58 protein-coding genes and 1 pseudogene (2 of these 59 running past the window's edge) are annotated in these 56,315 nt (G+C 58.0%); 36 read left to right on the forward strand and 23 right to left on the reverse strand.

The genetic code is table 11. The features are described 5' to 3' along the window. Positions 1 to 999, reverse strand: the 5' portion of a protein-coding gene (locus tag G7G_RS0114180) for an adenylate/guanylate cyclase domain-containing protein (protein ID WP_010442093.1). It extends 759 nt beyond the left edge of the window; 999 of the gene's 1,758 nt are visible here — the first part of the coding sequence; the start codon lies at positions 997 to 999; its stop codon lies beyond the left edge, outside the window. Positions 1,000 to 1,313: 314 nt separating this feature from the next. Between G7G_RS0114180 and G7G_RS0114190 the strand changes: the two genes are divergently transcribed. The 3 genes from G7G_RS0114190 to G7G_RS23050 all read left to right on the forward strand — a co-directional run bounded on the left by G7G_RS0114190 (position 1,314) and on the right by G7G_RS23050 (position 3,934). After that, positions 1,314 to 1,658: a hypothetical protein gene (locus G7G_RS0114190; RefSeq protein WP_010442094.1), complete on the forward strand. Its 345-nt coding sequence runs from the start codon at positions 1,314 to 1,316 to the stop codon at positions 1,656 to 1,658. Then, positions 1,567 to 2,937 (forward strand): DNA-packaging protein, encoded by a 1,371-nt coding sequence (locus tag G7G_RS0114195; RefSeq protein ID WP_083829013.1) that lies wholly within the window; start codon positions 1,567 to 1,569, stop codon positions 2,935 to 2,937. Before G7G_RS0114190 ends, G7G_RS0114195 begins: the two co-directional genes overlap by 92 nt. Positions 2,938 to 3,079: 142 nt before the next feature. Next, positions 3,080 to 3,934, forward strand: coding sequence for a Hint domain-containing protein (locus G7G_RS23050; RefSeq protein WP_010442096.1), 855 nt, complete (start codon positions 3,080 to 3,082; stop codon positions 3,932 to 3,934). A 418-nt stretch (positions 3,935 to 4,352) separates the two neighbouring features. Here the strand turns inward: G7G_RS23050 and G7G_RS0114205 are convergent, their stop codons facing one another. Beyond that, complete coding sequence (locus G7G_RS0114205; RefSeq protein WP_010442097.1) at positions 4,353 to 4,613, reverse strand: hypothetical protein; 261 nt, start codon at positions 4,611 to 4,613, stop codon at positions 4,353 to 4,355. A gap of 392 nt (positions 4,614 to 5,005) precedes the next feature. Further along, positions 5,006 to 5,626 carry a cysteine hydrolase family protein gene (locus G7G_RS0114210; RefSeq protein ID WP_010442098.1) on the reverse strand — a complete coding sequence of 207 codons (621 nt, stop codon included), beginning with the start codon at positions 5,624 to 5,626 and terminating at the stop codon, positions 5,006 to 5,008. A 279-nt stretch (positions 5,627 to 5,905) separates the two neighbouring features. On the opposite strand from G7G_RS0114210, the gene G7G_RS0114215 reads away from it, so the two are divergent. From G7G_RS0114215 to G7G_RS0114290, 16 genes and pseudogenes are all read left to right on the forward strand, one after another. Beyond that, the gene (locus tag G7G_RS0114215; protein WP_010442099.1) at positions 5,906 to 7,066 is read left to right on the forward strand and encodes a phage portal protein; all 1,161 of its coding nucleotides are present in this window, start codon (positions 5,906 to 5,908) and stop codon (positions 7,064 to 7,066) included. Next, a complete protein-coding gene (locus G7G_RS0114220) occupies positions 7,059 to 7,277 on the forward strand; it encodes a GTA head formation protein, RCAP_rcc01685 family (protein ID WP_010442100.1) in 219 nt (72 codons plus the stop codon). The genes G7G_RS0114215 and G7G_RS0114220 overlap by 8 nt, the downstream gene beginning before the upstream one ends. Before the next feature lie 26 nt (positions 7,278 to 7,303). Further along, a pseudogene (locus G7G_RS23055) lies at positions 7,304 to 7,848 on the forward strand (HK97 family phage prohead protease). A 36-nt stretch (positions 7,849 to 7,884) separates the two neighbouring features. Then, positions 7,885 to 9,063: a phage major capsid protein gene (locus tag G7G_RS0114230; protein WP_029622018.1), complete on the forward strand. Its 1,179-nt coding sequence runs from the start codon at positions 7,885 to 7,887 to the stop codon at positions 9,061 to 9,063. A gap of 172 nt (positions 9,064 to 9,235) precedes the next feature. Next, positions 9,236 to 9,835, forward strand: coding sequence for a head-tail connector protein (locus G7G_RS0114235; protein ID WP_010442104.1), 600 nt, complete (start codon positions 9,236 to 9,238; stop codon positions 9,833 to 9,835). Further along, positions 9,832 to 10,170, forward strand: coding sequence for a head-tail adaptor protein (locus tag G7G_RS0114240; RefSeq protein WP_010442105.1), 339 nt, complete (start codon positions 9,832 to 9,834; stop codon positions 10,168 to 10,170). The genes G7G_RS0114235 and G7G_RS0114240 overlap by 4 nt, the downstream gene beginning before the upstream one ends. Then, positions 10,167 to 10,580, forward strand: a complete 414-nt coding sequence (locus tag G7G_RS0114245) for a DUF3168 domain-containing protein (RefSeq protein WP_010442106.1) — start codon at positions 10,167 to 10,169, stop codon at positions 10,578 to 10,580. The genes G7G_RS0114240 and G7G_RS0114245 overlap by 4 nt, the downstream gene beginning before the upstream one ends. A gap of 20 nt (positions 10,581 to 10,600) precedes the next feature. Continuing rightward, entirely contained in the window at positions 10,601 to 11,014 is a 414-nt protein-coding gene (locus G7G_RS0114250) for a phage major tail protein, TP901-1 family (RefSeq protein ID WP_010442107.1), read from the forward strand. Then, on the forward strand, positions 11,014 to 11,328 hold the full coding sequence (locus G7G_RS0114255) for a gene transfer agent family protein (RefSeq protein ID WP_010442108.1): 315 nt from the start codon (positions 11,014 to 11,016) through the stop codon (positions 11,326 to 11,328). The genes G7G_RS0114250 and G7G_RS0114255 overlap by 1 nt, the downstream gene beginning before the upstream one ends. Further along, positions 11,325 to 11,534, forward strand: a complete 210-nt coding sequence (locus G7G_RS0114260; RefSeq protein WP_010442109.1) for a rcc01693 family protein — start codon at positions 11,325 to 11,327, stop codon at positions 11,532 to 11,534. The genes G7G_RS0114255 and G7G_RS0114260 overlap by 4 nt, the downstream gene beginning before the upstream one ends. Next, positions 11,521 to 12,183, forward strand: coding sequence for a phage tail tape measure protein (locus G7G_RS0114265; RefSeq protein WP_010442110.1), 663 nt, complete (start codon positions 11,521 to 11,523; stop codon positions 12,181 to 12,183). Before G7G_RS0114260 ends, G7G_RS0114265 begins: the two co-directional genes overlap by 14 nt. Before the next feature lie 12 nt (positions 12,184 to 12,195). Then, positions 12,196 to 12,828: a DUF2460 domain-containing protein gene (locus G7G_RS0114270; RefSeq protein WP_010442111.1), complete on the forward strand. Its 633-nt coding sequence runs from the start codon at positions 12,196 to 12,198 to the stop codon at positions 12,826 to 12,828. After that, positions 12,828 to 13,712 (forward strand): DUF2163 domain-containing protein, encoded by an 885-nt coding sequence (locus tag G7G_RS0114275; RefSeq protein WP_010442112.1) that lies wholly within the window; start codon positions 12,828 to 12,830, stop codon positions 13,710 to 13,712. Before G7G_RS0114270 ends, G7G_RS0114275 begins: the two co-directional genes overlap by 1 nt. Further along, complete coding sequence (locus tag G7G_RS0114280; protein WP_010442113.1) at positions 13,712 to 14,152, forward strand: NlpC/P60 family protein; 441 nt, start codon at positions 13,712 to 13,714, stop codon at positions 14,150 to 14,152. Before G7G_RS0114275 ends, G7G_RS0114280 begins: the two co-directional genes overlap by 1 nt. Continuing rightward, entirely contained in the window at positions 14,152 to 18,132 is a 3,981-nt protein-coding gene (locus tag G7G_RS0114285; RefSeq protein ID WP_010442114.1) for a baseplate multidomain protein megatron, read from the forward strand. Before G7G_RS0114280 ends, G7G_RS0114285 begins: the two co-directional genes overlap by 1 nt. Positions 18,133 to 18,138: 6 nt before the next feature. After that, on the forward strand, positions 18,139 to 18,435 hold the full coding sequence (locus G7G_RS0114290) for a DUF7742 family protein (protein ID WP_010442115.1): 297 nt from the start codon (positions 18,139 to 18,141) through the stop codon (positions 18,433 to 18,435). On the opposite strand, the gene G7G_RS24895 is transcribed toward G7G_RS0114290, so the two are convergent. After that, positions 18,416 to 18,481 carry a hypothetical protein gene (locus tag G7G_RS24895; protein ID WP_310793658.1) on the reverse strand — a complete coding sequence of 22 codons (66 nt, stop codon included), beginning with the start codon at positions 18,479 to 18,481 and terminating at the stop codon, positions 18,416 to 18,418. The genes G7G_RS0114290 and G7G_RS24895 overlap by 20 nt on opposite strands. On the opposite strand from G7G_RS24895, the gene G7G_RS24900 reads away from it, so the two are divergent. The 3 genes from G7G_RS24900 (at position 18,473) to G7G_RS24400 (ending at position 19,950) form a co-directional block, all read left to right on the forward strand. After that, complete coding sequence (locus G7G_RS24900; RefSeq protein ID WP_310793659.1) at positions 18,473 to 18,748, forward strand: hypothetical protein; 276 nt, start codon at positions 18,473 to 18,475, stop codon at positions 18,746 to 18,748. The two genes, G7G_RS24895 and G7G_RS24900, sit on opposite strands and share 9 nt — an antisense overlap. A 92-nt stretch (positions 18,749 to 18,840) precedes the next feature. Then, positions 18,841 to 19,650: a serine O-acetyltransferase gene (gene cysE / locus G7G_RS0114300; protein WP_010442117.1), complete on the forward strand. Its 810-nt coding sequence runs from the start codon at positions 18,841 to 18,843 to the stop codon at positions 19,648 to 19,650. A gap of 159 nt (positions 19,651 to 19,809) precedes the next feature. Further along, a complete protein-coding gene (locus G7G_RS24400; RefSeq protein ID WP_010442118.1) occupies positions 19,810 to 19,950 on the forward strand; it encodes a hypothetical protein in 141 nt (46 codons plus the stop codon). Positions 19,951 to 20,008: 58 nt separating this feature from the next. On the opposite strand, the gene G7G_RS0114315 is transcribed toward G7G_RS24400, so the two are convergent. The 7 genes from G7G_RS0114315 to G7G_RS0114345 form a co-directional block, all read right to left on the reverse strand. Further along, the gene (locus G7G_RS0114315) at positions 20,009 to 20,884 is read right to left on the reverse strand and encodes a potassium channel family protein (RefSeq protein WP_010442119.1); all 876 of its coding nucleotides are present in this window, start codon (positions 20,882 to 20,884) and stop codon (positions 20,009 to 20,011) included. A gap of 4 nt (positions 20,885 to 20,888) precedes the next feature. Continuing rightward, positions 20,889 to 22,190 (reverse strand): pyruvate dehydrogenase complex dihydrolipoamide acetyltransferase, encoded by a 1,302-nt coding sequence (locus G7G_RS0114320; protein WP_010442120.1) that lies wholly within the window; start codon positions 22,188 to 22,190, stop codon positions 20,889 to 20,891. Position 22,191: 1 nt separating this feature from the next. Beyond that, complete coding sequence (locus tag G7G_RS0114325) at positions 22,192 to 22,452, reverse strand: hypothetical protein (protein ID WP_010442121.1); 261 nt, start codon at positions 22,450 to 22,452, stop codon at positions 22,192 to 22,194. Further along, a complete protein-coding gene (locus tag G7G_RS0114330; protein WP_010442122.1) occupies positions 22,452 to 23,822 on the reverse strand; it encodes a pyruvate dehydrogenase complex E1 component subunit beta in 1,371 nt (456 codons plus the stop codon). Before G7G_RS0114330 ends, G7G_RS0114325 begins: the two co-directional genes overlap by 1 nt. 15 nt (positions 23,823 to 23,837) lie before the next feature. Next, positions 23,838 to 24,827, reverse strand: coding sequence for a pyruvate dehydrogenase (acetyl-transferring) E1 component subunit alpha (gene pdhA / locus G7G_RS0114335; protein ID WP_010442123.1), 990 nt, complete (start codon positions 24,825 to 24,827; stop codon positions 23,838 to 23,840). A gap of 184 nt (positions 24,828 to 25,011) precedes the next feature. After that, positions 25,012 to 25,311 (reverse strand): FtsB family cell division protein, encoded by a 300-nt coding sequence (locus tag G7G_RS0114340; protein ID WP_029622020.1) that lies wholly within the window; start codon positions 25,309 to 25,311, stop codon positions 25,012 to 25,014. A gap of 128 nt (positions 25,312 to 25,439) precedes the next feature. Then, positions 25,440 to 26,630 carry a phosphoglycerate kinase gene (locus G7G_RS0114345; RefSeq protein ID WP_010442125.1) on the reverse strand — a complete coding sequence of 397 codons (1,191 nt, stop codon included), beginning with the start codon at positions 26,628 to 26,630 and terminating at the stop codon, positions 25,440 to 25,442. Between the two features lie 136 nt (positions 26,631 to 26,766). Between G7G_RS0114345 and G7G_RS0114350 the strand changes: the two genes are divergently transcribed. Continuing rightward, a complete protein-coding gene (locus G7G_RS0114350; protein ID WP_010442126.1) occupies positions 26,767 to 27,273 on the forward strand; it encodes a peptidylprolyl isomerase in 507 nt (168 codons plus the stop codon). Then, positions 27,266 to 27,814, forward strand: a complete 549-nt coding sequence (locus tag G7G_RS0114355; RefSeq protein WP_010442127.1) for a peptidylprolyl isomerase — start codon at positions 27,266 to 27,268, stop codon at positions 27,812 to 27,814. Before G7G_RS0114350 ends, G7G_RS0114355 begins: the two co-directional genes overlap by 8 nt. Before the next feature lie 51 nt (positions 27,815 to 27,865). Here the strand turns inward: G7G_RS0114355 and aqpZ are convergent, their stop codons facing one another. From aqpZ to G7G_RS0114385, 6 genes are all read right to left on the reverse strand, one after another. Next, positions 27,866 to 28,555 carry an aquaporin Z gene (gene aqpZ, locus G7G_RS0114360; protein ID WP_010442128.1) on the reverse strand — a complete coding sequence of 230 codons (690 nt, stop codon included), beginning with the start codon at positions 28,553 to 28,555 and terminating at the stop codon, positions 27,866 to 27,868. Positions 28,556 to 28,661: 106 nt separating this feature from the next. Next, positions 28,662 to 29,441 carry a HalD/BesD family halogenase gene (locus tag G7G_RS0114365; protein WP_010442129.1) on the reverse strand — a complete coding sequence of 260 codons (780 nt, stop codon included), beginning with the start codon at positions 29,439 to 29,441 and terminating at the stop codon, positions 28,662 to 28,664. A gap of 121 nt (positions 29,442 to 29,562) precedes the next feature. Beyond that, on the reverse strand, positions 29,563 to 30,063 hold the full coding sequence (locus tag G7G_RS0114370; RefSeq protein WP_010442130.1) for a bactofilin family protein: 501 nt from the start codon (positions 30,061 to 30,063) through the stop codon (positions 29,563 to 29,565). Beyond that, positions 30,053 to 31,378, reverse strand: a complete 1,326-nt coding sequence (locus tag G7G_RS0114375; protein ID WP_010442131.1) for a M23 family metallopeptidase — start codon at positions 31,376 to 31,378, stop codon at positions 30,053 to 30,055. The genes G7G_RS0114370 and G7G_RS0114375 overlap by 11 nt, the downstream gene beginning before the upstream one ends. Positions 31,379 to 31,556: 178 nt before the next feature. After that, complete coding sequence (locus G7G_RS0114380; protein WP_037321475.1) at positions 31,557 to 32,375, reverse strand: ferritin-like domain-containing protein; 819 nt, start codon at positions 32,373 to 32,375, stop codon at positions 31,557 to 31,559. A gap of 85 nt (positions 32,376 to 32,460) precedes the next feature. Beyond that, complete coding sequence (locus tag G7G_RS0114385) at positions 32,461 to 32,922, reverse strand: peroxiredoxin (protein ID WP_010442133.1); 462 nt, start codon at positions 32,920 to 32,922, stop codon at positions 32,461 to 32,463. 68 nt (positions 32,923 to 32,990) lie between these two features. On the opposite strand from G7G_RS0114385, the gene G7G_RS0114390 reads away from it, so the two are divergent. The 4 genes from G7G_RS0114390 to G7G_RS0114405 all read left to right on the forward strand — a co-directional run bounded on the left by G7G_RS0114390 (position 32,991) and on the right by G7G_RS0114405 (position 39,531). Beyond that, positions 32,991 to 36,377 (forward strand): YhdP family protein, encoded by a 3,387-nt coding sequence (locus G7G_RS0114390; RefSeq protein WP_238528804.1) that lies wholly within the window; start codon positions 32,991 to 32,993, stop codon positions 36,375 to 36,377. A gap of 44 nt (positions 36,378 to 36,421) precedes the next feature. Further along, the gene (gene queA, locus G7G_RS0114395; RefSeq protein ID WP_010442135.1) at positions 36,422 to 37,468 is read left to right on the forward strand and encodes a tRNA preQ1(34) S-adenosylmethionine ribosyltransferase-isomerase QueA; all 1,047 of its coding nucleotides are present in this window, start codon (positions 36,422 to 36,424) and stop codon (positions 37,466 to 37,468) included. A gap of 105 nt (positions 37,469 to 37,573) precedes the next feature. Continuing rightward, positions 37,574 to 38,860, forward strand: coding sequence for an MFS transporter (locus G7G_RS0114400; RefSeq protein WP_010442136.1), 1,287 nt, complete (start codon positions 37,574 to 37,576; stop codon positions 38,858 to 38,860). 92 nt (positions 38,861 to 38,952) lie between these two features. Next, a complete protein-coding gene (locus G7G_RS0114405) occupies positions 38,953 to 39,531 on the forward strand; it encodes a DUF924 family protein (protein ID WP_010442137.1) in 579 nt (192 codons plus the stop codon). Here the strand turns inward: G7G_RS0114405 and G7G_RS0114410 are convergent. Next, positions 39,528 to 39,959, reverse strand: a complete 432-nt coding sequence (locus G7G_RS0114410) for a hypothetical protein (RefSeq protein ID WP_010442138.1) — start codon at positions 39,957 to 39,959, stop codon at positions 39,528 to 39,530. The two genes, G7G_RS0114405 and G7G_RS0114410, sit on opposite strands and share 4 nt — an antisense overlap. 213 nt (positions 39,960 to 40,172) lie before the next feature. Between G7G_RS0114410 and lpdA the strand changes: the two genes are divergently transcribed. Continuing rightward, a complete protein-coding gene (gene lpdA / locus G7G_RS0114415) occupies positions 40,173 to 41,567 on the forward strand; it encodes a dihydrolipoyl dehydrogenase (protein WP_010442139.1) in 1,395 nt (464 codons plus the stop codon). A gap of 136 nt (positions 41,568 to 41,703) precedes the next feature. On the opposite strand, the gene G7G_RS0114420 is transcribed toward lpdA, so the two are convergent. Beyond that, positions 41,704 to 43,092 carry a dipeptidase gene (locus G7G_RS0114420; protein WP_010442140.1) on the reverse strand — a complete coding sequence of 463 codons (1,389 nt, stop codon included), beginning with the start codon at positions 43,090 to 43,092 and terminating at the stop codon, positions 41,704 to 41,706. Positions 43,093 to 43,394: 302 nt separating this feature from the next. Here G7G_RS0114420 and hemA point away from each other — a divergent pair, with 302 nt between their 5' ends. The 3 genes from hemA to ispG all read left to right on the forward strand — a co-directional run bounded on the left by hemA (position 43,395) and on the right by ispG (position 47,155). Further along, on the forward strand, positions 43,395 to 44,618 hold the full coding sequence (gene hemA, locus G7G_RS0114425; protein WP_010442141.1) for a 5-aminolevulinate synthase: 1,224 nt from the start codon (positions 43,395 to 43,397) through the stop codon (positions 44,616 to 44,618). A gap of 130 nt (positions 44,619 to 44,748) precedes the next feature. Beyond that, entirely contained in the window at positions 44,749 to 45,963 is a 1,215-nt protein-coding gene (locus tag G7G_RS0114430; protein WP_010442142.1) for a helix-turn-helix domain-containing protein, read from the forward strand. Between the two features lie 70 nt (positions 45,964 to 46,033). Further along, the gene (gene ispG, locus G7G_RS0114435; protein WP_010442143.1) at positions 46,034 to 47,155 is read left to right on the forward strand and encodes a flavodoxin-dependent (E)-4-hydroxy-3-methylbut-2-enyl-diphosphate synthase; all 1,122 of its coding nucleotides are present in this window, start codon (positions 46,034 to 46,036) and stop codon (positions 47,153 to 47,155) included. Positions 47,156 to 47,168: 13 nt separating this feature from the next. Here the strand turns inward: ispG and G7G_RS24695 are convergent, their stop codons facing one another. From G7G_RS24695 to G7G_RS0114455, 4 genes are all read right to left on the reverse strand, one after another. Next, entirely contained in the window at positions 47,169 to 47,513 is a 345-nt protein-coding gene (locus G7G_RS24695) for a Rieske (2Fe-2S) protein (protein WP_238528805.1), read from the reverse strand. A gap of 354 nt (positions 47,514 to 47,867) precedes the next feature. Next, positions 47,868 to 48,476: a CHAP domain-containing protein gene (locus tag G7G_RS0114445; protein ID WP_010442145.1), complete on the reverse strand. Its 609-nt coding sequence runs from the start codon at positions 48,474 to 48,476 to the stop codon at positions 47,868 to 47,870. A 232-nt stretch (positions 48,477 to 48,708) separates the two neighbouring features. After that, positions 48,709 to 49,467 (reverse strand): DsbA family protein, encoded by a 759-nt coding sequence (locus G7G_RS0114450; protein WP_010442146.1) that lies wholly within the window; start codon positions 49,465 to 49,467, stop codon positions 48,709 to 48,711. Continuing rightward, complete coding sequence (locus tag G7G_RS0114455) at positions 49,464 to 50,849, reverse strand: M48 family metalloprotease (RefSeq protein ID WP_010442147.1); 1,386 nt, start codon at positions 50,847 to 50,849, stop codon at positions 49,464 to 49,466. Before G7G_RS0114455 ends, G7G_RS0114450 begins: the two co-directional genes overlap by 4 nt. Here G7G_RS0114455 and G7G_RS0114460 point away from each other — a divergent pair. The 4 genes from G7G_RS0114460 to prfB form a co-directional block, all read left to right on the forward strand. After that, entirely contained in the window at positions 50,848 to 52,011 is a 1,164-nt protein-coding gene (locus G7G_RS0114460) for a pyridoxal phosphate-dependent aminotransferase (RefSeq protein ID WP_010442148.1), read from the forward strand. The genes G7G_RS0114455 and G7G_RS0114460 overlap by 2 nt on opposite strands. 66 nt (positions 52,012 to 52,077) lie before the next feature. Further along, complete coding sequence (locus tag G7G_RS0114465; protein ID WP_010442149.1) at positions 52,078 to 53,298, forward strand: N-acetylmuramoyl-L-alanine amidase; 1,221 nt, start codon at positions 52,078 to 52,080, stop codon at positions 53,296 to 53,298. A 95-nt stretch (positions 53,299 to 53,393) separates the two neighbouring features. Next, entirely contained in the window at positions 53,394 to 55,880 is a 2,487-nt protein-coding gene (locus G7G_RS0114470; protein WP_010442150.1) for a penicillin-binding protein 1A, read from the forward strand. Positions 55,881 to 55,967: 87 nt separating this feature from the next. Beyond that, positions 55,968 to 56,315: the beginning of a peptide chain release factor 2 gene (prfB, locus tag G7G_RS0114475; RefSeq protein ID WP_010442151.1), read on the forward strand. Its footprint extends 780 nt past the window's final position; the window shows 348 of its 1,128 coding nt (coding positions 1-348); its start codon is at positions 55,968 to 55,970; its stop codon lies beyond the right edge, outside the window.

The raw sequence follows: 56,315 nt of genomic DNA on the forward strand, positions 1-56,315 counted from the left end.
AGCGCCCAAGTGGAGTGGTCTCTGCTGGCGCAGGCGGTCAATCTCACCCTCGACCAGTTCCACATCGAGCGCGGTGACAACGCGCAAAGTGATATCGTCTTGGATTCCGAAAAGATCCTTGAAATCACGGTCATACTTTTCGGACCAAAGTGAATGTCCAGTGTCACCCTCGATCAGCTCAACTGTAACCCGAATGCGCTTGCCAGCGCGCCGAACCGTTCCTTTGACCAAATATCGGGCGCCTAGAACGCGCGCCGCATCCTGCGGCGAAAGAGCGGGATCGATAATAAGGCTCGACGCGCTGGCGATAACAGGGAGGCGGCCCATATGTTGCAGAGCAGAGATGATGTCTTCGGCGAGACCTTCGGCAAAGAATGACTGGTCGGGATCAGGAGCGTGATCCAGAAACGCAAGGACAGCAACCGTTGGCGGGGAAAAAGACTGATTGGGCTCGGTATGCTGCAATTCACGATCCGCTGCCCAACGCCATACCGTCAGTGAGCGCGAGATATTCTTAACGGTGTGTTGCCCATCCTGATCCAGATGAGCAACAAGACCTTTCTGTAGGGCATGCGCAAATTCGGTAGAAGCCGCGATGCCACTTGGGTGTGCTAGCCCTTCGAGGCGGGCAGCGATATTGACACCATCGCCGAGGATGTCTTCACCTTCGATAATGACGTTGCCGATATGGGCGCCTATGCGCAGGAATAGTCGCCGATCTACCGGCGCCGCGCGTGCTTGTTCAACGCAGGCATTTTGAATCTCGAGCGCCGAAATCATTGCTGCATCTGCTGTACCAAATTCAGCTAGGAACCCGTCGCCCATTGTCTTGACCAATCTTCCTCCCGATGCCTCTAATGCAGGGAGGATGATCCGATTTCGTAGACTCCGCACCGCTCGCACGGTTCCCAGTTCATCCGCCTCAATTAGTTGCGAATACCCAACGACATCCATGACCAAAATGGCAGCGAAACGCTTTTGATCTAATGCGACTGTCATCGTTTCGATGCCCCATAGATGATACGCGATGCGTATAGGTTACGAATTGATGCCGATATTACCAAGTGTCATAGAGTGATCGGCCTGAGATGAAGCTGGAATGGCGGATCAGTTCTTGGCTAGAGGTTAAGAAAAAGTAATAATTATAGTATGTTGGGTGTTGCGGCTGTTGCATGAAGCCTTGACTTTACGCGCGGTTTCTCGTATAGGTTGTGTCATGCTAGAAGAAGTGGGCAACGGCCCCGGGGTGACCCGGTGGCCGTTTTTCGTTTCTCTCGTGCGGAAAAACTCACGCATGAGGTCAAGACGCAAACATGACTTTGATTACCCCGGAAGAGCGGATTTCTCAGACGGCTGATTTGTTGCAGTCGCTTGAGCGGTCCATTCGCGATCTGCGCCAAGCAGCGGAAGAATTGCGAAAACAGATCGGTGCCGGGGAGGATGCAGACTTTGCCGGAACAGGCAAGCAACTGGGTCAGCTAGAGGGGCTGATCCGCAGTTGCCAGAAAGTGGAGACAAGCTTTGTCGAACAACATCACAGACAAGCCGGAATTGCCCAAGGGGGCTATGCGCTCGACCTTGATCGGGCACGATCTGAGATCGGGTGCAGGCTGGCTCGTCTCCGCGCCTGCTGCGGTGCAGGACAGATTTCTGAGTGAGATCGGGGAGGGGGGGCTGTGTGCCCTCCCTTTCCTGTTCGAGTTCTGGGCGTTACCGCATCAGTTGCCGCCTGCGGGTGACTGGCGGTCATGGGTGATCATGGGCGGGCGCGGCGCGGGCAAGACGCGGGCCGGGGCCGAGTGGGTGCGGTCGATGGTCGAGGGGTCTTTGCCGCTGGATCGGGGGGAGGCGTGTCGTGTTGCTTTGGTCGGTGAGACATTCGATCAGGTGCGCGATGTGATGATCTTTGGCGATAGCGGGATATTGCAATGCTCGCCTCCGGATCGGCGGCCTGACTGGAAGGCGTCGGAACGCAAGCTGGTCTGGCCAAACGGGGCCGAGGCGCAGGCGTATTCGGCGCATGATCCTGAGCGGCTGAGGGGCCCTCAGTTCGATGCGGCCTGGGTGGACGAGCTGGCCAAATGGAAAAAGGCGGGGGAGACTTGGGATATGCTGCAATTTGCTTTGCGGTTAGGCGAGCGGCCGCGGGTCTGTGTGACTACAACGCCACGCAATGTGAAGGTTTTAAAGGCTTTGCTAGAATCGCCGTCCACCGTGCAGACCCATGCGCCGACCGAGGCGAACCGGGCCAATCTGGCGGACTCGTTTCTGGCCGAGGTGCGCGCGCGCTATGCGGGAACGCGGCTGGGGCGGCAGGAGTTGGACGGTGTGTTGTTGTCGGATGCCGAGGGGGCGTTGTGGACGGGTTCGATGCTGGAGGCAGAGCGCTGTGCGCGGGTGCCCGCGTTGGATCGCATCGTGGTGGCGCTGGACCCGGCGGTGACGGCGGGGGCGGATGCGGATGCTTGCGGGATCGTGGTCGTGGGCGCTCAGCTACAGGGGCCGCCCGAGGAGTGGCGTGCCTATGTGCTGGCCGACCGGACAGTGCAGGGCGTCGGCCCGGCGGGCTGGGCGCAGGCGGCGATTGACGCGATGGATGAATTTGGGGCCGAACGGCTGGTGGCCGAGGTCAATCAGGGTGGGCAACTGGTGGAAGAGGTCGTGCGGCAGGTGGACCCTCTAGTGCCATTTCGTGCGGTGCGGGCGTCTCGCGGCAAGGTCGCACGGGCCGAGCCTGTGGCGGCGCTGTACGAGCAGGGGCGGGTGCGCCATGTGGCCGGGCTGGACGCGCTGGAGGAGCAGATGTGCCAGATGACCGCGCGGGGGTTCGAGGGGCAGGGCTCGCCTGACCGGGTCGACGCGCTGGTCTGGGCGTTGCACGAGCTGGTTGTGGGGCCCGCGGGGGTGTATCGACGGCCTAGGGTGAGGGCATTGTAATCGCATCAGTATTCTTGCTTCCGGCAATCCGCGCCCAATGACTTAAAGTTGAAAGTGAATCAGGAGTTACATCTTTAGAAATACAGATTATTGAATATAATGGCGCCGCCCGTTCTGCGATCGACGTCGAAAGGAGAATTTGGTGCCGTTCGATATATTGGCGCACACTGTGAATGAAACCGGTCAGGGAGACCTGATCGTACAGGACACCACGGTACCTGCCATTATTGATGGGTCGACCATTTCTTTCGACGGTGGTCAAACATTCCAACCATACACCTATCTTGGCCAGGGGAACTATCGTGGCACAGGTGAATCTGGCGAGTTTATTCAGGTTGGGGGGCAGGTTTATGCTTACGATACGGCAAACCCGACAGGCCCGATGCGAACAGGTAACTGGAAAATAACGGAGAACGACCTTGATCCCAGTAATCCGCCTTGTTTCGTAAGTGGCACCCTAATCCAAACACCTAAGGGCGATGTGCCGGTTGAGTCTTTGGTACCGGGGAACAGTGTTGTAACCGCTTCCGGCAACAAAATGCCAATTCTTTGGAAAGGAAGTCGAGTAGTCACGCGATATATGTTCCATCGAAATCCATCGCTTAGGCCAGTAATCATAGAGAATGGTGCTTTGGAAAACGAGAGGGCTTTGCAGGTATCTCAGCAACATCGGTTGTTGTTAAAAGGTCATCAGGCAGAACTGTTTTTTGGTGAACAAGAAGTCTTGGTTCCGGCCAAGGCGTTGATCGGATTGCCCGGAATCACTGTGGATTCTTCCGGCAACGAAGTCACTTACCACCACATTTTGCTGCAAGAACATCAAATGGTTCTTGCAAATGGGATTGTCGCAGAGAGCTTATTTATTGGCGATCAGCTTGGTCACAAGGACTTAGCGGAAATTAAGGCTCTTTTTCCGGAACTGATCGCGGATCTCAAGAAGGTTAAAGCGGCGAAGCCGATGTTATCCAACAACGAAGCAAAGGTTCTAGTTTGGTAAGGCCAGAGTGTCTCATCAGCAAAAGTTCTTGAATCTTTGTGTTGATAAACTTGCGCAATGTGTTTGGTTTCTTCTCGATCGATTGCGATTTGCTCGCGAAGCGCCCAGTAGAGATCAACTTTGGGCATTTTTGGTGCTCTCTAGCCCCCTCTCCCAAGGCTTTAACGCTTTCCGCGATAAATCCTTTCAAAAAATCGGGTAGAGAGGTGATCAGTTGACCCATGATCTGGCTGGACGCGCTAGAAGCTAAGATATGTTAGATTAGCGCGCGCGGGTTTAAGTGGCAGGACTCACCCTACTGCCTCGGCGCGCTGATCTGGGCGCTGCGTGAGCCGGTGGTGTGGTCTGCAGGGGCGTATCGGCGGCCGAGGGTGCGGAGTTTGTGAGCGCTTTGAGGGTTGATAGATTACTGGCGCAATCAGGTTCTCGACATTGGGTACTCTTGACTCCAATTATCCTCGTATTCGCCGAGCAGCCGGGACAGGGTCAGCAGCGAAGAAAACAGCCTTGCGTGGACATCCGGCGACATCATTGTTTTGTAGTCATCAAGCAGCTGCACAAGAACGACTACATTGGAGGCAAACACCTCGTAGACGTGTTTGTCGGCAGCGGTAGGTTCATTGGTCCAGTTATTGTGCGTATCGTAGTATCTAGACGGCACAGGTTCGTTTTCATTCATCGGGTGGCCTCTTCAATTTGAAGCACACGTGGGGGCATGTGAAACGCAGACAATTGTTGTGGCAAGAAATCACAAGAACTTGGCGGCGATTGCAAAGGATTTAGGTTAGATGTCCAACGAGCCGCTAAATATTACAATTGGCTAGGCCGGATTTAGGGGCAGGGCTCGCCCGATCGGGTCGATGCACTGTCTGGGCGCTGCATGAGTTGGTTGTAGGGCCTGCGGGGGCGTATCGGCGGCCTCAAGTGCGGAGTTGGTGAGGCGCGTACTTGGCCTATCCAAGTGAAACGGTCAATCGCCTTGAGCTCAAACCTGCTGGTTCGCCACCATGTTGCGAGCGGCCTGTTCTGGTTTAAGACCGCGCATCATAGGGGGAAACGTGCTATTTCATATTAATGCGACGAGATTGCCGCTATCGCTGCCTCGCGACTCTGAACTGCACCGGTTTGCAGATATTCCATTGCTTTGAGTGCAGCCTCATGAGCTTGGATAGACGAACCACCTACGCAATCCTCGACAACGCGGCAGAAATAGTCTGATTGGTGGGCATCAACGAAAGTGTAGTGCACACAGACATCTGTTAGCCCGCCGCAAAGTATCAGAGTATCTACTTTCAAGCCTCGTAGGAGAATTTCAAAGTCGGTTCCAAAGAACGCAGAATAACGTCGTTTGGGAACCAGGTAGTCGCCCGAGCGATATCCCATTTCTTCTTTGGCAACTTCAGTCTTTGGATCACCCTCGAGACAATGTATGTCTTCATCGCCATCCAGTTCCCTGCCGAAGTCGATCTGATCGGGGCGATGGACTTCCTGAATGAAGATTACGGGCACATTGTTCTCATGCGCTGCGTCAACCAAATCGCGCGCTGCAATCATGCGTTCCTTGTAGCCTGGCATATTATCAATCGAGCGCAATTCGCTATCATCAATGAATGTGCTCTTTTGAATGTCGATCACGATCAGTGCGGGTCGACCCTCAATCAAGTTCTTTGCGTGTTTGTGTTTGGTTGTCATCTTCGACTTCAGTTTTGTCAGGTCGTCCTGACGAAACGCCGTTTTATTGGCCGGGTCGTCCCGGTGGGCAGATCAATTTTGATTAAATGTGCTATCGCGCATCGTCAAGGACGTTCGCTCCCAAAGAGGCAATTCAAGGCATGGCTATATTTAGAACGTTGTAAAGGGAGGGGAATGGCGTTGCCCACCCCCCGTACGCCCCATTCCCAAGCCCTAAACTTCTTTCCGCCATAACTCCTTTCAACAAGCCGAGCAGAGCGGTGGCAGAAAGGAGCACAGATGGTATTCGATTTCTTGCGTCGTGGATCGGCTGAGGCAGCGCCCGAGGCGAAGGCGAGCGCGGCGGGGCCTGTGGTGGCGTGGCAGACGGGCGGGCGCGTGGCGTGGAGCCCTCGGGACGCGGTATCGCTGACGCGGACGGGGTTTTCGGGGAACCCGGTGGGATTCCGCTCGGTCAAGCTGATTGCTGAGGCGGCGGCGGCGTTGCCTTTGGTGCTGCAGGATCAGGCGCAGCGCTATGACGTGCATCCGACCCTGTCCCTCCTGCGCCGTCCAAATGCGGCGCAGGGGCGGGCGGAGTTGATGGAAGCCTTGTTCGGGCAGTTGCTGCTGTCGGGTAATGCTTATGTTGAGGCTGTTCAGGCCGATGAGGGGCTGCCGGTTGAGCTGCATGTGTTGCGTTCGGACCGGATGAGCGTGGTGCCGGGGGCGGATGGGTGGCCCAAGGCGTATGACTACGCGGTGGGCGGTAAAAAGCACCGGTTTGAGGCGGAAAACATCTGTCATATCAAGTCGTTCCACCCGCAGGATGATCACTATGGGTTCTCGCCGATGCAGGCGGCGGCGATGGCGATTGATGTGCATAACAGCGCGTCTCGGTGGTCGAAATCGCTGCTCGACAATGCGGCGCGGCCTTCGGGGGCGCTGGTGTGGAAGGGTGATGGCCATGGGGTGATGGCTGAGGATCAGTTTCGGCGTTTGTCCGATGAGATCGAGCAGAACTATCGCGGGGCGCGCAATGCCGGGCGACCGATGGTTCTGGAAGGGGGACTGGATTGGAAGCCGATGGGCTTTTCGCCGTCCGATATGGAGTTTCAAAAGACCAAGGAAGCCGCCGCCCGCGAGATCGCGCTGGCCTTTGGGGTCCCGCCGATGTTGCTGGGGATACAAGGCGACGCGACCTATTCGAACTATCAGGAGGCCAACCGGGCGTTTTATCGCCTGACCGTATTGCCTCTGGTGACGCGGGTGGCGGCGGCTGTGTCGGAGTGGCTGGCGGGCTTTATCGGGGAGGAGTTGGTGCTGAAGCCCGATCTGGATCAGGTGCCTGCGCTGTCGGCAGAGCGCGATGCGCAATGGGCGCGGGTCAATGGGGCTGATTTTCTGACGGATGCGGAAAAACGCGCGTTGCTGGGGCTGCCGGAGCGTGGCGATGGGTGACGGGTATCCACCGTTCGATTGCGCGCCGGGCCTGCGCTTGGCCGCGCATGAGCGGGTGGCGGAGATCCAGCATGCGCACCTCTGTCGGCGGCTGGATCAGATCGAGGAAATGATGGAGCGGCTGGAGAAGCGGTTGTGGCTGACAGTCTATGGCGTAGCGGCGGTGATTTTGGCGCAGGCGTTTCAGTCATTCCTTGTGGTAACGCCATAATGTCAGTGGGTTACATGGAGAAGTTCATGGAATTGGAACATAAATTCGCACAGTTCGGAGACAGCTTGTCAGTGACCGACGATGCGGTGATCGAAGGGTATGCCAGCCTGTTTGGGCAGGTCGATCAGGGCAGCGATGTGGTGCAGCGCGGGGCGTATAGGGGCTCGCTGGAGGGGCTGGCGAAGGCAGGTCAGCGGGTCAAGATGCTGTGGCAACACGATCCGGCGCAGCCCATCGGTGTCTGGGACGAGGTGCGCGAGGACGACCGGGGCCTTTGGGTCAAGGGACGTCTGTTGGAGAGCACGCAGAAAGGCCGTGAGGCGGCCGAATTGATCCGGGCGGGGGCGATGGACGGCCTGTCGATTGGCTATCGCACCAAGCGGGCCGTAAAAATGACAAGGGCCAGCGGGTCCTGACCGAACTGGAGCTATGGGAGGTGTCTTTGGTGACCTTCCCGATGATGCCCAGTGCGCGGGTGGCGGCGAAGGGTTTTGAGCCTGACGTTGAAAACACCTGGCGCAGTATTGCCGAGGTGTTCAACGACGCCCGGCAGGAGCTGGCGCGGACCTAGCGCGCCTCAATACCCACCCAAAAACAGGACATGCTGATGAGCAAGACCGAGATCCCGGCCTTGACCGGAGAGGGTGCGCCCCTGGTTCAGGAGGTGAAGCAGGCGATGGCTGGCTTCGTGAATGAATTCAAGGGCCTGAAGGATGAAGTTAATACCAAACTGCAACAGACAGAAGAGCGACTGACCATGCTGGATCGTAAATCAACCATCGCGGCGCGCCCGCATCTTGCGGCCTCGATCGAGGACGGTGCCCCGCATCAAAAGGCATTCGACGCCTATGTGCGTTCGGGTGAGGATGATGGGCTGCATGGGCTGGAGATTGAGGCCAAGTCGCTTTCGACGGCAGTCAACAGCGATGGTGGCTATCTGGTCGATCCGCAGACGGCTGAGATGATCAATTCGGTGCTGAATTCGACCGCTTCGATCCGCTCGATCGCGTCGGTGGTGAATGTCGAGGCGAACTCGTTCGACGTGCTGATCGACCACACCGATGTGGGCGCGGGTTGGGCGGATGAGAACTCGGCCACGGCTGAGACCTCGACCCCATCCATTGATCGGATTTCGATCCCGCTGCACGAACTGAGCGCGCTGCCCAAGGCCTCGCAACGTCTGTTGGACGACAGCGCGTTTGATGTCGAAGGCTGGTTGGCCGGTCGTATAGCCGACAAGTTTGCACGCGCTGAGGCGGCTGCGTTCATCAATGGCGATGGTGTGGACAAGCCCAAGGGTATCCTGACCCACCGCACGATGGAGAACGGCAGCTGGGGCTGGGACAGCTTGGGTTATGTCGCGTCGGGCATTGGTGGCGGCGTTGATGCGGATGCGATTGTGGACGTGGTCTACGCGCTGGGTGCGCAGTACCGGGTGAATGGCACCTTCGTGATGAACTCGAAAACCGCGGGTCTAATCCGCAAGCTGAAGGACAGCGATGGCCGCTTCCTGTGGTCGGATGGCCTGGCCGCTGGTGAGCCTGCGCGTCTGATGGGCTATCCGGTGCTGATCGCCGAGGACATGCCGGATGCAGCGACCGACAGCTACTCGATCGCTTTTGGCGACTTCCAATCGGGCTACACCATTGCCGAGCGTCCTGATCTGCGCGTGCTGCGCGATCCGTTCAGCGCCAAGCCGCATGTTCTGTTCTACGCGACCAAGCGTGTCGGCGGCGATGTGAGCGACTTTGCTGCGATCAAACTGGTGAAATTCGGCACCGCCTAAAGCGGGCTGAATCCGGGGGGCTGCAAGGCCCCTCGGGCGGCGGGCGCGGGCCGGGGTGCGATCCCCCGCGTTGTCTAGCTGCTCCCCTCCGTCCGAGCAACGTGGGGCGGCGCGTGCCCGTCATTTTCCAAGGATACGGCCCCGGAGGGGTCCGAGATTGCGGAGTGAATGGATGATGTTGATCGAAGAAACCGCCATCGCGGATGCGGCGCTGCCAGTGGATCAGTTCAAGGCGCATTTGCGGCTGGGCACGGGGTTTGCCGAGGATGATGTGCAGGATCAGGTGCTGAACGGGTTCCTGCGCGCGGCCATTGCGGCGATTGAGGCGCGCACGGGCAAGGTGCTGATTGAACGGAATTTCTCGTGGAGCCTGAACGGCTGGCGTGATCCGGCGGGCGAAGCATTGCCGGTGGCTCCGGTCACGTCGGTTGATGCGGTCACGCGGACGGATGCGGCAGGAACCGAGACCGCGGTGGAGGCGGTGGCCTATCGGTTGGAGCGCGACAGTCAGCGCCCTCGGCTGCGTCCTGCGGGTGCGACCTTGCCCGCGATTACGACGGGTGGGGCGGTGAAGATCGCCTTTACCGCCGGGATGGCGACGAATTGGGGTGGCCTGCCCGCCGATTTGAGGCAGGCGGTGCTGCTGTTGGCGGCGCACTATTACGAATATCGCGATGAAACCGCGCTTGGCGCTGGGTGTATGCCCTTTGGCGTGACCAGTCTGATCCAGCGGTATCGCATGGTGCGGTTTGGTGCGGGGGTGATGCAATGAACACGCCGCATTTGAACCGCAAGCTGGTGCTGGAGGCCCCGGTCCGCAGCGCGGATGGCGCGGGAGGGTATTCCGAAACATGGGCCGCGCTTGGGTCGCTTTGGGCCGAGGTTACGGCGCGCAGCGGGACCGAGCGCGCAGTTGGTGGCGCTTCGGTATCGCGCGTTGGATACCGCATCGTGGTGCGGGGCGCGCCCGAGGGGTCCTCGATGCGGCCTGCGCCGGATCAGCGGTTTCGCGAGGGGGCGCGGCGGTTCGTGATCCGTGCGGTGGCTGAGCGCGACGGACGCGGCTACTACCTGACCTGTTTCGCAGATGAAGAGGTGGCCGCATGAGCTATGGCGTTTCGGCTGCTTTACAGGCGGCGGTGTTTCAACAGCTTTCAGGGGATGCGCAGGTCAGAACGCTTTCGGGCGGGGCGATCTATGACGCGGTGCCCTCGGGCGTGTTGCCACAGACCTACGTGACCTTGGGGCCGGAGGAGGTGCGCGAGGCGTCGGATCGATCTGGTTCGGGTGCGGTGCACCGGTTCACGGTCTCGGTGGTGTCCGAAGCGGCGGGCTTTGGCGCGGCTAAGACAGTGGCCGGTGCGGTCTGCGATGCGCTGGAAGGGGCGGCTCTGGATTTGGATCGTGGCCATTTGGTGGGGCTTTGGTTCGAGCGTGCAAGCGCCAGACGTACGGGAACCGGCGGCGCGATCCGCCAGATCGATCTGAGATTCCGCGCCCGCGTGGAAGACGACTAAGCAATCAACGGAGAGAGCATATGGCTGCCCAGAACGGAAAAGACCTGTTGGTCAAAGTGGATATGAACGGCACTGGTCTGTTCGAAACCATCGCGGGCCTGCGCGCCACGCGTATCAGTTTCAACGCGGAAAGTGTGGATGTGACCAGCCTGGAAAGTCAGGGCGGGTGGCGTGAGCTGCTGTCAGGGGCGGGGGTCAAATCGGCCTCGATCTCGGGCTCGGGCGTGTTCAAGGATGAAGGCACGGATGAGCGCGCACGTCAGCTGTTTTTTGACGGTGAGACACCCGGTTTTCAGGTGATCATCCCCGATTTCGGCATTGTCGAAGGCCCGTTTCAGGTTAGCAGCATCGAATATGCGGGCTCGCATAACGGTGAGGCGACCTATGAGATGAGCATGGCAAGCGCCGGTGCGATGAGCTTTACGGCGCTCTGATGGCCAATCCGTGGACGGGCGAGGTGGCGTTGACCATCGATGGGAAGCAGCGGGTGCTCAAGCTGACATTGGGTGCCTTGGCGGAATTGGAACAGGAACTGCAGGCCGGGTCTCTGGTCGAGCTGGTGCAGCGGTTTGAAGGCGGGGCTTATTCCAGCGGTGATGTGCTGGCGCTGCTTGTCGCAGGGTTGCGGGGCGGCGGAGCGCAGGTCACGCGCGATGATCTGCTGCATGCCGAGATTGCGGGCGGGCCGATGGCGGGCGCTAAGGCGGCAGCCGAGTTGCTGGCGCGGGCCTTCATGGTGCCCGAGTGAGCGGGTTCGACTGGCCCGTGCTGATGCGGGCCGGGTTTCTCGGCCTGCGTCTGACGCCTGAACAGTTCTGGCGTCTGACCCCGGTCGAGCTGCGGCTGATGCTGGGGCAAGGCGCGGGGATGCCTTCGATGAACCGGGCGGGCCTGGATGCCTTGCTGACGGCCTATCCGGACAAGACACAAGGAGAGCGTGATGACGGATCGTGATGGTTTTGACGACCTGCAGGAGCGGGGAGAGGCGCTGGGCGATGCGTTGGGCGACGCTGCGGCAATGGCCTCGGCGTTTGATGGTCAGATGCGGCGGATCAGGGCCGCGTTTGAAGAGACGGGCAAGGATATCGCCACGCTTGAGCGTGGCATGTCCGGCGGTTTGCGCAAGGCCTTTGATGGCGTGGTGCTGGATGGGATGAACCTGTCGGGCGCGCTGGATGTGTTGAAGAACTCGATGATCCGCACGGCGTATTCGGCGGCAATCAAGCCGGTGACGGACCACTTCGGCGGCATGCTGGCCAATGGGGTTGGCGGTCTGGTTCAGGGGATTCTTCCGTTTGCCGATGGCGGCAGTTTTTCCCAAGGCCGGGTGATGCCTTTTGCCAATGGTGGTGTGGTCAGCAGCCCGACGATGTTTCCGATGCGCGGCGGCACCGGGTTGATGGGCGAGGCGGGCCCCGAGGCGATCATGCCACTGGCGCGCGGAGCGGACGGCAAGCTGGGTGTGCGGACACAGGGTGGGGGCCGGGCGGTGAACGTGGTGATGAACATCTCCACGCCCGATGTGCAGGGGTTCCGCCGCTCTCAGGGTCAGATCGCGGCGCAGATGAGCCGGGCCTTGGGGCGTGGCAATCGCAACAGATAAGGGGAGCAGGTGATGAATTTCCACGAGGTGAGATTTCCCGCCAGCCTGAGCTTTGGCTCGGTCGGGGGACCGGAACGGCGCACAGATATTGTGACGCTGACCAACGGGTTTGAGGAACGCAACACCCCCTGGGCGCATTCGCGCAGGCGCTATGATGCCGGGCTGGGGATGCGGTCGCTGGATGATATCGAGACTCTGATCTCGTTTTTCGAGGCGCGGCAGGGGCAGATGTTTGGGTTCCGCTGGAAGGACTGGTCGGATTTCAAATCGGGTGCGGCGACGGCCGAGGTCGACAAGGGCGATCAGGTGATTGCGCGCGGCGACGGTGAGACGACCGAGTTTCAGCTGGTCAAGACCTACAGCTCGGGCGGGTTCAGCTATGTGCGGCCGATCCTGAAGCCGGTGCTGGGGACCGTGACACTGGGGCTGGATCAGGATGCGCAGCGCGAAGGCGTGGATTTTGAGGTCGATCTGGCGGTCGGACGTGTGACCTTTGCAGCACCGCCGCCCGAACAGGTCGAGATTACGGCAGGGTTCGAGTTCGACGTGCCTGTGCGGTTTGACACGGACAAGATTCAGACCAGCGTCGCCAGCTTTCAGGCAGGCGACGTGCCGAATGTGCCCGTGGTCGAGGTGCGGGTCTGATGAGCGGCGATAAACAGGCGCTACAGACGCATCTGCAAAGCGGTCTGACCACCACTTGTCGCTGTTGGGCCATCACGCGCAGCGACGGACAGACCTTTGGTTTCACCGATCATGACATGGAGCTGCGCTTTGACGGGCTGGTCTTCAAGGCGAGCACTGGTTTGACGGCTGCGGCGATCGAACAGGCAACCGGCCTGTCGATCGACAACACCGAGGCGATGGGCGCGCTATCTGATGCCTCGGTCCGAGAAGAGGATATCGAGGCAGGGCGTTTTGACGGGGCCGAGGTACGGGCTTGGCTGGTCAACTGGGTCGATCCAGAGCAGAGGATGCTGCAGTTTCGCGGCTCAATTGGCGAATTGCGGCGCGCGGGTGGGGCGTTTCATGCGGAACTGCGCGGGTTGACGGATCTGCTGAACCGGTCATTGGGGCGGATCTATCAGAAGCCCTGCACGGCTGTGCTGGGGGACAAGGCGTGCCGCTTTGCCCTGGAGACACCCGGCTATCGAGCCGGGGCTGAAATTGTCGCGTTGGACGGCGCGGCTTTGCGGTTGCGGGGTGCGGAGAGTTCTGACGCCGGGTGGTTCGAGCGCGGCAGGCTGGATGTGCTGGACGGGGCTGCTCAGGGCCTGTGGGCCTCGATCAAGCTGGATGAACCGGCGCGAGATGGGCGCGATGTTACGCTGTGGTCGTCGATTGGCGGTGGGCTGGCGGTGGGCGACAGGGTCCAACTGACCGCCGGGTGTGACAAACGCATGACCACTTGCCGGTTAAAGTTCAACAACATGCTGAATTTTCAGGGCTTCCCCGACCTGCCGCACGAGGACTGGGTCATGGCCGTGCCCAAGCGCAGCAGTCAACACAAAGGGGGGAGTCGGCGGTGATGCGGAATAAGCAAGAAATCGTTGAAGAAGCGCGGGCGTGGCTGGGTACGCCCTACGTGCATCAAGCGTCTGTCCGTGGGGCCGGGGCGGATTGCCTGGGCCTGCTACGGGGCGTTTGGCGCGCTGTGATGGGGCATGAGCCCGAGGCGGTGCCGGTCTATAGCATGGATTGGTCTGAGCCGCAGGGCGAGGAACGCATGTGGGCTGTGGCCCGCCGCCATCTCATCGAGAAATCGCCCGAGGATATAACCACGGGGGATGTTTTGCTGTTTCGGATGCGGGATTCGGCGGTGGCCAAGCATCTGGGCATTGTCAGCGCGCCTGATCCGATGCGATTCATCCACGCCTATACCGGGCACGGTGTCGTTGAAAACACACTGAGCGAACCGTGGCGTCGCCGCGTCGTCGCCTGTTTCGAATTCCCGCTGGAGGACCTCTGATGGCTACAATTCTTCTGTCTGCCGCTGGGGCGGCAATTGGCGGCTCGATCGGCGGCTCTGTCGCAGGTCTGTCAACGGCAGTAATTGGTCGTGCTGTTGGGGCGACACTGGGGCGGGTGATTGACAACCGGCTGATGGCCAGTCAGTCCGTCATGGGGGGCGGCAGTGAGGTCGTTGAAACCGGACGTCTGGATCGCTTCCGTCTGACTGAGACCGGCGAGGGTGCGACCGTCGCGACAGTCTATGGCCGGATGCGTATCGGCGGACAGGTCATCTGGGCATCGGATTTTCTGGAAACCCGCTCTACATCGACCTCGACACAAACCTCGGGCGGTGGTGGCGGGGGCAAAGGGAAGCCCAAGCCCGTTGAGGTGACGACGACAACCACCACCCATAGCTACAGCTATTCGGTATCTCTGGCGATTGCCGTGGGCGCGGGCCAGGTCGCGGATATCACACGCGTCTGGGCCGATGGTGAAGAGGTCGAGCGCCAAACGCTGAATATGCGGATTTATCGTGGAGATCACGATCAATTGCCCGATCCACTGATTGAGGCGGTTGAAGGCGCAGGCACGGTGCCTGCCTATCGCGGTACGGCTTATGTGGTGATCGAAGATCTAGCGCTGGGCCCTTTTGGCAACCGTGTACCGCAATTCTCATTTGAGGTGGTACGGCAAGAACAAGACGAGATGCCGGATGCCGCAGACGCGCTGTCTCGGATCATCAAAGGCGTGGCGCTGATGCCGGGAACAGGCGAGTACGCGCTGGCTTCATCTCAAGTCAATTACACCAAGGGCCGGGGCCGCAGTTGGGCGGCGAATGTCAACTCGCCATCGGGCAAAACCGATCTTGTGACATCGACGCGGGCGCTGGGCCAGGAATTGCCGGGTTGCGAGGCGGCCTCGTTGATCGTGTCGTGGTTCGGCGATGATTTGCGCTGCGGTGAATGTCAGATTCGACCCAAGGTAGAACGCAAAAATATCGAGGGCGCAAACATGCCCTGGAGTGTATCGGGTCTGTCCCGAACTGCGGCAGGGCAAGTGAAATGGCAAGATGGGCGCCCGATCTATGGCGGCACCCCGGCTGATGCGGCAGTGGTGCAGGCGATCCGCCACCTGAAGAATTCGGGCAAACGGGTCATGTTCTATCCGTTCATTCTGATGGAGCAATCAGAGGGCAACGGCCTGCCTGATCCGTGGTCTGATGCTTTTGATCAGCCGCATTTGCCGTGGCGGGGGCGGATCACTTTGGATGTTGCTCCGGGACGCACAGGCTCGCCGGATCAAACTGCGGATGCGGATGCCCAAGTGGCGGCGTTCTTTGGTACGGCGCGCGCGTCACATTTCTCGACCAGCGGCAGCAAAGTGACCTATCGCGGCCCACAGGAATGGGGACTGCGGCGGTTCATTCTGCACTATGCAGCTCTGTGCAAGGCGGCAGGCGGTGTGGAGTCCTTCTGTATTGGGTCTGAGATGCGCGGGCTGACACAAATCCGCGGCGCGTCGGGCTTTGCAGCAGTTGCCGAGTTGCGGGAATTGGCTGCGGAGGTGCGTACGATATTGGGGCCGGAGACCAAGATCGGCTATGCCGCCGACTGGACCGAGTATTTCGGGTATCAACCGCAGGATGGCACTGGTGACCGGTTCTTCCACCTTGACCCGCTTTGGGCTGATGAGAACATCGATTTTGTCGGCATCGACAATTATATGCCGCTGTCTGATTGGCGGGATGGAGCCTCGCATCTGGACGCTGAGGCGTCGAACGGGTCGATCTATGACTTGGACTATCTGCGCGGCAATATCGAAGGCGGCGAGGGGTATGATTGGTACTATTCCTCGCCCGAGGAAGCCGAAGCGCAGATCCGAAGCCCGATCACCGATGACGACCATGGCGAGCCATGGGTTTGGCGGTACAAGGATCTTCGTAACTGGTGGGCGAACCGACATCACGAGCGGATCAGCGGCGTCCGGCAGGAGACTCCTACGGATTGGGTGCCTGCAGCCAAGCCGATCTGGTTTACAGAACTGGGATGCGCGGCCATCGACAAAGGCACGAACCAGCCGAACAAGTTCCTGGATCCGAAATCGTCTGAATCTGATTTGCCAAATTATTCCAACGGTTTGCGAGACGATTTTATCATGGCTCAGTACCTCCGGGCTGTCCTTGGCTATTGGGGTGACCCTGAGATCAACCCGGTATCGGACATCTATGATGGCCCCATGGTAGACATGTCGAACGCCTTTGTCTGGGCGTGGGATGCACGACCCTTCCCAACCTTTCCAAACCTGCGATCGCAGTGGTCGGATGGCGACAACTACGCGCGCGGGCATTGGCTGAACGGGCGGTCCGGGTCGCGAACATTGGCCTCGGTCGTGACAGAAATCTGTCACAAGGCGGGGGTGGCGGCCATCGATGTTTCAGAGCTGTATGGCGTGGTGCGCGGCTATGCGGTCGAAGAGGTGATGAACGCGCGGCAGGCATTGCAGCCGCTGATGCTGCGATATGGGTTCGATGCGATCGAGCGGGACGGAGTGCTGAAGTTCAGAACCCGCGATGGGCGTCGGGCCGTAGATCTGGACCCCGAGCAGATCGCGATCAGCTCGGATATCGATGGACCGTTCGAACATCGCCGCGAGGCAGAGGCTGAGATGACTGGACGTGTCCGTTTGCGGTTTGTCCAGTCGGATGCGGACCATGATGTGGTTGCGGAAGAGGCCGTCTTGCCCGATGACAGAACCCATTCGGTCGCGGTCAACGAAATGCCTCTGTCGATGACTCGCGCCGAAGGGCGTCAGACGGTCGAGCGTTGGCTGAGCGAATCCCGCATTTCGCGCGAGACGGCGCGCTTTGCTCTGCCGCCCTCGCTGCTGCATGTCGGGGCTGGCGATGTGGTGCGTTTGCCGGATGCTAGGGACGGAACGCTATATCGGATTGACCGGCTGGAACAGGCCGAGATGCAATTGGCCGATGCAGTACGGATTGAACCCGGCGTCTATACGCCGTCCGACGTGCTGGACGATGTAGCTGCGGCCAAACCGTTCATCGCGCCGGTGCCCGTCTTACCGGTGTTCATGGACCTACCGCTGATCACCGGATCCGAAGCGCCCCATGCGCCTTATCTTGCAATCTCGGCCGAGCCGTGGCCCGGCAGCGTGGCCGTCTATTCAGCCCCACAGGATGAGGACTATACGCTGCATCAGGTGATCGCAGGGCAGGCGGTGATTGGGTTCACCGAGACACCGCTGCGGCGCGCTGGGGCCGGGCTCTGGGATGAAGGGGCTGCGCTGCGGGTCAATCTCATCGATGGCGTGTTGGAGTCTCGTCGACGCTCAGCGTTGTTGAGTGGTGCTAATCTGGCCGCCATCGGGGACGGAACGCCCGGCAATTGGGAAGTGTTCCAGTTTTCCGAAGCCAACCTGCAGGAGACCGGCGTGTATAACCTGTCAGGCCGCCTGCGCGGACAGTTGGGTACGGATGCCTTGATGCCCGATATCTGGCCAGAAGGGTCAACCTTTGTGCTGCTGGATGAACGTGTTTATCAGACCGGATTGCTGCGCACCGAACGGCGCGTGGCCAAGCATTACCGCATCGGCCCGGCAACGCGCGGCTATGAGGACCCGGCCTATGAGCATCTGGTCGAAGCGTTCGACGGCAATGGGCTGAGGCCTTATTCGCCGGTGCATTTGCGAGTCTCTGTGACGGGCGCGGGCGACGACATCTCTTGGGTGCGCCGGACACGGATCGATGGCGATGACTGGGGCGGGCTCGAAGTGCCCTTGGGGGAAGAAAGTGAGTCTTATCTAGTTCGCGTGTTCACCGAAGGCGCTTTGCTGCGCGAGACGGTTACCAGCGCTCCGGTCTGGCAGTATTCCGCCGCGATGAAGTTCGACGATGGGCTGAGCGGAGCTTACGACATCGCGATCGCACAAGTCTCAGCCACTTATGGGCCCGGTGCGTTTGCACATTTTTCGGTAGGCTAAGGCACTGTGAGACCGGTCCTGCACGGAGATATCAGCACAGCGGCGCGGGCTTTGCTGGCTGCGCCGCTAGCCGACCGCGATCAGTTGAGCACCCTTTTGATCTCTGAGGCCGAACTGGCAGATCAGCACGTCGCCAGAACGGGTCGGCTGCATCCGGTTTACGGAAATGGCTCACTAATGGCGGCTGCACGCAGTCGACCGCTGGCAGATGAACCAAGTTTCGATGATCTGCAATATTGCCAGTGTTTCGAGATGGTTCTGCTAAAACTGATCCGGTTTCAGATTAAGCAGTCGCGCAGCTAACACATTTGGATGCGGCAAGGTCCAATTTTAGCCGACCGTGGGCAATTTCCTCGCCGCAATCTTCGCAATAGCCAAACTCGTCCTCTTCCAATCGGACAAGCGCAGCCTGAAGACGATGAACTTCGGTGTTCCGCCGAACCTGCTGGGCTTTCGCCATCGCCTGATTTTGAAGGGCATCCATTCGGCTAAGTCGACCAACTGCCTGTTGATCCAGTTCCACAATCGATTGAGCTTCTTGGCCGGCTGCGGATTGCGTGGCCAGATCGCCAAGGCGCTGGTGGATGAGTTGCCGGAATTGCTCCAGTTCAGCTGAGTTCATTTTTTGTTGCACTGCGCATCAAGGGTTTGCGTTTGGCGTTTTTGCCACTAGATGGCTATTCTAAGCGCAGCAAAGGATGAAAAGCCATGTTCGAAACGCGCAGCCAAGTGACGCCAGTGGATCCCGTTTGGGATCGCATAACCTCTGAGGCCCACGCGGCCGTTGAAAAAGAGCCGCTGATGGGCGGGTTGGTGCATGCCTGTATACTGCATCACCGCAGCCTGGAACGGGCGCTTTCCTATCGAATCTCGGCCAAGCTGTGCTCAAACGAGATGTCGATGATGGTCCTGCGCGAGATCGTGGACGAGGCCTATACCGACGATAAGGCACTGCTCGAAGCCGCGCGGGCCGATCTGATGGCAGTCTATGAGCGCGATCCGGCCTGCCACCGTCTGTTGCAGCCGATCCTTTATTTCAAAGGCTATCAGGCGATGCAGGCCTATCGTGTTGCGCATTGGTTATGGAAGAAGGGGCGGCATGATCTGGCGTATTTCTTCCAGATGCGCTCGTCCGAGATTTTCGGGATCGATATCCATCCTGCAGCCCGCATTGGTAAAGGCATCATGATCGACCATGCCCATTCCATCGTGATCGGTGAGACCGCGGTTGTGGGCGACAATGTGTCGATGCTGCATTCGGTAACGCTGGGCGGGACCGGCAAGGAAGAAGAACAGCGCCATCCTACCATCGGCGACGGGGTTCTGATCGGAGCGGGCGCCAAGGTTCTGGGCAATATCGAGGTTGGCCATTGCAGCCGTATCGCTGCCGGATCGGTGGTTCTGCAAGAGGTTCCGGCGTGCACGACGGTTGCCGGTATCCCAGCCAAGATCGTGGGCGAGGCCGGATGTGACCAGCCGTCGATCTCGATGGATCATATGCTGGGCAAAGACCAGTGAGATTGGGCCTTCGATGAAGGCCCACAGCTCGCATCCAGGAGTGGTTATGAATCTTGAATTTGGTAATCTTTTCTTTGCTTGGACATGATAGCCTGTTGCCGAGCTGCGACTTGAAGTTTTGGCTTTAGATTGCTATATATAGCGAGAAAGGAGCAAATCATGACTATAGCAAAATCATTAAACATGATCGCTGCAATTGCTGTTGTATGCGCTGGTTTGCTTGCTGTTTTGGCACCCGAAGCAGAAACGCAGGTCGGCCCGGCGAAAGTGGCCCTGTTTCAGTTGATTCAAAGCGACTGAAAGCTTTATCCGAAGAGATAGAAGATGGGGTTTCGGATCTGGTTTCACCGGATGCGGATCATCCAAGTGATATCCATATGATTCCACCAAAGATTATGGGCACTTGTATCAGCGCTGGCAGGTAAAATCCGGGCAGGCCGTAAGCGGTCGCGCTGGCACCCCAAAGCGCGAGATAGAGAGTTATAGCAGAAAAGCACGCCCTCACAGCAGAGATATGACCAAAATGCCGCTGTAAGACTGCGGCAAACCGGTTTGAGGTTGGGGTGCCTTTTGGACTTGCTGGCTTTGGCGTCCGCCCCTTCTCAGCATCACCAGCGGTTTGGCCTCCAGACCCACTTCCGGAATCACGGCTATTCACACCGTGATCAATTACGATCCCGACGATCATACCCAGATACAGATACCCCAATACGGCTTGATATCCCGCATATAGCCGGAAATTAGGGCTGGGCTGCATATCTCCGTACCCCAGCGTGGTGAAGGTCACTACGGAAAAATAAAGTGCGTTTCGAAAGCTCTTATCGATCATGACGGTTTCGCCGACATAACCATCGGGCACCAGCACGGGCAAACCATCCTGGAAAACATAAGCGGATGCCCCGGGACATATGGCTGCGGTGCAATAAACACCGACAACGGAATTCAAAGCCGCAAAGGCGAGAATGGTCAGAAAAGCCCCGAGCAAGATCGCAGACCAGGCAGCCCAATTGGGGATGTGCCGAGAAAAATGAGCAGAGATACTGGCAAGGCCAGCCGCAGTTGCCACGATTAGAATGATGGGAAATGGGGGCAGTTCATACCCCCATACCTCAAATCCAAACGCCAGCAATTCGCGTGGTCGCAAAACACAGATTATCAGAAAACCCAGCAGAATAAGCAGCGGGAATATTATGTCCCGGAACCAAGAGGCTCGGGCGTCGCTGTTATCAGCCATGGCGTCAGGCCAGCATAACCATCGGGTTTTCCAGATTGTCGACGATGGCTTGCAACAGCTGCGCCCCCAGCGCGCCGTCGATGACCCGATGATCGACTGACATGGTGACGGACATGACGGTTGCGACCGTCAGCTCTCCGTCCTCGCCCACGATGGGTTTTTTGAGGCCGGTTCCAACTGCGAGGATACCTGCATGCGGCGGGTTCACGATGGCGTCGAAATTGTCGATGCCGAACATGCCGAGATTCGAGACAGCGAAGGTGCCGCCTTGGTATTCGTGCGGGGCCAGCTTGCGCTCGCGGGCGCGACCTGCAAGGTCTTTCATCTCGGTTGAGAGCGCGGAAAGTGACTTGGTGTCGGCGTCCTGCAGGACCGGTGTGAACAACCCGCCTTCGATCGCAACCGCAACCGCAACGTCTGATGGTTTCAATTGCAGAACACGGTCACCGGCCCAGACGGCGTTGCATTCGGGAACCTGTTGCAGCGCGTTGGCGACGGCTTTGATGATGAAGTCGTTGACGCTGAGTTTCACACCCCGGCCTTCGAGTTGCTTGTTCAGCTGGCTGCGGAATTTCAGCAGCGCATCCAGCTTGATATCCCGGCGCAGGTAGAAGTGCGGGATTGTCTGCTTCGCCTCAGACAGACGCGCGGCGATGGTTTTGCGCATGCCGTCGAGTTTGATTTCCTCGTAGTCGCGTCCTTCGTACATCTTGGCCACGGCGTCTGCCGATGGACCTGCAGGCGCAGCGGCGGCTGGGGCGGCCGCAGCAGCAGGCGCTGGTGCCGCTGCAGGTGCGGCTGTGGCGCTTTCCACATCGGCTTTGACGATACGACCATGCGGGCCAGAACCTGAGATTTGAGCCAGATCCAAGCCTTTCTGTGCGGCAATCCGACGAGCAAGGGGGGAGGCGAAGATACGACCGCCATCCGCTTTGGCCGGCGCTGCCGGGGCAGGGGCGGGTGCCTCGGATGCCGCTGGCGCGGCAGCCTCGTTGCCCGCTGCGGCTGCGGGTGCAGCCGCCGGGGCGGCAGCAGGTGTTGCGCCAATGTCATCGGCGCTTTCGCCATCCTCCAGCAAAACCGCGATGGCGGTGTTCACCTTCACGCCTTCGGTGCCCTCGGCGATCAGGATCTTGCCGATGGTGCCTTCGTCGACGGCCTCGAATTCCATCGTGGCCTTGTCGGTTTCGATCTCGGCCAGCAGGTCACCGGAGGAGACGGTGTCGCCTTCTTTCACAAGCCATTTTGCAAGTGTGCCTTCCTCCATCGTCGGGGACAGGGCGGGCATCAGGATTTCGGTGGGCATCTCAGCGCTCCTCAATCAGAGTAATTTGGTCAAAGGGCGCTTTGGGGCGCCCGGTGCCGCGTGCGAGCGTCGCAATCGCAGCCTCGATTTTATCTTTGTTCTCCGCCATCCAGACATAGGCGGTCTGGTGCGAGGGGCGCGCGCCGATCAACCGCATATCCGCCGCAAGCCGTTCGGGCACAAGCGCCCGCACGGTCCGGTCATCGAGATCGATCTCGACACGGTAGCATTCGGTTGCTGGATCGCGGCCCCTGATCTCCATTACCGGTAGGTCACCTGTTTCACCGCCGCGATCACCTCATCAGTGGTGATCAGCGCCAGCTTTTCGAGGTTCGCGGCATATGGCATCGGAACATCTTTACCGGTGAGGGTGATGACCGGCGCGTCGAGGTAATCGAACGCTTGCTGCATCACGACCGAGCTGATGTAGCTACCGACGGAACCTTGCGGCCAACCTTCTTCGACGGTCACAAGACGGTTGGTTTTCATCACCGAGTTGATGATCGCGCCGGTGTCCATCGGGCGGATGGTGCGCAGGTCGATCACCTCGGCGCTGATGCCGTCCTCGGCCAGCTTGTCGGCGGCCTCCAGCGCGTATTGCATTCCGATGCCAAAGCTGACGATGGTCACGTCCGAGCCTTCGCGCCAGATTCGCGCTTTACCCAGCGGGATGGTAAGGTCATCCACTTGCGGCACGTCGAAGGAGCGGCCGTAGAGGATTTCGTTTTCAAGGAACACAACCGGGTTCGGATCACGGATGGCCGATTTCAGCAGGCCTTTGGCGTCGGCTGCGGAATAGGGCATCACCACCTTGAGGCCAGGCACCTGCATGTACCACGCGGCGTAGTCCTGGCTGTGCTGGGCGGCCACGCGGGCGGCGGCACCGTTGGGGCCACGGAACACGATGGGACAACCCATCTGACCGCCAGACATATAAAGCGTCTTGGCGGCAGAGTTGATGATCTGGTCAATCGCCTGCATGGCAAAGTTGAAAGTCATGAACTCTACAATTGGTTTCAATCCGCCAAAGGCCGATCCAACCGCGATGCCTGCAAAGCCGTGCTCGGTGATCGGAGTGTCGATGACACGCTTGGCGCCGAACTCATCGAGCAGACCTTGGGAGATTTTATACGCGCCCTGATATTCGGCAACTTCCTCGCCCATCAGATAGACGTCTTCGTCGCCGCGCATTTCTTCGGCCATCGCATCGCGGAGTGCTTCGCGGACGGTTTCGGACTTCATCTCTGCATCTGCGGGCCAGTCGGGCGACAGGTCGACCACCGGCGCAGCAGGGGCAGTGGCAGAAGCGGGGGCCTCAACCGCCGCTGGGGCGGCCTCGGTCACCGCTGCAGCAGCGGGGGCAGCTGCAGGCAGGGCTGAGGCGTCTTCGCCTTCTTCCACAAGCACAGCGATAGGGGTGTTCACTTTGACCCCCTCTGTGCCTTCAGCGATCAGGATCTTGCCGACGATGCCTTCATCGACGGCCTCAAACTCCATCGTCGCCTTGTCAGTTTCGATCTCGGCCATGATGTCGCCGGAAGATACGGTGTCGCCTTCCTTAACCAACCATTTGGCCAGTGTGCCCTCTTCCATCGTGGGCGAAAGGGCGGGCATGAGAATTTCGGTTGCCATGTCTTAATCGTCCTCTCAGGCGTAGATGTCGGTCCAGAGCTCATCCAGCGAAGGCTCGGGGCTTTCTTTCGAGAATTCTGCGGCCTGGTTGACGACCTCTTTGATCTCTTTGTCGATCGCTTTCAGGTCATCCTCGGTCGCATGTTTGCCGGTCAGCAGCAGCTCACGCACATGTTCGATCGGGTCGCTTTGTTCACGGACCTTCTGAACCTCTTCGCGCGTGCGGTATTTGGCTGGGTCCGACATCGAATGGCCGCGATAGCGGTAGGTTTTGACCTCAAGGATGTAGGGACCCTTGCCAGCGCGGCAGTGGGCGACGGCCTTCTCACCGGCAGCTTTGACCGCCAGAACGTCCATGCCATTGACGATCTCGCCGGGGATGCCGAACGCCTCGCCCCGATGGTAGATGTCTTTGGTTGAGGTCGAACGCGTCTGCGACGTGCCCATGGCGTATTGGTTGTTCTCGATCACGAAGACAACCGGCAGATCCCAGATCGCTGCCATGTTGAACGTCTCATAAACCTGGCCCTGGTTGGCCGCGCCATCACCGAAATAGGTGAAGGTTACGCCACCGTTTTCCTTGTACTTGTCGGCGAAGGCCAGACCTGCGCCCAATGGCACCTGAGCGCCGACGATACCGTGGCCGCCATAGAAGTGTTTCTCTTTCGAGAACATGTGCATCGAGCCGCCTTTACCTTTTGAAAGGCCACCTTCGCGACCAGTCAGTTCGGCCATCACGCCACCCGGGTCCATGCCACATGCCAACATATGTCCGTGATCGCGGTAGGAGGTAATCCGCTTGTCGCCTTCTTTGGCGGCAGCCTCGAGGCCCACAACGACGGCTTCCTGCCCGATATAAAGGTGGCAAAACCCACCGATCAGACCCATGCCATAGAGTTGACCTGCCTTCTCTTCGAATCGGCGGATCAGAAGCATCTCGCGGTAGTAGGTTTTAAGTTCTTCCGCAGAAACATTTGGTTTCTTTGTGGTTTTTCGCGCAGCCATCGTGGCAATCTCCCCCTCTCGGACAGATAGTTTAGCGTTAAACTATCTCATAAAGCATTTCGCGCGTTCTGGCGAGTACAAATGTGACGCGGGGGCAGGGTGCCTTCGTTTCGGTGGCAGAAAATCTTAGAAGATGAATTAGGGTGAGAGATTTTTCTGTGAAAAACCCTGTGCCTGGGCGTGATCAGCGAATGACGATTTCATCGGCGCGGATCATGCCGAGGATAGATCGTGCCTGCTGATCCAGCAGGTCGAGGTCCAGATAGGTATCAGACAGGCGACGGGTCATATTTTCCATTCGCGCGATCTCATCCTGAAGCTGGGTAAGGTCGCGGGACAGCGCGTCACGTTCTGCCGCAATTTCCACACGTCGGAACAAGCCATAATCCCCCTGCACGGCGGCAAAGGTGAAATAGACGCCTAACATAAAGGCGACCGAGTAGAATGCGAATGCCCCAAGACCGGGTCGATAGGAACGGGTCACCTTATAAACCACCGTAGAACGAACTGCCTCAAAACGTGCCCTTAGCGGGCATCTGCCTTCACTATGTCACAGGTGATTCGGCTTGTGAATCCCCTGTGAGCAAAAAGGTCAGTCTGAGGATCGGCTACTTACCGAACCAAAGCAGCGACGCCTGGCAGGGCCTTACCTTCCATCCATTCCAGGAACGCACCACCTGCGGTGGAGATATAGGAAAAATCTGCCGCTGCACCCGATGCGTTCAGCGCGGCCACCGTATCGCCTCCACCAGCGACTGAAGTCAGCTTGCCATCGCGGGTCAGTTCGGCAGCCTTCAGCGCGGCGGCATTGGTGGCGGCGTCGAACGGGGTCAGCTCGAACGCGCCTAGCGGGCCGTTCCAGATCAGAGTCTGGCTATTCTCCAGCACCTCAGACACTGCAGCGACGCTTTCGGGGCCAGCGTCCAGTATCATGGCGTCGGCAGGGCATTGATCTGCGGGCAGAACCTGATGCGGTGCGTTTGCCTCGAATGCCTCGGCCACGACGATGTCGCGCGGTAGGATAATCGTGCAGCCTGTAGATTCGGCTTTGTTCAGGATTTCGGCAGCGGTGTCGGTCATGGCGTGTTCGGCCAGAGATTTTCCGACGTCGATCCCTTTGGCCACCAGGAACGTATTGGCCATACCTCCGCCGATTACGAGGTAATCGACCTTCTCGATCAGGTTGCCCAACAGGTCCAGTTTGGTCGACACTTTCGCGCCACCGACAACGGCAGTGACGGGGCGATTGGGTGCACCCAACGCTGCCTCAAGCGCGCTGAGTTCCTGTTGCATCAGACGACCGGCGCAGGCGGGTAGCAGGCGGGCAAGCGCTTCGGTTGAGCTGTGCGCGCGGTGGGCGGCCGAGAAGGCGTCGTTGCAATAGACATCGCCCAGTTTTGCCATGCCTTGGGCAAGCGGGACGCTGTTCTTGGTTTCTTCGGTATGAAAACGGGTGTTTTCCAACAGCAGTACTTCGCCTGCGCCCAGCGATGCTGCGGCAGCTTCGGCCTCAGCACCGACGCAATCATCGGCGAACCGAACCGGTGTGCCAAAGGCGGTCTCGAGCGCCGGGACCAATTGCCTGAGAGACATCTCGGCGACGCGTTCGCCTTTCGGGCGACCGAAATGGGCCAGAAGGATCGGCTTGCCGTTTGCGGCGAGGATATCGCGCACGGTTGGCACGATGCGCTGAATGCGGGTGTCATCCGTGACCACACCATCCGCGACGGGCACGTTGATATCCACACGTACCAGAACCCGTTTGCCGTTCAGTTCCATATCGTCCAGAGTTTTCCAGCCCATCGTGTCTATCCTTGCCCATTACATCCAGTTTCAGGCGGTTCTTTTCCTGCATTTTGCCTTCAGGTCAATGCGTCACTTGGCATTCGCGCGTCTGCGTCATAGGTATTTGCGCAAGTTTCAAAGACAGGAGGGCCAGATGGCCGAGATCAAAGACCCCGAAAACACGATCATCATCGAGCTGAAATACGGCAATGTCGTTATCGAACTGCTACCCGACGTGGCCCCTCAGCACTCGGCCCGCATGAAAGAGCTGGCGCGTGGTGGTGAATATGACAACGTCGCCTTCCACCGTGTGATCGATGGGTTCATGGCGCAAACCGGCGACGTGCAGCATGGCGACATGGAAGACGGGTTCAACATTCGTATGGCGGGCACCGGTGGGTCGTCGCTGCCGAACGTTCCGGCAGAATTCTCGAAATTGCCCCATGATCGCGGCACGTTGGGTGCGGCACGCTCGGCCAACCCGGATTCGGCAAACTCGCAATTTTTCATCAACTTCAAGGACAACCATTTCCTGAACGGTCAGTACACCGTTTATGGCCGCGTCATCGATGGGATGGAGCATGTGGACGCGATTGTGCGTGGTGAGCCGCCTGCGAGCCCTGACCGGATGATCAGCGTGAAGGTGGCCGCCGATGCATAAGCTGGCTGCTGCATTCGTCGTGTTGGCCAGCCCTGCGATGGCGACAGGCCTTGAGATCGAAATCGAAGGCGAGGGGGCGAATGGCACCGTTACGGTCGACCTCTTCGAAGACCTTGCGCCCAAGCATGTCGAGCAGATTACCGCTCTGGCCGCTGGTGGTCAGTATGATGGCGTTGTGTTTCACCGCGTGATTGATGGTTTCATGGCTCAGACCGGTGATGTGCAACATGGCCGCGTTGGCGCGGACATGCGTCGCGCCGGAACAGGTGGCTCGAATCGCCCAGACCTGCCTGCTGAATTCTCGGACTACAATTTTGACCGGGGCGTTGTCGGCATGGCACGGGCACAGGATCCCAACAGCGCAAACTCGCAGTTCTTCATCATGTTCGAGCCCGGTCCGTTCCTGAACGGCCAATACACCGTTGTGGGTCAGGTCACCGACGGGATGGACGTGGTTGATGCGATCAAGCGCGGCGATGGTCCGAACGGTGCTGTTATCGGTCAGCCCGATGCGATGAAAAAGGTCACTGTGACCGAATAAAAGTAAACCCCGGCGCGCTTTTGCTGGCCGGGGGTCCTTGATGCGGCTGGGTCAATCGTCGGCCGACATCGCCCGCCAGATCAGCGCGCCAATCGCGCCGCCGATCAAAGGTGCCACCCAGAACAGCCACAGCTGCGCCAATGCCGGACCATCGGCAAACAGCGCCACGCCAGTTGACCGGGCAGGGTTCACTGATGTGTTCGTCACTGGTATCGAGATCAGGTGGATCAGCGTCAGCCCCAACCCGATGGCAATCGGCGCGAATCCTGCCGGAGCACCGCTGGACGTTGCCCCCAGAATGATCACGATGAAGAAGGCCGTCATGACGATTTCGATCACGAGGGCTGACATCATCGAATACCCTTCGGGCGAGGCCTCGCCATACCCGTTCGAGGCAAACCCTCCGACCCCCTCAAAACCCGGGGCTCCGCTGACGATAAGATAGAGGACCGCTGCTGCGGCGATTGCTCCGATCACCTGAGCGATCCAATAGGGGATCAGATCTTTGGCGTCGAACCGCCCGCCTATCATTAGGCCAAGGCTGACTGCCGGGTTGAAGTGCCCGCCCGAGATATGCCCGACCGCGTAGGCCATGGTCAGCACTGTCAGGCCAAAGGCAAAGGAAACGCCCAGCCAGCCGATACCCACATCGGCGACACCCGCAGCCAGAACCGCGCTACCGCAGCCACCAAGTACTAGCCAAAAAGTGCCAAAGAATTCAGCCATAAGTTTCGATGACATGAAAAGTCCTCCAGAAAACAATGGCTTTCAGTATAATTCATAAAGTGCGTTTTGTGAAACTGACGTCTACGGGGAATTTCTTAGGCTCCTTCACAGCGTGTGGAAACTATCCAGTGCGTCCGTAGAACGTCTGGCGCGCGCTTTCCGATAATGAGATGCCGGGTTCAGTGTTGTAGGCGAGCACGGCAAGAATACGGGTCTGTTCACCCTCGTTTGGTGCAACCCGATGGATCGAATTCCGGCCGCGGAAGAACACCAGCGTTCCAGCGCTGGCGTCAAGCCGATTAACTGGGGTACGGCCATCAAGGATGTCACCAACCGCGTCAAAGCTCATCTCACCGGCATCTGCATCGCGCATATCACGAACGTACTCAAATGACCCGCCGTGTTCCGGAGGTTGCACCATCAAAGTGATCGCGAATGAAGAGTTGTCGAAGTGCCAGCCCAACTCTTGGCCTTGCTCGGCAAAATGCAGGTTAATGGACGACAACGGATCGGCATATTCATACAGCGCGCCTTCTTCCAGCACGTCGCACAGAAAGGTGCGGAATACATCGGAATCGTATAGCGCCCGCAGGGCGGAGGATTCGGCAATTTGATCGTCTGTCAGGCAACCTTTTGAGGATGTAACCAGCCTGTTGCGCGGGTGATCAGGATTGTAGGCAGGGTCCATCGGGCTGAGATAGACCGTATGTTTTTCGGTCTTCGCATAAACCTTTTCCCGCTTGGCTAGACCTTCGGCCCGAATCGAGGATATCGCGCCCTCTTTGACAAAACCCGGCATCTCCAGCACACCGTCGCGTTGATAGCACTGTCTGAGTTTCGCGCAAAATTCCGCATCTTCGATCGGGTATGTGGTGAGGTCAACAATATCTGCCAGTTCCATTGAGCCTCCAGGCCGTTGAGTGCAATATTCCCAACCGGTGTAGGGCTTATTCTGTAACCGAGAAACAAAAAAACGCCGCGATCAGGATCGCGGCGTTTCAGCAGGACAGAATGACCTGTCGTTATTGTTTGACTTCTGCCGCAGGGTTGGCACCCGACTTGCCGCCGCGACCGGGGTTCAGCGGGTCGTCCTGACGCTGGACCGAACCTTCGAAATGCGCGCCGCTTTCGATGGCGATGGTCTTGTGGATGATGTCACCTTCGACCCGTGCGGTCGAGGTCAGGCGGACCTTCAAGCCACGTACGCGGCCCACGATGCGGCCATTGACGACGACGTCATCGGCAGTAACTTCACCCTTGATGGTTGCAGTCTCGCCGATGGTCAGCAGATGGGCACGGATGTCACCTTCTACGGTGCCTTCAACCTGGATATCGCCCGAGGTTTTCAGGTTTCCGGTGATGTGAAGATCCGAGGACAGGACCGATGCGGGCGGCTTTGGCTTGGGCGGGGTGCTTGCCTTGGTTTCAGCCGGTGCAGGAGCCGCCGGAGTGGCCGGTGCGGCTGGTTTTGCTGCCTCAGTCTCTTTCGATCCGGGTTCGTTGATTTTGCTCTTAGAAAACATTTCTCGCAGCCTTGATGTAAGTCATTGGGTTAACAGGTTTTCCGTTCACACGGACCTCGTAGTGCAGGTGTGTGCCGGTTGACCGTCCGGTGCTACCCATATCAGCAATATGATCCCCGCGCGAGACCCTTTGACCAACCTTTACGCGTACCTTGGTGTTATGAGCGTAAAGTGTCTCAATCCCAAAGGCGTGCTTGATCTTAACCAGCCGTCCGAAACCCGATTGCCAGCCTGCATGAGTGACAACACCATCGGCGGTCGCGAAGATATCGGTGCCCGAGGGGCCGGCAAAATCAGCGCCATTATGCATGCGGCGACCGCCGGTCTTGGGATCGCGCCGCGTACCGTAGCCGCTGGTGAAACGAACCGCTGCACGCACCGGGCTGGCGAAGGGGGCCTTTTCGGCAGCGATGCGATAGAGGTTCAGCTGGTCCATCTGTTCCAGCAGGATATTTGCGCGGATCTGGTCGGGGGTCAGTTCCTCACCGCGCGTACTAAGGGATAAAGGGGTCAGCGGACCGCCCATACCGCTATATCCGCGACGAACCTCGTCGAGGATACGATCTGTGGGCATGCCCGCGTTGCGGAACATCTTGTCGAGGGGTTCGACCGAGATCACCATGGCCTCTTCCAACTGGCGGAAAATCTCGTCGCTGCGTTCCTGCATCAGACGAATTTCAAGTTCCAGCTCATCGCGCTGATGCAGCGCACCTTGTGCGTCAGCCGCAATCTGGTCGCGCTGTGCAGCGGTCCTAGCCAGAGCGTCTGTCATGAATGCCATTTGCGCGGGATTGGCCGATGCCGCCATATACGCAGAATCTCCATCGGCGCTTTGTTGCAGTTCGGCCAATTCAATTCGGGCGTCTTCACGCTGTTTCATCGTGGCGCGCAGTGTGGTCTGGATAACCTCGATGCCGGTCTCCAACTCGCGGCGGCGGTTCTCGGATTCCAGTAACTCGGACTGCATGACCGAAATCTGTTCCAGCGCCGCGTTGAACCTGTCATGGGCGGCCAGAGCCTCGGCAGCGCGCGTATCGCGTTCATCCGACAGGATATTCAGGCGCTCTTGATAGGTTGCTTGATCGCGCTTGGCTTGTTCCCGGAAATTGCCAGACCCAATACTGTCCATCAGCAGGATCGACGTGGCAATGGCGGTCCAGGCGACCATTACCCCGACACCAGCGACGGCGGCGATCTGGGTCTCCGAACTTAGCCGGATAAACCGTGTATCATTGTCAGATTTCAGAAAAACCCGGCGCTCTGGAAAGTGCCGCTCAAGCAGTGAGTGTAGTTTAATTGCCAGACGTGTCCGCACGCGTCCTACCTCAATTGTCCCCATGTCTCGGAGCCGGTCGTGAGTGAGTAGCCGCTCCTTGACGCGATTGCATAAAGGGGTCGGGGCATTCGGGCAAGTTTGTTAACCAATCGAGCGCTATGAACGGAGTTTTACCGCACGTGATCGGCGGGAATTTGCCGATAGCAGGCGTTTGCTGTCAGTCTGATACAACTCCGGGTGGTGGCAAGTCTTCAGTCAGGGGCCAATAGAAATCAGGGGGCTGCCCGGCCTCGGCGCGCTTCTCTTCGTTGAAGGGTGGTTTCAGCGCTCCGTGGAAATAGCGGCGCACAAGGGCGTGAAACACATCCTTGGGATCCGCATTCTCGCGCCCGCACAGGAAGTGAAACCATTTCGAGCCATAGGCAACATGGCCAACTTCCTCGGCATAGATTACTTCAAGCGCGGCAACGGCGTCATCAGCGTTGGCCTTGCGGAAGATGCCTATCATGCCAGGGGTCACATCTAGCCCGCGCGCTTCAAGAACCATCGGGACCACGGCAAGGCGGCCCATCAGGTCCTCGGCGGTGTCCTCGGCGGCGCGCCACATTCCCGCATGGGCGGGCAGGGCACCATAATGGCTGCCCATCTGTTCGAGGCAGTCGCAGACCATCTCGAAATGGCGCGATTCTTCTTCGGCACATTTCACCCAATCGTCATAGAAGCCGATGGGCATCGGCACATGGCCAAATCGGGCAATGATGTCCCAATGCAGGTCCACGGCGTTCAACTCTATATGCGCGACGGCGTGTAACAGCGCGATACGGCCCGCCTCGGACCCGGGCCGGCGGCGGGGCACATCCCGAGGAGACAACAGTTCGGGCTTTTCAGGCCGCGCAGGGTAAATCGGTGGCTCGGCGGTGCCCACTTCGATCTTGGGCGCGTCGCCCTGCCGGGATGCAAACCAGGCAGCGGCGTATTGTTTGGACAGGGCGGTTTTCTCGCGTCCGACCGATGTGGTCAAAACCTCAGTCGCCATTTCGGTCAGTGTTTTTGACACGCTTGCCCCCTTACGCTGCAGTCCGCGCGGGTCATACCCTTGATGCCCGCGCGGGTCGAGAGGGTCAGAGTGCGCGCGCAGCCTCAAGCACTTCGTCCACATGACCCGGCACTTTCACCTTGCGCCAGATACGGGCAATTTTGCCCTCGGCATCGATCAGAAAGGTTGAACGTTCAATGCCCATCGATTTCCGCCCATACATGTTCTTTTCGACCCAAACGCCATAATCCTCGCACACAGTCTGACCCTCATCGGACAAAAGTGGCGTGGTCAGGCCGTGCTTTGCGACGAATTTGTCGTGCTTTGCCACGGTATCGCGAGAGATGCCGAAAACGTTAGCGCCCGCATCCGCAAAGGCTTGCAGTTGTTCCGAGAAACCGATGGATTCCTTAGTGCAGCCCGGCGTATCATCGCGGGGGTAGAAAAATAGAACGACGGCACGGTCGCGTTGTTCCGACAGGGACACCTCGCCGCCGCCATCGCGGGGCAGAGTAAAGTCGGGTGCTATGTCTGAGACTTCGGGCATATTCAAACTCCGGCTGGGAAACTAAAGGCTGGCGCTTATCATAGTGCGCGGACGGCAGGTTGAAAGGCGTGGGACGTAAATTGGTCCAGCAAGAACAGCAGGATGACGCCGGTTCGGTTAAAAAGCCCCGACGTTGGTCGCGTCGACGGACTGCTGGCTTGTGGACACTGCGCGGTGTCTTCATTCTTGTTCTTCTGGCACTGGTCACAGGCTTCATGGTGGTGGGGCAGCGCATGCACGCGCCGGATTGGCTACGTGATCGGGTTGAAACTCGGTTAGATCAGGCGCTGGGCGGCATCAAAGTGCGGTTCGGCGATGTCAGCTTTATCATTCATGAAGGCTGGCGTCCTCGATTGCGTTTGACCGATGTCCGCATCAGTGACGCGGACGGTCGTCAGATAGCCGAAGTGTCCGACCTGCGGGCCAGCCTTTCTATGCGCCCGCTGCTGCGCGGTCATGTGCGGCCCAAGCGGATCATCCTGCAAGGCGCGCAGATCGATTTGACAAGGCGTGTGGACGGAGCCCTTTCTCTGACCGTGGGTGCGGGCAGTGCGCCGGTCGGGCAAGCTCCGAATCTGGCGCAGTTGATCGAAGCCTCGGACGAGGTGTTCCAGGCGCCTGTCTTGTCAGCCCTGACCTCGGTTGAACTGGATGCAATTACGCTGGACTATCAAGATCTGCGGCTGGGCCGGTCCTGGGTGCTGGATGGTGGGCGTATTCAGGCGACCCGCAGCGCGGGCGAGGTTCGACTGGCCACCAGCTTTTCGGTACTTGCCGGGCGGGACTACGTAAGCACGATCGAGGCCAATTATACCAGTTCGCTTGGCAGCCCTGCCGCACAGTTTGGCATTTCGATCACCGATCTGCCTTCCGAAGATATTGGCGGACACAGCCCAGCTCTTGCATGGATGCAGGTGTTGCGCACGCCTATCTCTGGTGCTTTGCGTGGTAGCGTGGACCCCGAAGGCGCGCTGGGTCCGGTATTTGCCACACTGAACCTCGGTGCGGGTGCGGTGCAGCCGACACCAGAAACAACACCGATCAAGTTTGAATCGGCGAGGACCTATTTTACATACGATCCAAAGCTGCAGGCGCTGGACTTTAATGAGGTCTCGATCAATTCCGCTTGGGGAACAGTGCAGGCGGATGGAATGACCTTCCTGAAAGGGGTCAAAGCCGGCGGCTTGGAGAGCATGTCAGGGCAGTTCCGCCTGAGCGGGATTGAGATCAATCCGGTCAATTTGTTCCCTGAACCATTGAATCTGGCACGGGCCGATGTGGACTTTCAGATGAAACTGGCCCCGTTCCGGCTGCAGTTGGGTCAGATGACAATCGAAGATGGTGCCCACCGCGCGCGCCTGAGCGGGTCATTGGCCGGTCTGTCCGAAGGTTGGGTTGCCGAGATTGACGCGCAGATCGACCAGATGAGCTCTGATCAATTGTTGAAATACTGGCCAGAACGTCTTGCGCCGAAACCACGTCTCTGGGTCACTGAAAACCTGTATCAGGGCGAAATGTCTGATCTGGATTTCGCTCTGCGTCTGCGGCCCGGAGAAAAACCCGACATCTTCGCCGATTTTGAGTTCGAAGAAACCAAGGTCCGGTTCGCCAAGACGCTTCCGCCCATTCAGGATGCACAAGGGCAGGCCAGCCTGCTGAACGGACGGTTTACGGTCTCGGCGCAGAAGGGGATCGTAATCGCGGACGAGGGCGGGGCGGTTGATGCTTCGGGCACCTCGTTTATCATTCCAGACACCCGTATCAAGAAATCCACGCCCGGGATCGCCCGCGTGCAGGCCAAGGGTAGTGTGACGGCTGCCCTGTCTTTGTTGGATCGGCCACCGCTGCAATTATTGACCAAGGCCAATCTTCCCATTGAGCTGGCAGAAGGTCAGGTCAGTCTTTCGGGTACGTTGTCGTTGCCCATGATCAAGGGCTTGAAGCTTGAAGACACACGATTCCATTTTCTGGGGGAACTGGTCGATCTGGACAGTGATAGGCTGGTGCCGGGGTTTGAAGTCAGTGCCGACCAGCTCGATCTGACAGGGGATCAAACGCAGGTCGCCATTTCGGGCGAGGGCCTGTTTGGCGTCGTACCAGTTCAGGCCACCTGGCGACAGCCCATCGGCGGCGACACCGCGCAACGTAGTGAGCTGAAAGGGCAAATTGAGGTCTCTCCACGCCTGATGGAACAGATAAATGCCGGTTTACCCAAAGGGATGCTAACCGGACAGGGGTTGGCTGACTTTTCACTGGGTATCGGCGCAGGTGAACCGCCACTTCTGAACGCAAACTCAGACCTGGTGGGGGTGGCTCTGGCCATCCCCGAGTTGGGGTGGAGGAAAGGGGCAAACAGCAGCGGCACCTTAGCAGCCGAAGCAACGCTAGGTGCGCAACTCAACGTCGATGAGCTGCGTATCGAGGCAGCGGGGCTGCGAACATCAGCCACGATCTCTTTCAGAGATGGTGGGTTTGACCGTGTGCGTTTCAGCTCATTTGAATTGGGCAACTGGTTGGCTGTTCCTGCGGAACTGATCGGGCGAGGGGCGGCGTTACCGGACATCCGCGTGTTGGGCGGCGTGCTTAATTTGGGTAAATCGACCTTGGGTGAAGGGGGTAGCAGCGGAGGAGGCGCAGCTGGACCCGGGCCGAAACTCGACGTCACATTGGACCGGTTACAGGTAACCGAAACGGTGGCATTGACCGGGTTAACCGGCTCGTTTCAAACCACAGGCGGGTTGACGGGTGGATTCGCAGCTCAGGTCAACGGTGGCGCGCGGATCAAAGGCCAGGTGACGCCGCGCGATAATCGAACGGCGGTTGGGCTGACTTCCGAAGATGCGGGTGCGGTTCTGCGTTCGGCTGGTGTTCTGACGCAGGCGCGTGGCGGGTCCATGCAATTGCAACTCGACCCGATTGCCGAGCCCGGAAACTACGACGTTGACCTAAAAATCAAGAATACACGGATCACCGACGCTCCGGCGATGGCGGCCTTGTTGAACGCGATCAGTCTGGTGGGGTTGTTGGACGAGATGGCGGGGCAGGGCATATTCTTTGCAGCCATCGATAGCAAAATGCGCATCACCCCAACCGAAGTGAAGGTTTTAACTGGCAGCGCCGTAGGGCCATCTATGGGACTGTCATTCGAGGGCACCATTGATACGGTGACTCAAATGCTGAACCTGCGCGGCGCGATCTCGCCAATTTATCTGGTTAATGCGATTGGCAGTGTTCTGTCGAAGAAGGGCGAGGGGATTTTCGCCTTCAATTATACCCTGACCGGCCCACTGAGCGATCCAAAGGTTTCTGTCAATCCGCTGTCCGGGCTGGCCCCGTTGTTCCTGCGAAACTTGTTGCGCGAGCCCGCGCCGACTGTCTCGGATGGCCCAAATGCAACGCCTGACCGATCGGACCAATCCCATCCGGCTGTGCAATCACGCGGTGAGGACCGTTGATCTGAGCGGTGGCCGAATCTATTGGGCCGATGTATGGCGCGGCCATGAAACTCAGCGATTTTGATTTCCATCTGCCCGAACACTTGATTGCGACGCGGCCTGCCAGCCCGCGCTCATCGGCACGCCTGCTACTTGCGCAGCAGGATACCATTCGGGATCAGCGTGTCCACGAACTACCGGACATATTGCTCCCTGGGGACCGACTGGTTTTGAACGACACGCGTGTCATCCCGGCACGCCTGAACGGCCACCGCCATCGCAGCAGCGCACAGGGGCCTGTGTCCGCAGCGATCGAAGCGACGCTGCTGGACCCGCAATCCGACGGCTGCTGGGCTGCACTGATCAAACCGCTAAAGAAGGTCAAACCCGGCGAAGAAATCGTGTTTTCAGATGACCTAAGTGCGATCCTGGATCGGGTCGCCGATGGCCAGGCCTTTCTGCGTTTCAACCTGACCGGAGAGGATTTCGACCAAGCCTTGGAGCAGGCTGGCGCGATGCCATTGCCGCCTTATATTGCGGCGAAACGTGCGGCGGACGAACAGGATAAGACCGATTATCAAACTGTATGGGCGCGGAACTCTGGTGCTGTTGCAGCCCCGACAGCGTCGCTGCATTTTGACGATGCGTTGCTGCAGGCGCTGTCAGCACGTGGTGTCGAGTTTACCCATGTGACTTTGCATGTGGGCGCGGGCACATTTCTGCCAGTTAAGGTCGAGGACGTGGCGACCCACAAAATGCATGCTGAATGGGGCCGTGTCAGTGCGCAGGCCGCAGCCGATATCGCCGCGACCAAAGCAGCGGGTGGGCGGATTATTCCTGTGGGCACGACGGCCTTACGTCTGATCGAAAGTGCTGCACGTTCAGGGCAGATCGAGCCGTGGGAAGGTGAGACCGACATATTCATTTACCCCGGATTTCAGTTTCACGTCACTGATGCGCTGATGACTAACTTTCATCTGCCGAAATCCACACTGTTAATGTTGGTTTCCGCGTTGATGGGACAGGATCGAGTCAAGTCAATTTATGATCACGCGATCGCGGATGAATATCGCTTTTTCTCCTACGGCGACGCATCTCTTTTGATCCCCTAGTCGCATCTGTTTCATCCGCGCCGCAACAATGTCGTAGACAGGCGCGACGCGGATAGTATTTGATCGCAAAGCGAACAAAACTAATCAGCAATTTGGATTGGCAGAATGCTTCAGGTTCTTTCCAGCGCTTGGGCGCTTCTTCTGGGTATGGGATTGCTGATGGTCGGCAACGGCCTACAGGGCACTCTGCTGGGCGTGCGTGGCGAGATTGAGGGGTTTTCGACCCTCGAGATGTCATTTGTAATGTCCGCCTATTTTGTTGGATTTCTCGGCGGTTCGCGTTTGGCGCCCGAAATGATCCGTCGCGTCGGTCATGTACGCGTATTTGCGGCTCTAGCTTCGTTTATCTCGGCGGTCATGATCATGTATCCGATGCTGGCCGATCCCATTGCCTGGTCGCTGGGCCGGGTCGTGATCGGATTCTGTTTCTCGGGTGTGTATGTGACCGCTGAGAGCTGGCTGAACAACGCCGCAAACAACGAGAACCGAGGACAGGCCCTTTCGCTTTATATGATCGTACAGATGGCTGGCGTTGTCAGCGCTCAGGCCCTGCTGCTGGTTGGTGACCCCGCCGGGTATGAAACGTTTGTCATAGCATCAATTCTGGTTTCGATCTCGTTTGCACCCATTTTGTTGTCGATCTCTCCTACACCTGCGTTTGACACCACCAAGCCGATGACCCTGCGCCAGTTGATGGAAACATCACCGCTGGGCTGCGTTGGCATGTTCTTATTGGGCGGGATTTTCTCGGCCCAATTCGGAATGAGCGCCGTCTATGGTGCGCAAGTAGGTCTGAGTCTGGTTGAAATTTCGATCTTCGTAGCGGTGTTCTATATTGGAGCGGTATTGCTTCAGTTTCCACTGGGCTGGATGTCCGACCGGATGGATCGTCGCGTATTGATCATATTGGTCTCGGCAGTAGGTGGGGTCGGTGCTGTTATTGGCATGGTGCTGGGTGTAACATTCACGATGCTTCTTGTTGCGGCCTTCTTTATTGGCGGCATGACAAGCCCGCTCTATTCCCTGCTGATAGCTTATACCAACGATTATCTGGAGTATGATGATATGTCGGCGGCCTCGGGCGGGCTGGTATTCATCAATGGCCTCGGGGCAATCGCCGGGCCGATTATTACCGGCTGGCTGATGGGCACAGGCGTTGTCGGGCCAAAGGGTTTCTTTCTGTTTATCGCTACGCTGATGTTTGCCATGGCCGCCTACGCCGCCTATCGGATGACCCAGCGAGTCTACACACCGGTGGATGAGACGGGCGCGATTGCTCCGATCTACCCAACTTCGTCACCTGTTGCGCTGGAAGTCGCCCAAGAGGTTGCTATTGAAGCAGCGCAAGATGAGCAAGATGCACAAGAACCCACCCGTGCGCCGGAATTGTGACTTTAGTGTTGCAATATGTTACTGTCACAAATCTGTAAAAGTGATTTTAATGACGTTACGTCCTGGGGAGGACAATTACGGAGTCTAGGGCAATGGCAGGTCCTGAAGAAGTATTGAGTTTTTGGTTAGATGAGGTCGGCCCCGAGGGGTGGTACCTACAGGATGAAGCGCTGGATGCGCGGATCCGAGACAAATTTCTTTCAACCTGGAAAGCCGCGTGTGAAGGCAAGTTTTCGCTCTGGCTGACCTATCCCAGTGGGGCGCTGGCTTATATTATCCTTTTGGATCAGTTGCCTCGCAATATGTTCCGGGGGAGCAAGCAAGCCTTTGCATCCGATAGGGCGGCACTGGCAGCAGCAAAGTGCGCGGTCGACAAGGGCTGGGATCTAAAGATCGATGAACCCGCGCGGCAGTTCTTCTATCTGCCAATGATGCACTCGGAAAATTTGTGCGATCAGGAGCGCTGTGTACGCATGATGCTTGAGCGGATGCCCGAAAGTGGCGACAGTAATCTGCTGCATGCGCGCGCGCATCGCGAGGTGATCCGAAAATTCGGTCGTTTCCCATACCGAAACGATGCGCTGGAAAGGGCAACTACTGATCACGAAGCCGCATATGTGAGCAATGGTGGCTACGGATCAACAGTGCGTGAATTGCAGGCCGCGACCTAGGTCGCGGGCTCGCAACCCTTGATGATCAATATCCGGTTGGTGATGTTGTCTGCAGAAGTCGTGATCGCATAGTTGATCAGGTCTTCCGGACGTTCGACAAGGTTCGCCAAGCGAGATTGCGTATTTTCAAGTTTCCCCTCCAAACTGTTCAAGCGTTGCAGGGCGGCGCTCAGCTGTTGGCGCATGGTTTCATCAAGCTGGGCTCTCTGGCCAAATGAGGCAAGATCGCTGCGCAGCTCTGTCAGCTCTACTCGAATGCCTTGCGCCTGTTCGCGCAATGGCGCCACTGCTTGCAAGTTCTCAGCAAATCCGGTCCGAATTTGGTCTGCGGATTGCAAAAGTTTCCACCCCAGGAAGAGGCATAAGGCCAGCAATATCAATGTCGCGTTCAAAAATGCCAGTAATAAGTCCTTGAGGATTTTGGCCATGTTTCGCCTTTCGAAATATGGTGGATATCAAAAACAAATGGTTCCGAAGTCTCCGTTCTAGCCTTTGCGGCGGCACGGGTATAGGCTGAATTCAGCTTGATAATGGCGAAATTACCCTGCGTCACATATGTCGCGGGAAGTTATGTTGATGCGTTGGAAAAAATAGTTTAACGGTAAACTAGTTTTTGAACCGATCTGTGCCGAGAGGGAAACATGGCTGCACAATCCTATGATCTGATCGTAATCGGGGCTGGCCCCGGTGGCTATGTGGCCGCTATTCGCGCGGCACAATTGGGCCTTAAGACCGCTGTCGTTGAACGCGAGCATTTGGGCGGCATCTGCCTGAACTGGGGCTGTATCCCAACAAAGGCGCTGTTGCGGTCATCGGAAGTGTTCCATCTGATGGAGCGTGCCAAGGATTTTGGCCTGAAAGCTGAGAAGGTCGGTTACGATCTGGACGCCGTAGTCAAACGCTCGCGCGGGGTCGCGGCTCAGCTTTCCGGCGGCATCGGTCACCTGCTGAAAAAGAACAAAGTCGCCGTTGTGATGGGAGAGGCGACCATTCCGGCCAAAGGCAAGGTCAGCGTGAAAACTGACAAAGGCACCGAAGAGCTGACAGCGAAGAACATCGTTTTGGCCACCGGCGCCCGTGCGCGTGAACTGCCGGGGCTCGAGGCTGATGGCGATCTGGTCTGGACCTACAAACACGCGCTGCAGCCGCCGCGAATGCCCAAGAAATTGCTCGTTATCGGTTCGGGCGCGATCGGAATCGAATTCGCCAGTTTCTATAACACGCTGGGAGCAGACACGACTGTTGTCGAAGTCATGGATCGCGTTCTGCCGGTCGAAGATGCTGAGATCAGCGCGTTTGCCAAAAAGGCCTTCACCAAGCAAGGCATGACCATCATGGAAAAAGCGATGGTCAAACAACTGGACCGCGCCAAGGGTAAAGTCACCGCGCATATCGAGGTGAAAGGTAAGGTCGAGAAGCACGACTTTGACACCGTGATTTCGGCGGTTGGTATTGTCGGCAATGTTGAGAACCTCGGGCTTGAGGCTCTGGGCGTAAAGATTGATCGCACCCATGTTGTGACGGATGAATTCTGCCGTACCGGGGTTGAAGGACTTTATGCGATTGGCGATATCGCTGGCGCGCCGTGGCTTGCGCACAAGGCGAGCCACGAAGGCGTTATGGTCGCTGAGCTTATTGCTGGTAAGCACGCACATCCGGTCAAACCCGAAAGCATCGCTGGCTGTACCTATTGTCAGCCTCAAGTCGCCTCGGTCGGATACAGCGAAGCCAAGGCCAAAGAGTTGGGGTATGACATCAAGGTCGGCCGGTTCCCGTTCATTGGCAACGGCAAAGCCATCGCACTGGGTGAGCCTGAAGGGCTGATTAAAACCGTGTTTGATGCCAAAACTGGTGAACTGCTGGGCGCGCACATGATTGGTGCTGAAGTGACCGAGCTGATCCAGGGCTATGTGGTGGGCCGCCAGTTGGAGACCACCGAGGAAGATCTGATGAACACTGTCTTCCCGCACCCGACGCTGTCAGAAATGATGCATGAAAGCGTGCTAGATGCCTATGGGCGCGTGATCCACATGTAAGGAAGGGGGCTCTGCCCCCGTCGCGGTACGCCGCGACTCTCCCGGGATATTTATCGCCAGATGAAGCAGGGTATCCGCACTTCATCTGGCTGGAAATATCCCAGAGTACGAGGCAGAGCCTCGCAAAACACCATGCTTATTTCCTGGTCAAAGCGTCCAGAATGCGCGCCCACGAGCGGATGCCCTTGTGGAAACTCTTGACGTCGTATTTTTCATTCGGTGAGTGAATGGCGTCGTCGTCATTAGCATAGCCGACCAGCATGGAATCCAAGCCCAACACCGAATTGAAATAACCAACGACAGGGATCGAGCCGCCCATGCCAGTGAAGACGGCCTCGCGGTCCCATTCATCCGAAAGCGCGCCGCGCGCGGCTTCGAATTCGGGGCGATTGAGGTTCATGACCGAGGCGGGCGAGCCCTCAAGGTCGTTATCCCATACTACTTTGGCATCCGATGACAAGCGATCTTCGACATGTTTGCGGATTCGATTGCGCAACGCATCCGGATCCATATCGCCAACCAGACGGCAGGTAATCTTGCAATGCGCCTCGGACGGGATCACGGTTTTGGAGCCAGCGCCGTTGTAGCCTCCCCACAAGCCGTTCACTTCCAGCGTCGGCCGCGCCCATTGTTGTTCGAGCGTCGAATACCCCTTTTCGCCGTGTGGTTCGGAGTAGCCAACAGAGTTCAGGTATTCCGCTTCGTCGAAACCACAATTCTGCCATTGGCGCAGTTGCTCGGCTGGGACTTCGTGCACGCCTTCGTAGAAGCCGTCGACCGCCACGCGACCGGTGTCTTCGTCGTAGAATGAGGCAACGATGCGCGATAGCTCTCGCAGCGGGTTCAGACCGGGTCCGCCATAATGGCCTGAATGCAGGTCGATGCGGGGGCCGATGATGGTGAATTCATCCTTGAGCATGCCGCGCAGTTGCGACGCGATTGACGGGACACCTCGCGAGACCATCGAGGTGTCACAGACCAGAGCCAGATCAGCCTGAAGCTCGGCTTTATTTGCTTCGAGAAACGGAACCAGAGATGGCGATCCGGATTCTTCCTCGCCCTCAAAGAAAAAGGTGATGCGGCAGGGCAGGGAGCCGTGAACCGCTTTCCAGGCGCGGCAAGCTTCTACAAAGGTCATCAACTGACCCTTGTCATCGGAAGACCCACGACCGCGGATCACTTGACCATGTGCGGTGTCTTCCAATGCAGGATCGAAGGGTTCGCGGTTCCACAGTTCCAGCGGGTCAACCGGTTGTACGTCATAATGGCCATAGAACAGAACATGAGGGCCTTCGCTGCCTTCACCGACATGACCAACAACCATAGGATGGCCCGGGGTTTCTCGCTTTTCAGCGTTGATGCCGATGCTTTTCAAATCATCGACCAACCAGTCTGCGGCTTTGTCGACGTTCTCCTTGAACGCTGGATCAGTGGAAATAGAGGGGATTCGCAGGAACTCCATCAGGCGATCGATAGAGGTTGTCAGATCGGTATCGATCCGGCTCAGTACAGCGTCAAGCGACATGGGTCTCTCCTGAAAGGTCTGGATTTGGCGCAGAGCCTAGCAGCGCAAACGGGGCCGTCCAGCCCGTTTTGCCTTAAGAAACGGTGAATCTACCTGCGTCGTTTCCTCGCGTCTGGTTGCCGTAACTTTACTTGTCGGATAGCCGCTTAGTAGGTATTTGATGCAAATCAAAGTTGGGTTCAACGGTTCGGCTGTAGGCAGGTCGGACAGGGGAACGCGAAGCCATATTTTCGGTCCGTCCGTGATGTGGCAAAAAATATCGCCCGGGGTTATGATAAACCCGGGCATCCAAGGAGGGTCCGTTGGACTATACTGCTCAGCTCGATACTGCGATTGCCAGGCTGCATGACGAAGGACGTTATCGGACCTTTATTGATATCGAACGCCGTAAGGGTCAATTCCCGCACGCCGTGCGGACTTGCCCGGACGGATCACAGCAGAACATCACCGTGTGGTGCGGCAACGATTATCTGGGCATGGGGCAAAATCCCGTGGTGCTGGACGCGATGCATGAGGCGGTAGATGCGACCGGTGCGGGTTCAGGCGGAACACGCAATATATCAGGGACGACGGTCTATCATAAACGTCTCGAAGCTGAGTTGGCCGATCTGCATGGCAAGGAAGCTGCGCTATTGTTCACCAGCGCTTACATTGCAAATGATGCGACCCTGAGCACGTTGCCCAAGCTATTTCCTGGCCTGATCATCTATTCAGACGAGCTGAACCACGCCTCAATGATCGAAGGCGTGCGCCGTAATGGTGGGGCCAAGCGTATATTCCGTCACAATGATGTCGCACATCTGCGCGAATTGCTCGAGGCCGATGACCCGGCAGCCCCCAAGCTGATCGCCTTTGAATCGGTTTACTCGATGGATGGTGATTTTGGTCCGATTGAACAGATTTGCGATCTGGCTGATGAATTCGGAGCTTTGACCTATATCGATGAAGTTCACGCAGTCGGTATGTACGGCCCCCGTGGTGGTGGTGTGACTGAGCGGGATCGCCTTGCTGATCGCATCGACATCATCAATGGAACGCTGGCCAAGGCCTATGGCGTCATGGGGGGCTACATTGCCGCAAGCGAGAAGATGTGTGATGCCATCCGCTCTTACGCGCCCGGTTTTATTTTCACCACGTCCCTGCCACCTGCGGTCGCTGCAGGTGCGGCGGCTTCAGTTGCCTATCTCAAGCGCGCACCGGAATTGCGTGAGCAGCACCAAACCCAGGCCAGCATTCTTAAGCTGCGGCTCAAAGGGCTGGGCTTGCCGCTGATAGATCATGGCAGTCATATCGTGCCGGTGATCGTCGGTAATCCCGTGCATACGAAGATCCTCAGCGACCGGTTGCTGGATGACTATGGAATCTACGTTCAGCCAATCAATTTCCCGACCGTTCCGCGCGGCACCGAACGCCTGCGCTTTACCCCCTCTCCGGTGCATGGGCCTGACGAAATGAACCGTCTGGTGCAGGCGATGGACGAACTTTGGTCACATTGTGCGCTAAATCGCGCCGAACTTGCCGGGTAATGTCACACTAAAGTGTGCAACGAGTTTGCTGCGTGTTACGCTTACGCTAACAAAAGAATTAGACGAATCGTTGTAGGGGCGATTCGCCGCTAGCGTGCAACACGCGACAGGCAAAGATGGGGCAGCAGGAATGATTGGGCGCAGATCACAGCGCGATTCCGAAGAAGACATGGACGTCAGGCCAAAGGGCTTTGACGACTATGAGGTACGACTTGGCGATGTTATGCGCGGTGAACGCGCGACGATGGGCAAATCTCTTCTGGATGTGCAGCGCGAACTTCGGATCAAAGCCAACTACATAGCCGCCATCGAAAATGCTGATCCCGATGCTTTTGACACGCCTGGCTTCATCGCTGGGTATGTGCGTTCCTATGCCCGCTATCTGGGGATGAACCCCGATGAGACATTCACAAGCTTCTGTCAGGAGAGCGGATTCGAAGTTGCGCACGGCATGTCGGCCGAGGCATCGGTGGTCAAGAAAGCCCAGGGTGGTTTGCCTGCCCGCGGTTCGATGGGGCGTGATCCCTTCGTCTCGCCCAACACACCCTATATTCCCGGTCGCGAATCCGTGGTCAGCCAAATCGAACCGCGGGCCATCGGCTCGACACTTGTGCTTTTGGCTGTGATTGGCGGTATTGGCTATGGCGGCTGGTCGGTTCTGAACCGAATTCAGCAGGTACAGGTCAGCCCGGTCGAGCAAGCACCGGTTGTCCTGACCGATCTTGATCCGTTGGACGCTGCGCAGGCGCGGTCGGATGAGGCCGAATTGGCCAGCGTCGACGTACCAAGCACCGAAGCGCTGGATCGTTTGTATCGCCCGCAAGCGCTGGATGTACCGGTGCTGGTTGCCCGCGATGCCCCGATTTCAACGCTTGATCCGCGTACAGTCGGCACTTTCCGCGCTCCTGAGCCACCGCAGATTCAGGTGACTGAAGTTCATACAGTCGAGCGTCCGGCGTTACCGCAGGTGGTTGAGCAACTGGATACGACGCTGAAGATCGTAGCCGTTAACCCATCGTGGATGCGCGTAACGGCCGCTGATGGCAGTGTCATTTTCGAGGGTACACTGGGTACCGTCGAACAAGGCAGCACGTTCGAAGTGCCCCTGACCGAAGAGGCTCCGCTATTGCGAGCTGGCGCATCGGGATCTGTATATTTCTCGATGAATGGTGAACATTTCGGTCCGGTTGGCGCACCCGGCACGGTGACCAAGGGCGTTGTGCTCTCGAAAGATGCAGTTTCCGAAAAATTCGCAGTTGCGGATCTTGAAGCCGAACAGAACAGCGCGCTCAAGCAACTGGTGGCGGAATTACAGACTAAGCCAGCAGAAGCGCCTGCTGAGTGATCTAGTCATTGCTCCCCTTGGGTTGGCGAACTATCTAAGGGTCAACTCAGGCTGATCTGGACCCTCCCTCATGTCCCTTAATCACGTACGTCCCTGGCGCGACATCTATCGCCGCAAATCTCGCCAGATCATGGTGGGCAATGTGCCAGTTGGTGGAGATGCGCCGATTGCTGTGCAAACCATGACCAACACGCTGACGACAGATGTGGCAGCAACAGTCGCGCAGGTTCAGGCGGCAGCAGAGGCTGGCGCGGATATTGTTCGGGTGTCGGTCCCGGACGAGGCCTCGGCCAAAGCGCTGAAAGAAATCGTGCGCGAAAGCCCAGTTCCAATCGTGGCTGACATTCACTTTCACTACAAACGTGGTATCGAAGCCGCCGAGGCGGGTGCCGCTTGTTTGCGGATCAATCCCGGCAACATCGGCGATGAAAAGCGGGTGAAAGAGGTCATCAAGGCCGCGCGCGACCACAATTGCTCGATCCGGATCGGGGTGAATGCGGGCAGTCTGGAAAAACACCTGCTTGAGAAATATGCCGAACCATGCCCCGAGGCGATGGTTGAAAGTGGGCTGGAACACATCCGTATCCTCGAAGACAACGACTTTCACAATTTCAAGATCAGTGTGAAGGCCAGTGACGTCTTTCTATCGGCCGCCGCCTATCAGGGTATCGCCGAGGCCACGGACGCGCCGATTCACCTGGGCATCACCGAGGCTGGCGGGCTGGTATCGGGTACAATAAAGTCTGCCATCGGCCTGGGCAATCTGCTGTGGATGGGCATTGGCGACACGATCCGGGTCAGTCTGTCCGCCGATCCGGTGGAGGAGGTGAAGGTGGGCTTTGAGATCCTGAAATCTTTGGGCCTACGCCATCGCGGCGTGAACATCATCTCATGCCCTTCCTGCGCGCGTCAGGGCTTTGATGTGATCAAAACGGTTGAGGCGTTAGAACATCGACTGGAACACATCAAGACTCCAATGAGTCTGTCGATAATTGGCTGCGTGGTGAATGGGCCGGGCGAAGCTTTAATGACCGATGTCGGCTTTACCGGCGGCGGGGCAGGGTCTGGCATGGTCTATTTGGCGGGAAAAGCCAGCCACAAGATGTCAAACGATCAGATGATCGATCACATCGTGGAACAGGTCGAAAAGAAGGCGGCAGAGTTGGACGCTGCAGCCGAGGCGGCGGCGTAGAGCCTTTTTGCGTTTACTTTGGCAGCGGAAATTGAGAGGTATCAAGGACCAGGGCCTGCTGATCTTCGGTCAAGTATGCCTGTTGCGTAATCAGCCTCTCGTGACTCGGGCCTTTTTGTGGGCGGCCCCACATATCAAAATGCACTCCGCGGCACGGATCGAAGAAACCGTGATAGTCACCAGCCTGTGCCAGAACGATACATCCCAAACCTGCAGGGCTTATGGGGCTGACGATCAACCATTCCACGCGGGCAAATTCCTCGGGACCCAACGCATTCGCAAGCGATCCGTCGTTCAGCACCTCAGCCCAACCCTTCAAAGGGATGGACGCGTCGGCCTGCGACATCGCTGTAGCCATTTCCGTAGGGCTACGGCGCCAAATGACCGCGGGCTTTCCACGAATAACCAGGCGTTTTATTTCACCGGGTGCCCAGCTTACTATCGGAATTGTGTGCAGTCTGGCCCGATAGCTGGATTTTACGTCAGCCGTTGGTTCCATGCTGGACATCAGAAAGTGCGCGCCAATTGCAACTGTCAACAGCGCCCAACCTCCCGTCAAATAATAAAGAATAACGCCTTTTTTCATCACAACAGACTTGAGCAAAACCAGTTTAGTAAATCATGCTTTGATTGAACGCTAATCGAAACGCCTTTCCACTGGGAAGTGCATATTAATCTATCCATCCGTCTCTGGAGGGAATAGCGAAGAGGGTTACTCTGCAAACTTCGGATATATGAAACCGTTCACCGGGTATGAACTGCCGTACCGACCCGGATTGGTTTCCACCCGCACCAGCGTCCAATCATTGTTTTTGGATACGTCCATGACGCCCATTTTCAACGACACTTTGTTGCGGTGCCAGTTTGCATGGTTGATGATGACCTCTCGGTTGGTGACGATATCGGAGACGACGGCGACATGACCCAGAGGCATTCCGCGGGTTGCACGAAACGACATCACAGCACCAACCTCTGGCTCATTGCCCCGGTCAAAGATATTGCCCGCCTTGCCCCACCAGTCCTTGGCATTACCGCGGATCTGGATGCCGCTGAGGTTTCGGGCGTAGGGTACGCACCACACTCTTTGCCCGCGGGCATGCTTTTTCGAAACCTCTTGAAGCGCCATTGCCTGACGTTCCGGATCAAGATCACTATCGTTTGGATTCTGAGTGCAGGCCGAGACAAAACCGATAAGGCCCATCGCAATCACAGCGCGGGCGGTGACTGGCAGGCGCGGCCAAATCGTATTTGTTTTGCGGTTGCTGATTTGCAAGAATCTTTGATGCCGGTTTGAGTGGTTACAGAGTTTTAAGGTGATCATGCAGCTTGTGAAAAGAGCCCAAAAAGGTCCCGGCAAAATTTTGCTGGTTCCCTAGTTCCAAGGTGGTCCAATGCATGCTCAGGAAAGCCCACTCAATCGCTTCAATTCAATTGATAGGTTTGAAGAGAAGTCTCACAAAAGGCTCAATATCCAATGAAGATGGCTGTTGGGCCAAAGGTGAGTTGAACCCATCGGTAAAGTGAACGTCGGGCGAGCATTCCAACCCCTGCTCTTAACCTTGTTCTGCACGAACTCCGTTCGCAATCTGCAGCATCTGATCTGCGGGTAGGTAACCGCGCAGCATTTCAGTGCCCAGAACAAATGAAGGCGTTCCAGAGATTCGTAGTTTTTGTGCCAGCGCGCGGGTTTTGGCGATCTCCTCGGTGACTTCTTCACTGTCCATCGCCGCGATGATCGCGTCGCTGTCCAGTCCCAGCCCGTCAGAGATGCGGCGCAGTGTGACTTCGGACGGCTCACCGCTAAAGGCCAGCAGGGCATCATGAACCTGTTTGTATGCTTCATCTCCCGCCACCTGTTTGGTCGCGATGGCAAAGCGGGATGATACGACCGAGGCATCGCCCAAAATTGGCAATTCCTTAATAACCAGACGGATATTGCCGTCCTGGGCCAGCAGGGTCGCCACTTCGGGCATGGCGCGCCGGCAATAGCCGCAGCGATAGTCCATGAACTCGACCAGAGTTATGTCGCCGTCTGGGTTGCCGCCCACCCAGCTATACCCATCGTTGAACAGGTCTTCCGCATTGGCAGCGACGAGTTCTTTGTCGGCATTCGCCTCGGCTGCGGCGTTGCGCTCTTCAAGGATGTTGATCGCCTCGATGATCACTTCCGGATTTGCCAGCAGATATTCGCGCACCTGCGCGCCAAACTCGGCTCTCTCTGCGTCGCTCATGGCGTTCAGGTCGAGCGCCTGCGCGGGGCTGGTGATCAGGGAAAGACCCAATAGGGCCGGTGCAGCATGTCTCAGGATCATTTCCGTTTCCTTCTTTTGTTCTTTTTCAGGCGCTCCGAGGCAATCAGCACATCCTGCGCCCTTTGCCAACCCGGAGAGCCTTCGGGGAGTTGCGCGACCGCGCGTTTAGCATGGATGCCAGCATCAGCAAGACGACCCTGCAGCGCATACCGCTCTGCGGTCACAGCAGACGCCATTCCATTGTTGCCCACCTGCGAATAGGCTAAGCCAAGATCACGCATCAATCGGGCGTTTCGGTAATCTCTTGCCCTTGCTTTTTCAAGAACTTGCAGGGCTTTCTTGGTTTGGCCATCCACCAGCAGAGCGCGCCCGTATCCCGCCAGAATCAGAGAATTGTTCGGTGCCATATCGACTGCGGCACCATAGGCTGCAACAGCCTCGCTCAGGCGTCTGTTCTCCAGCAGAATCTGGCCTTTCAGTTCATAGAAAAACGGATCATCGGGGCGGATTGCCAACGCTCCGTCAATCGCGGCGCGGGCGCGGGACAGGTCTCGGTTCTGGTGGTAGGCCGATGCTTCACGCATCAGACGGATGTCGCGGTCGGTTTCCTCGGCTGCACGGCGTAGAGTCCAGGTCGGGGATCGCAAGAAGGCTGACAGTTTTCCTTTTACGCGGGCAAACCAGTAATCTGCGTTTGGGTTCTTTTTAGCTTTGTCACCATATTGATCCAGAAACGTCTCAGCCGCGCGAAGGCGCTCTCGGCTGGTTGGGTGCGAGCGCATATACGGGTCCTGCCTGATTTCGCTCAGCAGTTCCTGCCCGGCAAACTTGCGGTGCAAATCAACCATCCCGCGCGGTGAGATCCCAGCCCAACGCAGATAACTGGCAGCGCTGCGATCGGCAGAGGCCTCTTCGGCGCGTGTATGCCCCAAGAAACTGCGCAATGCCGAAGCCTGAGTGCCCACAGCAATGCCTGCCGCAGCCTCTCCGCCGCCCGATGCTGCGGCCGCAAGCGCCAGCAGCGTGCCAAGCTGCGCGTTGCGCTGTGCCGCCCGCAGGTTTTCCGCACGGCGTGCAAGGTGACCGTTGGCGATATGGGCGGCCTCATGCGCGATCACCGCCTGCAACATCTCGGGGGTTTCGACGGTCAGGATCAGACCGTAATTCAGGTAGATGGTGTTGTAGTCTATTACAAAAGCATTGAATACGCTGTCATTTACCACCAGCACCCTAACCCGGTTGGTGTTCAGGCCAGCCGCGCGCAAGATCGGAAAGGCCAGTTCTCGTAGGCCGTGTTCTATATCGGGATCGCGGATCAGACTTTGCGCGTTGGTCTGAACGACACTGACCAACCACGTCACTGCGATCAGCAACACGGCCGGGATTGACGCCAGCCGGGATAAGCGTTCAAAAGCCATGGCTGCAACATGGGAGATGGCCATGAGAAACTCAACCCGTTCCGGGGTCGATCCCTTCATCGTGATGGATGTGATGGAGGCCGCACGCAAGGCAGAAGAGGCCGGGCGTCATGTCATTCATATGGAGGTTGGTCAACCGGGAACCGGGGCACCTAAAGGGGCGACCGAAGCTTTGGCCAAGGCCATGGAGCAAGGGCCGCTGGGGTATACGGTGGCTTTGGGTTTGCCCGCGCTCAGGCAGCGGATCGCGCGGTTGTATGGCGAGTGGTATAATGTTGATCTTAACCCCGAACGGGTGGTGATCACACCGGGGTCGTCCGGCGGGTTCCTGCTGACCTTCACGGCGCTTTTCGACAGCGGTGATCGGGTAGGGATCGGGGCACCGGGGTATCCGTCTTATCGGCAAATCCTCAAGGCGCTGGGGTTGGTTCCGGTTGATCTGCCGACTGCGCCTGAAAACCGGCTGCAACCAGTGCCCGCTGATTTCGCGGGGCTCGATCTGCAGGGTTTGATGGTTGCTTCACCTGCGAACCCCACAGGAACGATGTTGGACCATGCCGCGATGCAGGCACTGATCGAAGCCGCGCAGGGGCAGGGCGCGTCGTTCATCAGTGACGAGATTTATCACGGGCTGGAATACGAAGCCAAAGCCTTCACTGCGTTGGAGCTGACGGATGAGTGCTATGTGATCAACTCGTTCTCCAAGTATTTCTCGATGACCGGCTGGCGTGTTGGCTGGATGGTTGTGCCCGAAGATCAGGTGCGCGTGGTCGAGCGGATTGCCCAAAACATGTTCATCTGTGCCCCCCATGCGAGCCAGGTGGCGGCATTGGCTGCGATGGATTGCGAAGAGGAGCTGCAGGCCAATCTGGATGTTTACCGCCGTAATCGTCTGTTGATGCTGGATGGGTTGCCCAAGGCCGGGTTTACCAACATCGCACCACCGGATGGGGCGTTTTATGTCTATGCGGATGTCTCGGATTTGACGCAGGATAGCCGTGCCTTTGCGGCCGAGATTCTGGACAAGGCCGGGGTTGCAGTGACACCGGGGCTGGATTTCGATCCGGTGCGCGGGCACACGACGTTGCGTTTTTCCTATGCGCGGTCGACCGAAGACATTCAGGATGGGCTGGATCGGCTGCAGCGATTTATGGCCGAGCGAGGCGCGATCCCGCAAACGGCCTAAAGCGTTCACAAAGGCGGGGTTATACGATAGTCTCTTCGTCAAACGATCTCGGGATAACTTGAGGCCATGAGCAGGATTTTCTACGCAATCGCCCTGATCTGGGCGCTGACTGGTGCTGCTATCGCGCAGGACTTCAGCGCACTTGCACGCGCCCTTCCGGAGCAGAGCCGCATCGTCGATGAGGGCAATACCGGGGTGCGGCTGGACCTTGGCCTCAGCCAGGGTGTGCCATACCGCGTGTTCACATTGCGTGATCCCTACCGGATGGTGCTGGATTTCCAGGAGGTCGATTGGTCTGGTTTGGACCGCGGGACCTTCCTTCAAACTGACCGTATCAGTGGTGTTCAGTACGGAGCCTATGTGCCCGGCTGGTCGCGCCTAGTGCTGGAGCTTGGTGCTCCTTTGGCTGTAGAAACCGCCGATCTGCGGATTGATCAAGTGACGGGTGCTGCACATTTGTCGTTGCATCTGAAAGGGACTGACTTTGACAGTTTCGCGGCCAGCGCGGGTGCTCCGCGCCAGCCAGGGTGGGACCTTCCGGAACCCGCGGTGACACCGGCGATGCCCGGGCGCGTTGATCAACATGTGTTGCTTGTCATGTTGGACCCCGGCCATGGGGGCATCGATCCGGGTGCCGAAGTCGCTGATACCAATGAGAAAACGCTGATGCTGACCTTCGCACGCGAACTACGCGAGGCGCTGCTGCGTACAGGCGGATACGAAGTGGTGATGACACGCGTCGACGATCAGTTTGTCTCGCTAGAGCGGCGCATTGCTTTGGCGCACAGGGCCGGGGCGGACTTATTCATCTCGCTGCATGCGGATTCGCTTTCCGAAGGGTTGGCGCATGGGGCTGTCGTCTACACGCTGTCAGAAGAGGCTTCGGATGTTGCCAGCCAGAAGCTGGCTGAACGGCATGACCGAGGCGATCTGATTGCGGGTATCGATCTGAGCGGTGCGGACGATCAGGTCGCTGATGTGCTGCTGGATTTGGCCCGGCAAGAGACCAAACCGCGCAGCAAAGCGCTGGCACGTTCATTGGTCGATGGTATGGCACAACAGGGTGGGCCGATGAATCGCAGACCCCTGCGGTCTGCGTCATTCTCGGTGTTGAAGGCCGCGGATATTCCATCGGTTCTGGTCGAGCTGGGTTTCTTGTCCAGCCCGCGTGATTTCAAGAACATCTCTGATCCGGACTGGCGGGCCTCGATGGCGCGCGGGCTAGTGCAGGGGCTTGAGAACTGGCGTCAGGTCGATTTAGTGAAACGATCGCTGATTGGTCAATAACGTAGCGGCGCAAAACAGCCATTGTAGCCTTTCGTGTTTTGACCCTGCGAGGGGGCGACACTATATAGGCGTCACCGCGAGTAAAAGGCAGTAACGTGATCCGGTTCATTCTTTCGTTTTTCGGGGCGATTTTCAGCCTCGTGACCTTGGGTATTTTTATGGCCGCGCTGGTCGTTGGCGCGGTGTTCTGGATGTATGGGCGCGACCTGCCCAGTCATGAATCACTGGCGCAATACAAGCCACCGACCATCAGCCGGATTTACTCGGGCGAAGGTCAGTTGATCGACGAATTTGCACAGGAGCGCCGCCTGTTCACGCCGTCCGAGGAAATCCCCGATCTGGTGAAACAGGCGTTTATCTCGGCGGAAGACAAGAATTTCTATACCCACCAAGGATATGATCCGCGCGGAATTATCGCCGCCGGAGTCGAGGCCGTGCGCACCAAAGGTGAAACCGTACGTGGTGCGTCTACGATTACGCAGCAGGTGATGAAGAACTTCCTGCTGTCTGGTGACCGACGGGCCGAACGCAAGATCAAGGAAATCATCCTCGCCACCCGGCTTGAGGATACGCTCGACAAAGAACGGATCCTCGAACTCTATATGAACGAGATATTTCTGGGCCAGAACTCTTATGGCGTGACAGCCGCCGCGCAGACCTATTTCAACAAGACCCTGCAAGAGCTGGCACCACACGAGGCCGCAATGCTGGCCGCCATGCCGAAAGCACCTTCCGACTATCATCCGGTCCGTCAGAAAGAACGTCTGCTCAACCGCCGCAACTATGTGCTGCGCGAAATGCAGCAGAATGGCTACATCGATCAGGCGACCTATGAAACCGAAGTCGAGATGCCTCTGCGCTCGGTCCAGAACGGCGATTTCGAAAGCTTCCGCACCGCGCTGCCGCCCCGTGATTACTTCACCGATGAAATCCGTCGCCAGTTGAGCGAGGATTTTGGTGAAGGTGAGTTCTTCACTGGCGGTTTCACCGTCCGGGCGTCAGTTGATGAAGAAATGCAGGTCGAAGCGGCGAAAGCCCTGCGCACGGCGCTGCAGAAATACGACCTCTCGCGCGGGAAATGGCGTGGTACGGGTGAGGTGATCCCGGAAGAGAAGCTGGCAGATGAAGCTCAGTGGCGCGAGGCGCTGGCGATCATGGAAATCCCCCGCGACGTGGTGCTGCCGACGCAATGGTATCCGGCCGTCGTTCTGAACGTGGCCGACCAATCCCTGACCGTCGGGATCGAAGATGGCCCAGCAGATGGCACCGTCCCCCGCGAAGACATCAAGTGGATGCAGGGCAATTTCCAAGACAATTTCAAACGCGGCGATGTCATTCTAGTTATGGCAGGGGAAGAGGGCCAATGGTCCGCCCGTCAGGTGCCCGAAGTACAAGGCGGCTTTGTCGCGATGGATGTGAACTCGGGCCGTGTGCTGGCGATGCAGGGCGGGTTTTCCTATCAGGACACGGTGTTCAACCGCGCCACGCAAGCGCAGCGCCAACCCGGGTCGAGCTTCAAACCTTTCGTTTATGCAGCGGCACTGGATAGCGGTTACAGCCCTGCTACCATCGTTGTGGATGCGCCGATCGAGGTGAATACGCCGCAGGGCCTTTGGCGCCCCAAGAACTCGACGAACAAGTTCTATGGTCCGACGCCGTTGCGCACCGGGATCGAGATGTCGCGGAACCTGATGACCATCCGCTTGGCGCAAGAGGTCACCATGCCCGTTGTTGCAGGGTATGCCGAACGGTTTGGCGTTTATGACCGTATGGGCGCATTCCTTGCGAACTCACTGGGGTCCGAGGAAACCACGCTTTATAAAATGGTTGCTGCCTATGCGATGTTCGCCAATGGCGGCGAGAGGGTTGAGCCGACTCTGGTTGACCGTATTCAGGACCGGTTCGGCAAGACCATCTATCGCCATGATGATCGCCAGTGTGTGGACTGTAACTCCAGCTGGCTTGAGCCCGATGAATCGCCCACGATCCTTACCGATCGCAGTCAGGTCATGGATGCCATCACCGCCTATCAGCTGACTTCAATGATGAAAGGCGTGGTGGATCGCGGCACCGCGTCGCGTGTCGTGAACTTGCCCGTGCCCACGGCGGGCAAGACCGGCACAACGAACGAATCCAAGGATGCGTGGTTTATCGGCTTCACTTCAAACATCGTGGCTGGTTGCTACATCGGTTATGACCGCCCGCGCCCGATGGGCCGGGGGGCCTATGGCGGCACCCTGTGTGGCCCTGTATTCCAAAGCTTTATGGAAAAGGCAGTCGAGAAATACGGCGGTGGCCCCTTCGAAGTGCCTCCGGGCGGCCACTTCATCAAGATCGACCGGTTCAGCGGCGCGCGCCTACCTGAAGATGCCAGCGGAGAATACGTGGTGGCCGAGTATTTCCGTGATGGCGTCGACGGCTTCATCGACCGCATCTATGATGGAGGCTTCGCGATGGGCTCGGACCTGCCGTTGTTTGAAGAGGCCAGCTCGGGCCGTCAGGTGACCACCTCGACGGGCGATACGATCACGGTTGGCCCGAATGCCAGCCAGGGTGAACTGCAGGGTGGCGGGCTTTACTGACTGCCCAACTTCTCGATTTAGTCGTCTTGTGGTGGCCTGCACCTCTTGCTATCACGCAACCCTGATTGAGCAAGTTGGGACCTGACCATGCGCGCCGAAACCCAGAATATTGTGGCGGAAATCGAAAAGTCGCTGGAGCTGCTGGCGCAGCGCATGGACTATGAAACCGCACCGCACCGGTTGGAGGAATTCAACGCGCGTGTCGAGGATCCGAACCTGTGGGACAATCCTGAAAACGCGCAAAAACTGATGCGCGAGCGTCAGATGCTGGTCGACGCAATCGAGACCTACGAATCCATCAAAACCGATCTCAGCGACAATATCGAACTGATCGAATTGGGCGAGATGGAAGAGGACGAAGAGGTTGTCACCGACGCTGAGAACGCCATCAAAAGCCTGCAGACCAAAGCCGCCAAGAAAGAGCTTGAGGCGCTG

The sequence above is a fragment of the Ruegeria conchae genome (assembly GCF_000192475.1).
Classification (GTDB): Bacteria; Pseudomonadota; Alphaproteobacteria; order Rhodobacterales; family Rhodobacteraceae; genus Ruegeria; species Ruegeria conchae.

Bases quoted from the DNA above. Each gene is read 5' to 3' on its own strand.
- cysE (WP_010442117.1), top strand. From the start codon at position 18,841: ATGTTCGAAACGCGCAGCCAAGTGACGCCAGTGGATCCCGTTTGGGAT.
- G7G_RS0114430 (WP_010442142.1), top strand. From the start codon at position 44,749: ATGATTGGGCGCAGATCACAGCGCGATTCCGAAGAAGACATGGACGTC.
- G7G_RS0114195 (WP_083829013.1), top strand. From the start codon at position 1,567: ATGCGCTCGACCTTGATCGGGCACGATCTGAGATCGGGTGCAGGCTGG.
- G7G_RS0114450 (WP_010442146.1), bottom strand. From the start codon at position 49,467: ATGATCCTGAGACATGCTGCACCGGCCCTATTGGGTCTTTCCCTGATC.
- G7G_RS0114235 (WP_010442104.1), top strand. From the start codon at position 9,236: ATGATGTTGATCGAAGAAACCGCCATCGCGGATGCGGCGCTGCCAGTG.
- G7G_RS0114220 (WP_010442100.1), top strand. From the start codon at position 7,059: ATGGGTGACGGGTATCCACCGTTCGATTGCGCGCCGGGCCTGCGCTTG.
- G7G_RS24400 (WP_010442118.1), top strand. From the start codon at position 19,810: ATGACTATAGCAAAATCATTAAACATGATCGCTGCAATTGCTGTTGTA.
- G7G_RS0114345 (WP_010442125.1), bottom strand. From the start codon at position 26,630: ATGGGCTGGAAAACTCTGGACGATATGGAACTGAACGGCAAACGGGTT.
- ispG (WP_010442143.1), top strand. From the start codon at position 46,034: ATGTCCCTTAATCACGTACGTCCCTGGCGCGACATCTATCGCCGCAAA.
- G7G_RS0114250 (WP_010442107.1), top strand. From the start codon at position 10,601: ATGGCTGCCCAGAACGGAAAAGACCTGTTGGTCAAAGTGGATATGAAC.
- G7G_RS0114315 (WP_010442119.1), bottom strand. From the start codon at position 20,884: ATGGCTGATAACAGCGACGCCCGAGCCTCTTGGTTCCGGGACATAATA.
- G7G_RS0114365 (WP_010442129.1), bottom strand. From the start codon at position 29,441: ATGGAACTGGCAGATATTGTTGACCTCACCACATACCCGATCGAAGAT.
- G7G_RS0114400 (WP_010442136.1), top strand. From the start codon at position 37,574: ATGCTTCAGGTTCTTTCCAGCGCTTGGGCGCTTCTTCTGGGTATGGGA.
- G7G_RS0114265 (WP_010442110.1), top strand. From the start codon at position 11,521: ATGACGGATCGTGATGGTTTTGACGACCTGCAGGAGCGGGGAGAGGCG.
- G7G_RS0114380 (WP_037321475.1), bottom strand. From the start codon at position 32,375: ATGGCGACTGAGGTTTTGACCACATCGGTCGGACGCGAGAAAACCGCC.
- G7G_RS0114420 (WP_010442140.1), bottom strand. From the start codon at position 43,092: ATGTCGCTTGACGCTGTACTGAGCCGGATCGATACCGATCTGACAACC.
- G7G_RS0114445 (WP_010442145.1), bottom strand. From the start codon at position 48,476: ATGATCACCTTAAAACTCTGTAACCACTCAAACCGGCATCAAAGATTC.
- G7G_RS0114210 (WP_010442098.1), bottom strand. From the start codon at position 5,626: ATGACAACCAAACACAAACACGCAAAGAACTTGATTGAGGGTCGACCC.
- G7G_RS0114385 (WP_010442133.1), bottom strand. From the start codon at position 32,922: ATGCCCGAAGTCTCAGACATAGCACCCGACTTTACTCTGCCCCGCGAT.
- G7G_RS0114230 (WP_029622018.1), top strand. From the start codon at position 7,885: ATGAGCAAGACCGAGATCCCGGCCTTGACCGGAGAGGGTGCGCCCCTG.
- G7G_RS0114240 (WP_010442105.1), top strand. From the start codon at position 9,832: ATGAACACGCCGCATTTGAACCGCAAGCTGGTGCTGGAGGCCCCGGTC.
- G7G_RS0114325 (WP_010442121.1), bottom strand. From the start codon at position 22,452: ATGGAGATCAGGGGCCGCGATCCAGCAACCGAATGCTACCGTGTCGAG.
- G7G_RS0114355 (WP_010442127.1), top strand. From the start codon at position 27,266: ATGCATAAGCTGGCTGCTGCATTCGTCGTGTTGGCCAGCCCTGCGATG.
- G7G_RS0114465 (WP_010442149.1), top strand. From the start codon at position 52,078: ATGAGCAGGATTTTCTACGCAATCGCCCTGATCTGGGCGCTGACTGGT.
- G7G_RS0114330 (WP_010442122.1), bottom strand. From the start codon at position 23,822: ATGGCAACCGAAATTCTCATGCCCGCCCTTTCGCCCACGATGGAAGAG.
- G7G_RS0114320 (WP_010442120.1), bottom strand. From the start codon at position 22,190: ATGCCCACCGAAATCCTGATGCCCGCCCTGTCCCCGACGATGGAGGAA.
- G7G_RS0114285 (WP_010442114.1), top strand. From the start codon at position 14,152: ATGGCTACAATTCTTCTGTCTGCCGCTGGGGCGGCAATTGGCGGCTCG.
- G7G_RS0114190 (WP_010442094.1), top strand. From the start codon at position 1,314: ATGACTTTGATTACCCCGGAAGAGCGGATTTCTCAGACGGCTGATTTG.
- G7G_RS0114280 (WP_010442113.1), top strand. From the start codon at position 13,712: ATGCGGAATAAGCAAGAAATCGTTGAAGAAGCGCGGGCGTGGCTGGGT.
- G7G_RS0114270 (WP_010442111.1), top strand. From the start codon at position 12,196: ATGAATTTCCACGAGGTGAGATTTCCCGCCAGCCTGAGCTTTGGCTCG.
- G7G_RS0114275 (WP_010442112.1), top strand. From the start codon at position 12,828: ATGAGCGGCGATAAACAGGCGCTACAGACGCATCTGCAAAGCGGTCTG.
- G7G_RS0114350 (WP_010442126.1), top strand. From the start codon at position 26,767: ATGGCCGAGATCAAAGACCCCGAAAACACGATCATCATCGAGCTGAAA.
- G7G_RS0114455 (WP_010442147.1), bottom strand. From the start codon at position 50,849: ATGGCCATCTCCCATGTTGCAGCCATGGCTTTTGAACGCTTATCCCGG.
- lpdA (WP_010442139.1), top strand. From the start codon at position 40,173: ATGGCTGCACAATCCTATGATCTGATCGTAATCGGGGCTGGCCCCGGT.
- pdhA (WP_010442123.1), bottom strand. From the start codon at position 24,827: ATGGCTGCGCGAAAAACCACAAAGAAACCAAATGTTTCTGCGGAAGAA.
- G7G_RS0114460 (WP_010442148.1), top strand. From the start codon at position 50,848: ATGAGAAACTCAACCCGTTCCGGGGTCGATCCCTTCATCGTGATGGAT.
- G7G_RS0114405 (WP_010442137.1), top strand. From the start codon at position 38,953: ATGGCAGGTCCTGAAGAAGTATTGAGTTTTTGGTTAGATGAGGTCGGC.
- queA (WP_010442135.1), top strand. From the start codon at position 36,422: ATGAAACTCAGCGATTTTGATTTCCATCTGCCCGAACACTTGATTGCG.
- G7G_RS0114255 (WP_010442108.1), top strand. From the start codon at position 11,014: ATGGCCAATCCGTGGACGGGCGAGGTGGCGTTGACCATCGATGGGAAG.
- G7G_RS0114245 (WP_010442106.1), top strand. From the start codon at position 10,167: ATGAGCTATGGCGTTTCGGCTGCTTTACAGGCGGCGGTGTTTCAACAG.
- G7G_RS0114410 (WP_010442138.1), bottom strand. From the start codon at position 39,959: ATGGCCAAAATCCTCAAGGACTTATTACTGGCATTTTTGAACGCGACA.
- G7G_RS0114205 (WP_010442097.1), bottom strand. From the start codon at position 4,613: ATGAATGAAAACGAACCTGTGCCGTCTAGATACTACGATACGCACAAT.
- G7G_RS0114215 (WP_010442099.1), top strand. From the start codon at position 5,906: ATGGTATTCGATTTCTTGCGTCGTGGATCGGCTGAGGCAGCGCCCGAG.
- aqpZ (WP_010442128.1), bottom strand. From the start codon at position 28,555: ATGTCATCGAAACTTATGGCTGAATTCTTTGGCACTTTTTGGCTAGTA.
- G7G_RS0114370 (WP_010442130.1), bottom strand. From the start codon at position 30,063: ATGTTTTCTAAGAGCAAAATCAACGAACCCGGATCGAAAGAGACTGAG.
- G7G_RS24695 (WP_238528805.1), bottom strand. From the start codon at position 47,513: ATGGCTACAGCGATGTCGCAGGCCGACGCGTCCATCCCTTTGAAGGGT.